Origin of the sequence: Marichromatium sp. AB31, assembly GCF_003718685.1 — a bacterium.
In the GTDB taxonomy this organism is placed as follows: domain Bacteria; phylum Pseudomonadota; class Gammaproteobacteria; order Chromatiales; family Chromatiaceae; genus Marichromatium; species Marichromatium gracile.
In genome coordinates this window covers 1-43,234 of sequence record NZ_RHFI01000026.1, presented here as the reverse complement: position 1 = coordinate 43,234, position 43,234 = coordinate 1, and the positions used below count along the sequence as shown (strand labels likewise).

General features: G+C 68.1%; 37 protein-coding genes and 1 riboswitch. Of the genes, 22 read left to right on the top strand and 15 right to left on the bottom strand.

Annotated features, from left to right (window positions below):
• The 7 genes from EBL84_RS14600 to EBL84_RS14575 all read right to left on the bottom strand — a co-directional run.
• On the bottom strand, positions 1-223 hold a 223-nt coding region (locus tag EBL84_RS14600), incomplete at its 3' end, for a transposase (RefSeq protein ID WP_190287979.1).
• Between the two features lie 136 nt (positions 224-359).
• Positions 360-854, bottom strand: coding sequence for a hypothetical protein (locus tag EBL84_RS16945; protein WP_148040306.1), 495 nt, complete (start codon positions 852-854; stop codon positions 360-362).
• Between the two features lie 114 nt (positions 855-968).
• Positions 969-3,332 (bottom strand): nitric oxide reductase activation protein NorD, encoded by a 2,364-nt coding sequence (locus EBL84_RS14595; RefSeq protein ID WP_123141485.1) that lies wholly within the window; start codon positions 3,330-3,332, stop codon positions 969-971.
• A 51-nt stretch (positions 3,333-3,383) separates the two neighbouring features.
• Positions 3,384-3,791 carry a four helix bundle protein gene (locus tag EBL84_RS14590; protein WP_123141484.1) on the bottom strand — a complete coding sequence of 136 codons (408 nt, stop codon included), beginning with the start codon at positions 3,789-3,791 and terminating at the stop codon, positions 3,384-3,386.
• 137 nt (positions 3,792-3,928) lie between these two features.
• Positions 3,929-4,735: a CbbQ/NirQ/NorQ/GpvN family protein gene (locus tag EBL84_RS14585; RefSeq protein ID WP_062272487.1), complete on the bottom strand. Its 807-nt coding sequence runs from the start codon at positions 4,733-4,735 to the stop codon at positions 3,929-3,931.
• A gap of 90 nt (positions 4,736-4,825) precedes the next feature.
• On the bottom strand, positions 4,826-5,182 hold the full coding sequence (locus tag EBL84_RS14580; protein WP_005221368.1) for a ribulose bisphosphate carboxylase small subunit: 357 nt from the start codon (positions 5,180-5,182) through the stop codon (positions 4,826-4,828).
• A 280-nt stretch (positions 5,183-5,462) separates the two neighbouring features.
• The gene (locus EBL84_RS14575) at positions 5,463-6,881 is read right to left on the bottom strand and encodes a form I ribulose bisphosphate carboxylase large subunit (protein WP_123141483.1); all 1,419 of its coding nucleotides are present in this window, start codon (positions 6,879-6,881) and stop codon (positions 5,463-5,465) included.
• 198 nt (positions 6,882-7,079) lie between these two features.
• On the opposite strand from EBL84_RS14575, the gene EBL84_RS14570 reads away from it, so the two are divergent.
• The 3 genes from EBL84_RS14570 to gloB all read left to right on the top strand — a co-directional run bounded on the left by EBL84_RS14570 (position 7,080) and on the right by gloB (position 10,880).
• Entirely contained in the window at positions 7,080-7,997 is a 918-nt protein-coding gene (locus tag EBL84_RS14570) for a LysR family transcriptional regulator (RefSeq protein WP_123141482.1), read from the top strand.
• Positions 7,998-8,090: 93 nt separating this feature from the next.
• On the top strand, positions 8,091-10,022 hold the full coding sequence (dxs, locus tag EBL84_RS14565; RefSeq protein ID WP_123141481.1) for a 1-deoxy-D-xylulose-5-phosphate synthase: 1,932 nt from the start codon (positions 8,091-8,093) through the stop codon (positions 10,020-10,022).
• Between the two features lie 78 nt (positions 10,023-10,100).
• Positions 10,101-10,880 (top strand): hydroxyacylglutathione hydrolase, encoded by a 780-nt coding sequence (gene gloB, locus EBL84_RS14560; RefSeq protein WP_123141480.1) that lies wholly within the window; start codon positions 10,101-10,103, stop codon positions 10,878-10,880.
• Positions 10,881-10,920: 40 nt separating this feature from the next.
• Here gloB and metF read toward each other — a convergent pair whose 3' ends face one another.
• The 3 genes from metF to metK form a co-directional block, all read right to left on the bottom strand.
• The gene (gene metF, locus EBL84_RS14555) at positions 10,921-11,781 is read right to left on the bottom strand and encodes a methylenetetrahydrofolate reductase [NAD(P)H] (protein WP_123141479.1); all 861 of its coding nucleotides are present in this window, start codon (positions 11,779-11,781) and stop codon (positions 10,921-10,923) included.
• A 145-nt stretch (positions 11,782-11,926) separates the two neighbouring features.
• A complete protein-coding gene (ahcY, locus tag EBL84_RS14550) occupies positions 11,927-13,333 on the bottom strand; it encodes an adenosylhomocysteinase (protein WP_123141478.1) in 1,407 nt (468 codons plus the stop codon).
• A gap of 25 nt (positions 13,334-13,358) precedes the next feature.
• Positions 13,359-13,446, bottom strand: a riboswitch (S-adenosyl-L-homocysteine riboswitch).
• Between the two features lie 16 nt (positions 13,447-13,462).
• The gene (metK, locus tag EBL84_RS14545) at positions 13,463-14,653 is read right to left on the bottom strand and encodes a methionine adenosyltransferase (RefSeq protein ID WP_062272501.1); all 1,191 of its coding nucleotides are present in this window, start codon (positions 14,651-14,653) and stop codon (positions 13,463-13,465) included.
• Between the two features lie 361 nt (positions 14,654-15,014).
• On the opposite strand from metK, the gene EBL84_RS14540 reads away from it, so the two are divergent.
• The 8 genes from EBL84_RS14540 to EBL84_RS14505 all read left to right on the top strand — a co-directional run bounded on the left by EBL84_RS14540 (position 15,015) and on the right by EBL84_RS14505 (position 24,405).
• Positions 15,015-15,572, top strand: a complete 558-nt coding sequence (locus tag EBL84_RS14540; RefSeq protein ID WP_123141477.1) for a thioredoxin family protein — start codon at positions 15,015-15,017, stop codon at positions 15,570-15,572.
• Positions 15,573-15,935: 363 nt separating this feature from the next.
• Positions 15,936-17,948, top strand: coding sequence for a transketolase (gene tkt, locus EBL84_RS14535; protein WP_123141475.1), 2,013 nt, complete (start codon positions 15,936-15,938; stop codon positions 17,946-17,948).
• A gap of 138 nt (positions 17,949-18,086) precedes the next feature.
• Positions 18,087-19,088 carry a type I glyceraldehyde-3-phosphate dehydrogenase gene (gap, locus tag EBL84_RS14530; RefSeq protein ID WP_123141473.1) on the top strand — a complete coding sequence of 334 codons (1,002 nt, stop codon included), beginning with the start codon at positions 18,087-18,089 and terminating at the stop codon, positions 19,086-19,088.
• A gap of 159 nt (positions 19,089-19,247) precedes the next feature.
• Positions 19,248-20,429 (top strand): phosphoglycerate kinase, encoded by a 1,182-nt coding sequence (locus EBL84_RS14525; protein ID WP_123141472.1) that lies wholly within the window; start codon positions 19,248-19,250, stop codon positions 20,427-20,429.
• 72 nt (positions 20,430-20,501) lie between these two features.
• Positions 20,502-21,944, top strand: a complete 1,443-nt coding sequence (gene pyk, locus EBL84_RS14520; protein WP_123141470.1) for a pyruvate kinase — start codon at positions 20,502-20,504, stop codon at positions 21,942-21,944.
• Between the two features lie 57 nt (positions 21,945-22,001).
• Positions 22,002-23,066 carry a class II fructose-bisphosphate aldolase gene (fba, locus tag EBL84_RS14515; protein WP_123141469.1) on the top strand — a complete coding sequence of 355 codons (1,065 nt, stop codon included), beginning with the start codon at positions 22,002-22,004 and terminating at the stop codon, positions 23,064-23,066.
• 140 nt (positions 23,067-23,206) lie between these two features.
• Complete coding sequence (locus EBL84_RS14510) at positions 23,207-23,668, top strand: hypothetical protein (protein WP_123141468.1); 462 nt, start codon at positions 23,207-23,209, stop codon at positions 23,666-23,668.
• A 23-nt stretch (positions 23,669-23,691) separates the two neighbouring features.
• Complete coding sequence (locus EBL84_RS14505; RefSeq protein ID WP_123141466.1) at positions 23,692-24,405, top strand: DUF2726 domain-containing protein; 714 nt, start codon at positions 23,692-23,694, stop codon at positions 24,403-24,405.
• A gap of 752 nt (positions 24,406-25,157) precedes the next feature.
• Here EBL84_RS14505 and EBL84_RS14500 read toward each other — a convergent pair.
• The 3 genes from EBL84_RS14500 to EBL84_RS14490 form a co-directional block, all read right to left on the bottom strand.
• Positions 25,158-25,481, bottom strand: a complete 324-nt coding sequence (locus EBL84_RS14500) for a non-heme iron oxygenase ferredoxin subunit (RefSeq protein ID WP_123141465.1) — start codon at positions 25,479-25,481, stop codon at positions 25,158-25,160.
• On the bottom strand, positions 25,481-26,602 hold the full coding sequence (locus tag EBL84_RS14495) for an anthranilate phosphoribosyltransferase (RefSeq protein ID WP_123141464.1): 1,122 nt from the start codon (positions 26,600-26,602) through the stop codon (positions 25,481-25,483). Before EBL84_RS14495 ends, EBL84_RS14500 begins: the two co-directional genes overlap by 1 nt.
• 127 nt (positions 26,603-26,729) lie before the next feature.
• Entirely contained in the window at positions 26,730-27,620 is an 891-nt protein-coding gene (locus tag EBL84_RS14490; RefSeq protein WP_123141462.1) for a carbon-nitrogen hydrolase, read from the bottom strand.
• Between the two features lie 269 nt (positions 27,621-27,889).
• Here EBL84_RS14490 and EBL84_RS14485 point away from each other — a divergent pair, with 269 nt between their 5' ends.
• From EBL84_RS14485 to tilS, 3 genes are all read left to right on the top strand, one after another.
• Complete coding sequence (locus tag EBL84_RS14485; protein WP_123141461.1) at positions 27,890-28,624, top strand: metal-dependent hydrolase; 735 nt, start codon at positions 27,890-27,892, stop codon at positions 28,622-28,624.
• A 744-nt stretch (positions 28,625-29,368) separates the two neighbouring features.
• Positions 29,369-30,325 carry an acetyl-CoA carboxylase carboxyltransferase subunit alpha gene (locus tag EBL84_RS14475; RefSeq protein ID WP_123141459.1) on the top strand — a complete coding sequence of 319 codons (957 nt, stop codon included), beginning with the start codon at positions 29,369-29,371 and terminating at the stop codon, positions 30,323-30,325.
• A gap of 1 nt (position 30,326) precedes the next feature.
• Entirely contained in the window at positions 30,327-31,685 is a 1,359-nt protein-coding gene (tilS, locus tag EBL84_RS14470; protein ID WP_123141458.1) for a tRNA lysidine(34) synthetase TilS, read from the top strand.
• Here the strand turns inward: tilS and trxA are convergent.
• The gene (trxA, locus tag EBL84_RS14465; RefSeq protein WP_123141457.1) at positions 31,679-32,542 is read right to left on the bottom strand and encodes a thioredoxin; all 864 of its coding nucleotides are present in this window, start codon (positions 32,540-32,542) and stop codon (positions 31,679-31,681) included. The genes tilS and trxA overlap by 7 nt on opposite strands.
• 193 nt (positions 32,543-32,735) lie before the next feature.
• On the opposite strand from trxA, the gene trxC reads away from it, so the two are divergent.
• The 4 genes from trxC (at position 32,736) to greA (ending at position 38,521) form a co-directional block, all read left to right on the top strand.
• Positions 32,736-33,185 (top strand): thioredoxin TrxC, encoded by a 450-nt coding sequence (gene trxC, locus EBL84_RS14460; RefSeq protein WP_123141456.1) that lies wholly within the window; start codon positions 32,736-32,738, stop codon positions 33,183-33,185.
• A gap of 183 nt (positions 33,186-33,368) precedes the next feature.
• Entirely contained in the window at positions 33,369-34,511 is a 1,143-nt protein-coding gene (gene carA / locus EBL84_RS14455; protein ID WP_005221406.1) for a glutamine-hydrolyzing carbamoyl-phosphate synthase small subunit, read from the top strand.
• Between the two features lie 200 nt (positions 34,512-34,711).
• Positions 34,712-37,921 (top strand): carbamoyl-phosphate synthase large subunit, encoded by a 3,210-nt coding sequence (gene carB, locus EBL84_RS14450; RefSeq protein ID WP_123141455.1) that lies wholly within the window; start codon positions 34,712-34,714, stop codon positions 37,919-37,921.
• Positions 37,922-38,044: 123 nt separating this feature from the next.
• The gene (gene greA, locus EBL84_RS14445; protein WP_062272541.1) at positions 38,045-38,521 is read left to right on the top strand and encodes a transcription elongation factor GreA; all 477 of its coding nucleotides are present in this window, start codon (positions 38,045-38,047) and stop codon (positions 38,519-38,521) included.
• An 18-nt stretch (positions 38,522-38,539) separates the two neighbouring features.
• Here greA and EBL84_RS14440 read toward each other — a convergent pair whose 3' ends face one another.
• The gene (locus EBL84_RS14440; protein WP_123141453.1) at positions 38,540-39,394 is read right to left on the bottom strand and encodes an SDR family oxidoreductase; all 855 of its coding nucleotides are present in this window, start codon (positions 39,392-39,394) and stop codon (positions 38,540-38,542) included.
• A 137-nt stretch (positions 39,395-39,531) separates the two neighbouring features.
• On the opposite strand from EBL84_RS14440, the gene EBL84_RS14435 reads away from it, so the two are divergent.
• The 4 genes from EBL84_RS14435 to EBL84_RS14420 all read left to right on the top strand — a co-directional run bounded on the left by EBL84_RS14435 (position 39,532) and on the right by EBL84_RS14420 (position 43,087).
• The gene (locus EBL84_RS14435; RefSeq protein WP_123141452.1) at positions 39,532-39,768 is read left to right on the top strand and encodes an FmdB family zinc ribbon protein; all 237 of its coding nucleotides are present in this window, start codon (positions 39,532-39,534) and stop codon (positions 39,766-39,768) included.
• 295 nt (positions 39,769-40,063) lie between these two features.
• Positions 40,064-41,842, top strand: a complete 1,779-nt coding sequence (aspS, locus tag EBL84_RS14430) for an aspartate--tRNA ligase (protein ID WP_123141451.1) — start codon at positions 40,064-40,066, stop codon at positions 41,840-41,842.
• Between the two features lie 195 nt (positions 41,843-42,037).
• A complete protein-coding gene (nudB, locus tag EBL84_RS14425; protein WP_123141486.1) occupies positions 42,038-42,484 on the top strand; it encodes a dihydroneopterin triphosphate diphosphatase in 447 nt (148 codons plus the stop codon).
• Between the two features lie 141 nt (positions 42,485-42,625).
• On the top strand, positions 42,626-43,087 hold the full coding sequence (locus tag EBL84_RS14420) for a YbjN domain-containing protein (RefSeq protein WP_062272637.1): 462 nt from the start codon (positions 42,626-42,628) through the stop codon (positions 43,085-43,087).
• The last annotated feature ends 147 nt before the right edge of the window (positions 43,088-43,234 follow it).

The following is a 43,234-nucleotide window of genomic DNA, read 5'->3' as shown; positions in this document are numbered from 1 at the left end:
GGCTCAGATCCGCGTACATGTGCTTGAGCCGGCGATTCTCCTCCTCCAGCGCGCGCAGCCGCTTCAGGTCCGAAGCCTCCATCCCCCCGTACTTCGAGCGCCATTGATAGAAGGTCGCCGCGCTGACGCCCAGCTCCCGGCACACGTCCTTGACGGCTACGCCAGACTCAGCACGACGCAGTACGTCAACGATCTGCTGCTCGCTGTACTTGCTCTTGCGCATGTGGGCTCTCCTCTGCTCGGCCACCATCATGCCGTCGGTCTCTACTTTTCGCTGGACCTATTTTTGGGGAAGGGGACATCTTTTTCATCCTTAAATCAAGAGATTCTGATTTTATCGAAACCTATCGGTCAGGGCGCTACCCGGTGGGGTGCGCCTTTGATGGTTCAGTTGGAGAAGGTTTTTGGGGGCTATTTGTTGATGGAAATGCGAAGTAGATAGCTAGCAGCGCACTAAAAACAAATACTGCGTATTTGCTAACTTCCGATGTTCGAGGGCCGGTGGTATAGTTTTTCGGCAGCGCATCAATAATAGGCATGCCATGTAACTTCTGCTTTTCGCGATCAATTTGTATGATCTTTTTCTTTAGCTCTTGAAGTAGTCTAGATATTCTGTGTAAAAACACAAAAAATATCATGCCAATTATCAGTACAAATATTGCTGATAGAGCTTTAGTTTCTTGAAATAATTCTGCTTTAGCTAATAGGGCTCCTGTAAATATTAGATAGATGCCTACAAGCTTGAAAACATGTGAGTCAATATATTCTAGATGCTTCCAAAGTGCATCATATTGATGGCATAGTTGGTCTAGGTGTTGCTTTTCTTTAGATGGTATAGGTTCTGGTTCAGTCATTTTTTGCCGCCCAGCAGTTGAATGCAAGCGATGAGCGAGTGTCTTTTGATTTCTAGATGTGAAACGCTCAACCGCCTAACGTCAATACTCAATCTCGAGATTGAAGTCTCCCCCTCACCCCGTCAACACCCCAAACACCCCAGGCAACCGCTCCGGCAACCGCTCAACCTGATCGACGATCGAGTACCCGTTCTCGCCGAAGATCCGCGCGACGTAGCGGTCGGCCTCGGGGTCGAGGGTGAGGCAGTGGGTGTGGATGCCGCGGGTGCGCAGGTCCTCGACCGCCTTCTTGGCGTCGTGGCGGAGGTATTGCGGGTCGCGCTCGTCGATGTCGGCGGGCTCGCCGTCGGTGATGAGCAGCACCAGTCGCTTTTGCGCCGGTTGTTGTTCGAGATGATGGCCGGCGTGGCGCAGTGCTGCGCCCATGCGGGTGGAGAGCCCGCCGCGCATCCCGGCCATGCGTGACTTGGCCGCGTCGCCATAGTCCTGGTCGAAGTCCTTGAAGCGATAGTAGCGGACGTCGTGACGACCGTCGGAGGCGAAGCCGTGGACGGCGAAGGCGTCGCCGATGGCGTCGATCGCCCAGGCGAGCAGGCCGGTGGCCTCGCGGGTGAGGTCGAGGATGCTGGGGGCCGCGTCGTAGCCGGGCTCGCCCTCGTTGACGCCGACCTTCTCGTTGGTCGACTCGGAGAGGTCCATCAGCACGACGATGGCGAGATCGCGGACGTGGCGGGTGATGCGGATGTTGATGCGCGGGTCGGGCATGACGCCGCGGCGGATGTCGACCATGGCGCGCACCGCGGCTTCGAGGTCGAGTTCCTCGCCCTCCTCGTAGCCGCGCCGACGCACCACGCCCTGGGGCTGGAGGGCGTCGATGAGGTGGCGGATGCGCGAGGCGATGGGGCGATGGCGGGTGAGGATCTCGTCCATCAGCGCCGGGTCGCCGCGCTCCTGGCGGCGCTCGATCACGCTCGTCCAGTCGGGGCGGTAGAGCTGGACGTGGTAGTCCCACTCGGGATAGTGGAAGGGCTCGGAGATCGGCTCGCGGCCCTCCAGCTCGTTGATGGTGCAGTCCTCCTGGTCGAGCCAGAAGGGGGTGGCGAGGTTCCACACCTCCTGGGCGTCGTCGCCGGCAAGCTCGCAGTCGAGTTCGTTGACCATCTCCATCACGCTGACCTGACGGCGTACCTGTCGCGCGCGCTCGGGCAGGTAGTCGAGCCCCTGGGTGATGAACAGGTTCTCGTCGAAGGCCCAGCAGTAGCGGTTGTCGTCGCGATAGGGCAGGGGCATGTCCTCGAGCACGCGCAGGCTCGGCAGTGCCACCAATTCAAGCGCGCGGTCGTGGAAGGCGAGCCCGGCCTCGCGGCTGATCGCGTTGTCGGTGCCGCGGTTGGCGCAGTGCTCATGGAAGCGTGCGGCGCTCTCGGCGATCGCCGGTTCCGGGTCCTGGTACTCGGGGTCGAGCAGGGCGCGCGCCAGCCGGGTGAGCAGCGATTGCATCGGGTGGGCGTTGGCCGCGAGGGGGAGGGCGTGGGCGTGGATGGCGCCCCAGAGCTTGCGCAGGCCGGGGAACTCGGCGACCGCCAGGGCCTCGACGCGGGCGTCCTCGAACAGGGTGACGACGAAGCGCTGCGCCGGGCTCAGGCCGGCGCCGTCGAGCGGCGCGGTGGTGTAGACCAGATGGGCGGCGCAGTGGGCGGCGGCGGCGCGGTAGAGATCGACGCCGGGGATGCCCTGCCAGTCGTCGAAGGCATCGGGGAGATGGATCTGGAACTCCTCGATGAAGGGGCGCAGTCCCTCGCGCGACTCATAGTCGCCCGAGGTCGGACGCATGAAGAAGGCGCGCGCCCAGAGCGCGCGCAGATAGAAGTTGAGACGGCGCTGATTGTCGACGAACAGGGTGCCGCGCCGCTCCTGCTGGAGCACCGCGCGCGAGGCCTCGCTGGCCAGACCGAAGTAGGCGAGCTGGCCGTCGAGGTCGCGGGCATGGGCCTGGGCGCCCCACAGCGCCCAGCGGCGCAGCCCGCCGAGGGTGAGCTTGGCGAACAGCTCGTCGCTGTGTTCGAGCATCGGACGCAGGCCGCGCGGGGCCTTGCCGGCGAGCTGGTGGAGCAGGCCGAGATAGCCGCGCATCAGCTCGGCGTCGCCGAGCCGGGTGGCGGCCAGCCCGAGCGAGCCGAGCAGCAGGGTGAGCACGGTGCCGGAGGTGTGCGAGGCGAGCTTCATCAGCGCGCCGACGATGTCGGGGATGATGTCCTCGCCGAGTTCGCGGGCGACCCCGGGCATCTCCTGCACATAGGTCATCACCAGATCGTCGCCCTTGTTGAGCGTGCACATCGCGCGGATGCCGGTGACATAGTGCTCCAGCCCGCGCGGCGAGAGCAGGCGCGCGGCCTCGTGATGGCTCGCCTCGAGCGCCTGGGCGTGCTCGGCGCCGGACTTGAGGCAGGAAAGTGCGTCTTGCATATCGCTGGTCATGCAAAGCCTCCAGATATCAGCCACCAGCCTCCAGTGGACGGTGCCGCGTGCTCATCGGGCATCCTCGTCCGGTGGCGTTGACCGTGGGCTAGGGGGATGTGGGGTCGGCGGGGCGAGCGAGGAGAGTAGCCCGACGAGCATCCGCCGGATCTCCGCGCACTCGCGCATGCGCTCATCGGCGTGTGCTGCCGGCAGGTAGTGGAGGTCACGCGCCAACAGACACTGGTATTCGAGTTCGTTGACCGACCCCGCCGCGATACGCACGAAGCGGGCGAAGTCGGCATCGCTGCCGCGCCCACAGCCCTCTGCGAGGTTCGACGGTACCGAGGACGCCGCGCGGCGCATCTGCGGAACCAGTCCGAAGCGCTCGCTCGGCGGGAAGCCCTGGGTGGTCTCGTAGATGGCGAGCGTCAGCGCGTGGGCCTTGTGCCAGACGGACAGCTTGCGATAGTCGCGCATGATGCTTTACCAGCTACCAGCTACCAGCTACCAGCTACCAGCTATCAGCCGCCAGCGGTCTGTCGTCGACTGTCGGCGGTTGGTATCCGCCTCACTGGTGGCTGGCGGCTGTCCGCTGGTGGCTGACCGCTGGCCGCTCAGAAATAGGTATCCACCGCCGCGTCGAGGGTGTCGCGCATGTCGGGGTCGTCGGTGAGGGGGCGGACCAGGGCCATCTGGGCGGCGGCGCGGGGTTCGATGCCCTTGGCCATGAGCTGGGCGGCGTAGACCAGCAGGCGGGTGGACATGCCCTCGTCGAGGCCGTGGCCCTTGAGGTTGCGGCTGCGCTGGGCGACCTGCACCAGCCTGTCGGCCTGATCGCGCTCGATGCCGCCCTCGTGGGCGACGATCTCGGCCTCGATCGCGGCGCTGGGGTAGCTGAAGTCGAGCGCGCCGAAGCGCTGCTTGGTCGACTGCTTGAGGTCCTTCATCAGGCTCTGGTAGCCGGGGTTGTAGGAGATGACGATCTGGAAGTCGGGGTGGGCCTCGACCAGCTCGCCCTTCTTCTCCAGCGGCAGGCAGCGACGGTGATCGGTGAGCGGGTGGATCACCACGGTGGTGTCCTGGCGCGCCTCGACCACCTCGTCGAGATAGCAGATGGCGCCGATGCGCGCGGCGACGGTGAGCGGGCCGTCCTGCCAGCGGGTGCCGTCGGCGTCGAGCAGGAAGCGCCCGACCAGATCCGAGGCGGTCATGTCCTCGTTGCAGGCGACGGTGATCAGCGGGCGTTCGAGCCGCCAGGCCATGTACTCGACGAAGCGCGACTTGCCGCAGCCGGTCGGCCCCTTGAGCATCACCGGCATGCGCGCCGCGTAGGCGGCCTCGTAGAGCCGTACCTCGTCCTCGACCGTGCGGTAGTAGGGCTCCTCTCGGATCAGGTATTGGTCGCGATGGGTCTCGCTCATGGGGGCAGTCCTTGAACGCTGGGCGGGCGGGGGACGGACGCGACCGGCGCGGGTCGCGTCCGTGACGTCACAAGCGATGGCGGGCCGTGGTCAGACCGGGGTGCCGCGGTAGATGACCATGGCCGCGCCCTGCGACTGGGCGTAGTTGTCGTAGCCGATCAGGCGCACGTGGTTGTCGGGGTGGGCCTGGTGACAGGCCTCGGCCTCGGCGAGGATGGTGTCGACGTCGGTCTCGCCGAACATCGGCAGCTTCCACATGTACCAGTAGTGGTCGAAGGCGTTCTCCGGCTCGGTGTGCTCGATCGCCGGATTCCAACCCTTGGAGACGATGAACTCGACCTGTTGGCGGATGCCCTCGGGGCTCATCGCCGGCAGGTAGGAGAAGGTCTCGAACTTGCGGCTGCTCGCGTCCTCGAGGCTCGATTGGTAGTCCTGCATTTCGCTCATGGTGACACTCTCTATGGTTGGAACCGCACAGGCGCCGAGGGCGCGACGAGTGATCTTGTTGGTTCGGGTCGCCGCCGCCATCGCTGGCGGCACCGCCCGTGGGACTTGGTGCCCCTTATGGTTATGCGTGCGCCTCGCGGCGCCGCGCTGCTCCCCGGCGTTGCCGGGCCCGTCCGCGGACGGGGTCCTCCTCGTCTCTACGATCGGCGAGCCTGCGGTCGGTCGGCTCGGTTGACTCTGGGTGGCCGGTGCCGGGCCCGTCCGGGCCCGGGCTCCGGGGTCACTTGTGGGCGACGTCGAGCTTGTCGACGGTGTCGAACTCGAACTTGATCTCCTTCCAGGTCTCCATCGCGGCCTTCAGCTCGGGGCTGTGGGCGGCGGCGGCGGTGAGCACCTCCTTGCCCTCCTTCTCGATCGCGCGTCCCTGGTTGCGGGCCTCGACGCAGGCCTCGAGCGCGACCCGGTTGGCCGCCGCGCCGGCGGCGTTGCCCCAGGGGTGGCCGAGGGTGCCGCCACCGAACTGGAGGACCGCGTCGTCGCCGAAGATGGCGAGCAGCGCCGGCATGTGCCAGACGTGGATGCCGCCCGAGGCGACGGCGAAGACGCCCGGCATCGCGCCCCAGTCCTGATCGAAGAAGATGCCGCGCGAGCGGTCCTCCTCGACATAGGACTCGCGCAGCAGGTCGATCCAGCCGAGGGTGGCGGCGCGATCGCCCTCGAGCTTGCCGACCACGGTGCCGGTGTGGAGGTGGTCGCCGCCGGAGAGACGCAGCAGCTTGGCGAGCACGCGGAAGTGGATGCCGTGGTGCGGGTGACGGTCGATCACCGCGTGCATCGCGCGGTGGATGTGCAGCAGCACGCCGTTGTCGCGACACCACTGGGCCAGTCCGGTGTTGGCGCACCAGCCGCCGGTGATGTAGTCGTGCATGATGATCGGGGCGCCGATCTCCTTGGCGTATTCGGCGCGCTTGAACATCTCGTCCGGGGTCGGGGCGGTGACGTTGAGATAGTGCCCCTTGCGCTCGCCGGTCTCGCGCTCGGCCTTGTCGATCGCCTCCATGACGAAGTCGAAGCGTTGACGCCAGCGCATGAACGGCTGCGAGTTGACGTTCTCGTCGTCCTTGGTGAAGTCGAGACCGCCGCGCAGGCACTCGTAGACGGCGCGACCGTAGTTCTTCGCCGAGAGCCCGAGCTTGGGCTTGATGGTGCAGCCGAGCAGCGGCCGACCGTACTTGTTCATGACGTCGCGTTCGACCTGGATGCCGTGCGGCGGGCCGTTGCAGGTCATCACATAGGCGATGGGGAAGCGCACGTCCTCGAGACGCAGGGCACGCACGGCCTTGAAGCCGAAGACGTTACCGACCAGCGAGGTGAAGACGTTGACCACCGAGCCCTCTTCGAACAGGTCGATGGGGTAGGCGATGAAGGCGTAGAAGCGCTCGTCGTCGCCGGGCACGTCCTCGATGGCGTAGGCGCGGCCCTTGTAGTGGTCGAGGTCGGTGAGCAGGTCGGTCCACACCGTGGTCCAGGTGCCGGTGGAGGACTCGGCCGCGACCGCCGCCGCGGCCTCCTCGCGCGCCACCCCGGGCTGCGGGGTGATCTTGAAGCACGCCAGGAGGTCGGTGTCCTTCGGCGTATAGTCGGGCATCCAATAGGTCTCGCGGTATTCTTTGACGCCCGCGTTATAGGTCTTGGCCATGCTCGGTCCTCCGCATAGAGCTCGGTGTGTTGCTGCTGTGCCGGTATTCTCGGGCCGGACCCGGTCGTGGTGGCCGGGGGCGGAACCTGGGGATCGATTATATGGAACAACCTTATAATTACTACTAAATATTGCTTATGTTTAATATAAGCTATAGATTATGATCTATCCCTTCTACTTCTATTGATTGGCCTCGTCATGCACGTCTCATTGCGACAGTTGCGCGTATTCGAGGCGGTGGCGCGCCACCTGAGCTATACCCGCGCCGCCGAGGAGCTGCATCTGAGCCAGCCGGCGGTGTCGATGCAGGTGCGCCAGCTCGAGAACGCGGTCGGGCTGGCGCTGTTCGAGCGGCTGGGCAAGCGCATCGAGCTGACCGAGGCCGGGCGCGAGCTCTTTCATTACAGTCGTGCGGTCAACCGCTCGCTGCAGGAGATGGAAGAGGTGCTGGAGTCGCTCAAGGGCGTCAACCGGGGCCGTCTGCACCTGGCCGCGGCGAGCACCGTCAACTATTTCGCGCCGCGGCTGCTGGCGGTGTTCCAGCGGCGTTATCCGGGGATCGCGCTGCATCTCGACATCACCAACCGCGAGTCGCTGGTACAGATGCTCGAGGGCAATGCCGTGGATCTGGTGTTGATGGGTCGCCCGCCGGAGCGCGTCGAGGTCGAGTCCGAGCCCTTCATGGAGAATCCGCTGGTGGTGATCGCCCCGCCCGAGCACCCGCTCGTGGGGGTCGCCGACATCCCGCTGGCGCGGCTGGCCGAGGAGCCCTTCGTGATGCGCGAGCCCGGCTCCGGCACCCGTCAGGCGATGGAGCGGATCTTCGCCGAGCAGGGGCTGGCGATCCGTCACGGCATGCAGATGACCCGCAACGAGGCGGTCAAGCAGGCGGTGCGCTCGGGGCTGGGGCTGAGCGTGGTGTCGCTGCACACCATCGAACTCGAACTCGAGACGCGCCGCCTGGTGGTGCTCGATGTCGAGGGTTTCCCGCACCGGCGTCACTGGTTCCTGGTCTATCGTCAGGGCAAGCGCTTGTCGCCGGCGGCGCGCGCCTTTCGCGACTTCGTCATCGCCGAGGCCAGTGGGATTGCCGCGCCGGTGGCCCTGGGGCGCTGAGCCGTGGCGCCCTCCGATGCGCTTTCGCATTGGGCAGCGCCGAATCGATTCGTCTAAACTAGTCGACCTGCCAAAAAAACAGCCAGTCAGATCATGCCCGACCGCACCCAGAGTGATACCGGCGCCGCCGTGCAGCGGCATCCGCTTCTCGCCTCGATCGACTCCCCGGCCGACCTGCGCGCCCTGCCCGAGAGCCAGCTCCCGGAGGTCGCGCGCGAACTGCGCTCGTTCCTCGTCGATACCGTCTCGCGCACCGGGGGTCATCTGGCGGCCGGGCTCGGGGTGGTGGAGCTGACCCTCGGCCTGCACTACGTCTTCAACACCCCCGAGGATCGGGTGGTGTGGGACGTCGGTCATCAGGCCTATCCGCACAAGATCCTCACCGGACGGCGCACGCGCATGCACAGCCTGCGTCAGAAGGACGGCCTGTCCGGCTTCCCCAAGCGTTGCGAGAGCGAATACGACACCTTCGGCGTCGGTCACTCCAGCACCTCGATCAGTGCGGCGCTGGGCATGGCGATCGCGGCCAAGCAGCGCGGCGAGCGGCGCAACGTCATCGCGGTGATCGGCGACGGTGCGCTGAGCGCGGGGATGGCCTTCGAGGCGCTCAATCACGCAGGCTCGATGGACATCGACCTGACGGTGATCCTCAACGACAACGAGATGTCGATCTCGCCCCCGGTCGGTGCCATCAGCAATCATCTGGCGCGACTGCTCTCGGGCAAGCTCTACACCAGCATGCGCGAGGGCAGCAAGAGCGCGCTGCGCGGCATGCCTCACCTGCGCGAGCTGGTCGGGCGCTGGGAGGAGCACATGAAGGGCATGGTGATGCCGAGCACCCTGTTCGAGGAACTCGGCTTCAATTACATCGGCCCGATCGACGGTCACGACCTCGACTCGGTGCTCAAGACCCTGCGTAACGTCAAGGGCATGCCGGGACAGCGCCTGCTGCACGTGGTCACCCACAAGGGGCACGGCTACGAGCCCGCCGAGGGCCAGCCGGTGACCTTCCACGGCGTCACCCCCTTCGACCGTCAGACCGGCGAGTTCCGCAAGTCCAAGGCCAAGGGCCCGACCTATACCAAGGTGTTCGGTTCCTGGTTGTGCGACACCGCCGCGCGCGATCCGCGTCTGGTGGCGATCACCCCGGCGATGTGCGAGGGCTCGGGGATGGGCGACTTCGCCAAGCGCTTCCCGCAGCGTTTCCACGACGTCGGCATCGCCGAGCAGCATGCGGTGACGCTCGCCGCGGGCATGGCCTGCGAGGGCGTCAAGCCGGTGGTGGCGATCTATTCGAGCTTCCTCCAGCGCGCCTTCGACCAGCTCGTCCACGACGTCTGTCTGCAACAGCTCGACGTCACCCTGGCGGTCGATCGTGGCGGTCTGGTCGGGGCCGACGGCGCCACCCACGCCGGCTGCTTCGATCTCAGCTTCTCGCGTCCGCTGCCCGATCTGGTGATCATGGCCCCGGCCGACGAGAACGAGTGTCGGCAGATGCTCAAGACCGGCTACGAGTTCGAGGGCCCGGCGCTGGTGCGCTATCCGCGCGGCGTCGGTCCCGGCGTTGCCGTCGACCCCGAGGCCCCGGCGCTGCCGATCGGGCGCGGCGTGCGGGTGCGCGAGGGCCGTCGGGTGGCGATGCTCGCCTTCGGCACCATGGTCGCGCCGGCCCTGGAGGTCGCCGAGGAGTTGGATGCGACGGTCGCCAACATGCGCTTCGTCAAGCCGCTCGATCGCGAGCTGATCCTCGCGCTGGCGCGCGAGCACGCGCTGCTGGTCACCCTGGAGGAGAACACCGTCGCCGGCGGTGCCGGCAGCGCGGTCACCGAGCTGCTCGCCGCCGAGGGCGTGGTGGTACCGGTGCTCCAGCTCGGGCTGCCCGATCGCAACATCGACCATGCCACCCAGGCCGAGCAGCTCGCCGAGTGCGGGCTCGATGTCGCGGGTATCCACGACTCGGTGAGTCGGGCGCTCGCCGCGCTCGAGACCACCACGCCGCGCCGCGAGCAGACGCTCGCCGGCTAGCCGCAGCCGTGCCGGGCGTCATGCGCCCGGCCGTCTCCCCCATCGCCGTCCCCGCCGTCGCCCGAGGAGCCGTCGATCATGCTCGAACCCATCGCCATCCCCGCCTTCGAGGACAACTACATCTGGCTGCTGCGCGCCCCCGGTGGCGCCGGCGCGACCCTGGTCGATCCGGGCGAGGCCGCGCCGGTGCTGGCCTATCTCAGCGAGCACGGGCTGCATCTCACGGCGGTGCTGCTCACCCATCATCACGGTGACCACATCGGTGGCGTCGAGACGCTGTGCGCCGCCTTCCCCGAGGCGGTCGTTTACGCCCCGGAGGATGCGCGCATCGCGCTGGCGCATCATCGGGTGGGGGAGGGGGACGCCATCGAGCCCGCCGGGCTCGGCGTGACCTTCCGGGTGCTGGAGGTGCCGGGTCATACCGCGACCCATGTCGCCTATCTCGGCGAGGGGCGGCTGTTCTGCGGCGATACCCTGTTCGCTGCCGGCTGTGGCCGGGTGTTCGACGGTACCGCCGAGCAGCTGGCGCGCTCGCTGGCGCGGATCGCGCGGCTGGCGCCGGAGACGCGGTGTTATTGCGCCCACGAGTACACCGAGGCCAACCTCGGCTTCGCCCAGTGGGTCGAGCCGCAGCATGCGGCGCTCGAGGCGCGCATCGCCGCGGTGCGCGCGGCGCGTGCGGCGGGCCGCGCGACGGTGCCGAGCACGCTCGCCGAGGAGCTGGCGACCAATCCCTTCCTGCGGGTTGCGGTGCCCGAGGTGCGCGCGGCCGCCGAGCGCTTCGCCGGCGAGGCGCTGGAGGAGCCGGCGGCGGTGTTCGCCGCGCTGCGACGCTGGAAGGACGAGTGCTACGACTGAGGCGCCGGCGCGTCCGGGGCGCGCGCCGGCGTTGGCTGGCTCAGTCGCCGGTGGGCAGTCCCAGCTCCTGCCACAGACGCAGCGTCGGGCCGGACTGGTTCATGGTGTAGAAGTGCAGTCCGGGGGCGCCGCCCTCGATCAGGCGCCGGCACAGCTGCAGCACCACCTCGTGACCGAACTCGCGGGTGCTGGCGAGATCGTCGCCGAAGCCCTCGAGCCGACGGCGGATCCAGCGCGGGATCTCGGCGCCGCAGGCGTCGGAGAAGCGGGCGAGCTGGCTGTGGTTGGTGATCGGCATGATGCCGGGCACGATGGGGATGTCGATGCCCTCTGCCTGGCAGCGCTCGATGAAGGCGAAATAGGCGTCGGCGTTGTAGAAGTACTGGGTGATGGCGGCGTCGGCGCCGGCCTCGACCTTGCGCTTGAAATTGGCCAGATCGCGGTCCGGGGTGCCGGACTGGGGGTGGTACTCGGGATAGGCCGCGACCTCGATGCGGAAGTGATCGCCGGTGCGCTCGCGGATGAACTCGACGAGTTCGTTGGCATAGCGGAAGTCACCGCCGAGTCCGCCGCCCATGCCCGAGGGCAGGTCGCCGCGCAGCGCCACCAGGCGGTCGATGCCCTGCTCGCGGTAGTGCTCCAGCAGCTCCTCGACCTCGGCCCGGGGAGAGCCGATGCAGGCGAGGTGGGGGGCGGTGTCGATGCCCTGGCTGCGCAGCCAGGAGACGGTCTCGAAGGTGCCCTTGCGGGTCGAGCCGCCGGCGCCGTAGGTGACCGAGAAATACCGCGGCGAGACGGTGTTGAGGGTGGTGATCTCGCTCTTGAGCCGCTCCATGCGCTCGGCGGTCTTGGGCGGAAAGAGTTCGAGACTGTAGGTCGGGGTGGGATCTTGTGGCGACATGCTCTGGCACTCCGGCTACCGCCGCGCGAGGACGCGGGTGCGCGGTGCGCGACGGTCGCGAGATGAGTTGAGGTGAGGAACCGTGGCGGCCGCGACGGCCGTGGCCAAGAGGCCGCGACCGCCGCGTCCGGGACGCGCGAGCCGCTTAGTAGCGGTAGTGCTCGGGCTTGTACGGTCCGTTCACATCGACGCCGATGTAGGCCGCCTGATCCTCGGTGAGGGTGGTCAGGTGCGCGCCGATCTTGTCCAGATGCAGTCGCGCGACCTCCTCGTCGAGGTGCTTGGGCAGGATGTAGACGCCGATCGGGTACGCGTCTTCCTTGGTGAAGAGCTCGATCTGTGCCAGCACCTGGTTGGTGAAGCTGTTGGACATCACGAAGCTCGGGTGGCCGGTGGCGCAGCCGAGGTTCACCAGTCGACCCTGGGCGAGCATGATGATGCGCTTGCCGTCGGGGAAGATGATGTGATCGACCTGCGGCTTGATTTCCTCCCACTGGTACTGGCTGACGCTGGCGATGTCGATCTCGTTGTCGAAGTGACCGATGTTGCAGACGATCGCCTGATTCTTCATCGCCGCCATGTGGTCGTGACGGATGATGTCCTTGTTGCCGGTGGTGGTGACGAAGATGTCGGCGATCGGCGCCGCCTCTTCCATGGTCACCACGCGGAAGCCTTCCATCGCCGCCTGCAGGGCGCAGATCGGGTCGATCTCCGAGACCCACACGGTGGCGCCGAGTCCGCGCAGCGACTGCGCGCAGCCCTTGCCGACGTCGCCATAGCCGCAGACCATGGAGATCTTGCCGGCGATCATCACGTCGGTGGCGCGCTTGATGCCGTCGACGAGCGATTCGCGACAACCGTAGAGGTTGTCGAACTTGGATTTGGTCACCGAGTCGTTGACGTTGATCGCGGGGAACAGCAGCGAACCGTTCTTGGCCATCTCGTAGAGACGGTGGACACCGGTGGTGGTCTCCTCGGTGACGCCCTTGATGCCCTCGGCGATCTTGTGCCAGTGCTGGTTGTCACGCTCGAAGGTGCGCCCGAGCACGCCGAGCACCGCGGTCCACTCCTCGTTGTCCTCGGCGGTGGGCGCGGGGACCGCGCCGGCCTTCTCGTACTCCACGCCCTTGTGCACCAGCAGGGTGGCGTCGCCGCCGTCGTCGAGGATCATGTTCGGGCCCTGGCCGTCGGGCCAGTTGAGCACCTGCTCGGTGCACCACCAGTACTCCTCCAGGGTCTCGCCCTTCCAGGCATAGACCGGGATGCCACCAGCGGCGATCGCGGCGGCGGCGTGATCCTGGGTGGAGAAGATGTTGCACGAGCACCAGCGCACCTCGGCGCCGAGCGCGACCAGGGTCTCGATCAGCACGGCGGTCTGGATGGTCATGTGCAGGCTGCCGGTGATGCGGGCGCCGGCGAGGGGCTTGGAGGGGCCGTACTTCTCGCGCAGGGCCATCAGGCCCGGCATCTCGGTCTCGGCGATGGCGATCTCGCGACGACCGAAGTCGGCGAGGGTGATGTCAGCGACCTTGTAATCGGTGAACTCACTCATGGTTGATCAACTCTTCCTGATGAATCGTGAGTGAGCGCCGTTCGAACTGTATGCCCCGTCCCCGAGCCTGGCCCGGACCTCGGTGGTCCCGGGTTGCAGCGCTCCTCGGTGGCGGGGGGCTGGGTGGGCTTAGAGCCCGGCGGCGGCGCGCAGCGCCTCTGCCTTGTCGGTCCGCTCCCAGGTGAAGCCGGCCTCGGGACGACCGAAGTGACCGTAGGCAGCGGTATCGCGATACTTGATCAGTTCGTGGTTGGTCAGGTCAAGCATGTTGATGATGCCATAGGGGCGCAGGTCGAAGTGCTCGCGCACCAGCTCGATGATGCGCTCCTCGCTCACATGCGCGGTGCCGAAGGTCTCGATCGAGACCGAGGTCGGCTCGGCGACGCCGATGGCGTAGGAGACCTGGATCTCGCACTTGTCGGCGAGCCCGGCGGCGACGATGTTCTTGGCGACATAGCGACCGGCGTAGGCGGCCGAGCGGTCGACCTTGGACGGGTCCTTGCCGGAGAAGGCGCCGCCGCCGTGACGGGCCATGCCGCCGTAGGTGTCGACGATGATCTTGCGCCCGGTCAGGCCGCAGTCGCCGACCGGACCGCCGATGACGAACTTGCCGGTGGGGTTGATGTGGTACTTGGTCTCGGCGTTGAGCCAGCCGGTGGCGCCGAGCACGGGCTTGATGATCTCCTCCATCACCGCCTCCTGCAGCACGCGCTCGCTGACCTCCTCGCCGTGCTGGGTGGAGAGCACCACGGCGTCGACGCCGACCGGCTTGCCGTCGCGGTAGCGCATGGTGATCTGCGACTTGGCGTCGGGGCGCAGCCAGGGCAGGGTGCCGTTCTTGCGCACCTCGGCCTGACGCTTCACCAGACGGTGGGCGTAGTCGATCGGCGCCGGCATCAGCATGTCGGTCTCGTTGGTGGCATAGCCGAACATCAGCCCCTGGTCACCGGCGCCCTGGGCCTCCTCGCTCTCGCGATCGACACCCTGGTTGATGTCCTTGGACTGCTCGCCGAGAGCGATCATCACGCCGCAGGTGTTGCCGTCGAAGCCGACCTCGGAGTTGTCGTAGCCGATGTCCTTGACCACCTCGCGCACCACGCGCTCGTAATCGATCTTGAGGTTGGCGTCGGTCACCGTGATCTCGCCGGCGAGCATCACGAAGCCGGTCTTGACCAGGGTCTCGCAGGCCACGCGCGCCTTGGCGTGGTTGGGGTCGCGGCGGTAGATCTCGTCGAGGACGGCGTCCGAGATCTGGTCTGCCATCTTGTCCGGATGTCCTTCGGAGACCGATTCCGAGGTGAAGATGTAGTCCTTGCTCATACGAGTCGAGCCCTATTCATGGCGCCAGGGTGGCGCGTTGATGAAGCCGCTCATGATAGCGGCTCGCGTGACGTTCGCGAAGCCCGCGCCGCGGCCTCATGAGGCGGCGATCGGCAGCGATCGGGGCGAGATTTGGAATCCCCTTCCGTTCCGGTAACATGCGGGGCGCGGACGGGTCGCCGACATCCTCCCCGACCGCCGGGGCGCGGGGGTGGAGATGCGCCCGAGGGGGCGGATGTGGCATGTTGCCCGGGGCCGTGCTCGCCGGCGTCGTGCCCGCGAGGATGCTGATGTCCCCTTTGGTCGCGCCCGCCAGGGGCGGCCCCGCACCATCGAACCGCCAACTCGGAGGATCCCCGTCATGGTTTCACTCGAGACCCCCGTGTGTGACTTCGGCCAGCCGGCCCCGGACTTCGCCCTGCCGGGCGTCGACGGCCGCACCTGGACGCGCGATGCCTGCAGCGGCGAGCGCGGGCTGCTGGTGATGTTCATCTGCAACCACTGCCCTTACGTCCAGTCGGTGCGTGAGCGTATCGTGCGCGATACCGCCGAGCTGGCCACGCTCGGCATCGGCAGCGTAGCGATCATGTCCAACGACGTCGCCGACTACCCCGAGGACTCGTTCGACAACATGCGCGAGATCGCCGAGCGTTTCGCCTTTCCCTTCCCCTATCTCTACGACGCCGACCAGGCGGTGGCCAAGGCCTATGGTGCGGTCTGCACCCCCGACTTCTTCGGCTACAACGCCGCGCTCGAGCTGCAGTATCGCGGTCGGCTCGATGCCAGTCGCAAGCAGGCCGCCCCCGCCGACGTGCGCCGCGACCTGTTCGAGGCGATGCGCGAGGTCGCGCTGAGCGGACGCGGCCCGGCCGAGCAGATCCCGAGCATGGGCTGCTCGATCAAGTGGGTGGAGGGCTGAGCACGGCCCGGCCCGCGCCGGCCCGCCCGGCGCGGTGGTAAACTGATGTGGTATTTCAAGCGTCAATCCTGAATATTATGAAATGTTAAAATAGTTTTTGGCGGTATAAGTTTGTTTTGATGTCCGACCCTGGACCTTTGGTTCACAATCAAGGGCCCTGTGTGGGAATCTCCGGCCAACTCGCGCGTCCTCGCCCCGGGCCGGAGGATGGAAACTTCCCTGCTCGATGCGGCCGCCAGCCCCGCACGCCACATTCATCGCATTCGCGGGCCGTTTCCGGGTGAGCCTCAGTCCGCCGTGATGCCTCGGCGCCCCGGTCCGCACAATCAGTATCTTCGTCATCGTCAACTTCAGGAGGGGCTCATGTCCTCACGCAGAGAACTCGCCAACGCCGTCCGGGCACTCGCCATGGATGCGGTGCAGAAGGCCAAGTCCGGGCATCCGGGCGCGCCGATGGGCATGGCCGACATCGCCGAGGTGTTGTGGAACGACTTCATGAACCACAACCCGGCCAACCCCCAGTGGCCCGATCGCGATCGCTTCGTGCTCTCCAACGGGCACGGCTCGATGCTGCTGTATTCTCTGCTCCATCTCACCGGCTACGACCTCGGTATCGAGGACCTCAAGCAGTTCCGCCAGCTCCATTCCAAGACCCCGGGACACCCCGAGTACGGCTATGCCCCCGGCGTCGAGACCACCACCGGGCCGCTCGGCCAGGGCATCACCAACGCCGTCGGCATGGCGATCGCGGAGAAGGCGCTCGCCGCCCAGTTCAACCGCCCCGGTCACGATATCGTCGATCACTACACCTATGCCTTCCTCGGCGACGGCTGTCTGATGGAGGGCATCTCGCACGAGGCCTGCTCGCTCGCCGGCGCGCTCGGTCTGGGCAAGCTGATCGCCGTCTATGACGACAACAACATCTCCATCGACGGCGAGGTGCGCGGCGAGGGCGATACCCCCGGCTGGTTCCTCGACGACACCCCGAAGCGTTTCGAGGCCTATGGCTGGCACGTCATCCCCGAGGTCGACGGTCACGACCCCGACGCCATCCAGGTCGCCATCGAGGAGGCGCGTGCGGTCACCGATCGACCGACGCTGATCTGCTGCCAGACCATCATCGGTTACGGCTCGCCCAACAAGCAGGGCAAGGAGTCCTGCCACGGCGCCGCGCTCGGCGAGGAGGAGATCGCCCTCACCCGCGAGGCGCTGGGCTGGAACCACCCCCCGTTCGAGATCCCCAAGGAGGTCTACGCCGGCTGGAGCGCGCGTGAGCGCGGCGCCGCCGCCGAGTCCGCGTGGCGCGAGCGCTTCGCCGCTTACGCCAAGGCCTATCCCGCCGAGGCCGCCGAGTTCGAGCGGCGCATGGCCGGCGAGCTGCCGGCGAACTGGACCGAGCAGGCCGATGCCTTCATCGCCGAGGTCGCCGTCAAGGGCGAGAGCATCGCCTCGCGCAAGGCCTCGCAGAACGCGCTCAACGGTTTCGGTCCGCTGCTCCCCGAGCTGCTCGGCGGCTCGGCCGATCTGGCCGGTTCCAACCTGTCGCTGTGGCAGGGCTGCAAGGGCATCGGCAAGGGCGAGGCGCCGGGCAACTACGTCTACTACGGCGTGCGCGAGTTCGGCATGTCGGCGATCATCAACGGCATCGCCCTGCACGGCGGCTTCGTGCCCTATGGCGCGACCTTCCTGATGTTCTCCGAGTATGCCCGCAACGCGCTGCGCATGGCGGCGCTGATGAAGGTGCCCTCGATCTTCGTCTACACCCACGACTCCATCGGTCTCGGCGAGGACGGTCCCACCCACCAGCCGGTCGAGCAGATCCCGACCCTGCGCATGATCCCCAACATGAACGTGTGGCGGCCCTGCGACGCGGTCGAGTCGGCGGTCGCCTGGCGTCAGGCGATCGAGCGGCGCGACGGCCCGAGCGCGCTGATCTTCTCGCGTCAGTCGCTGCCGCACGTCGAGCGCGACGCCGAGCAGCTGGCGGCGATCGCGCGCGGCGGCTACGTGGTGCGCGATTGCGCCGGGACCCCGGAGGTGATCATCATCGCCACCGGCTCCGAGGTCGCCCTCGCCCTCGGTGCCGCCGATGCGCTCGAAGGGCGCGCGGTGCGCGTGGTGTCGATGCCCTCGACCGACGTCTTCGACGCCCAGGACGCGGCCTATCGCGAGTCGGTGCTGCCGCGCGCGGTCGAGGCGCGGGTGGCCGTCGAGGCGGCCGTCGGCGACGGTTGGTGGAAGTACGTCGGCTCGCGCGGCGCGGTGCTCGGCATCGATCGCTTCGGCGAGTCGGCCCCGGCCGGCGCGCTGTTCAAGGAGTTCGGTTTCACCGTCGACAACCTGGTCGCGGTCGTCGAGGGGGTGCTGCAGGGTTGATGGGTCCGGCCGCCGGGGCCCGCTCCCCGCTGGCCGAACGCTCAATGACCGACAACCGCGCGGGCGGTCGCGATGCGGCGTCGCGCTCGCCCGCGCGGTTCGACATATTTCGCTCAACAAGTTAAGGAGCTTGAACGCATGACAATCAAAGTCGGTATCAACGGGTTCGGTCGTATCGGCCGGATGACCTTCCGGGCGATCTCCAAGCACTTCCCGGACATCGAGGTGGTGGCGATCAACGACCTGCTCGACCCCGAGTACCTGGCCTACATGCTCAAGTACGACTCGGTGCACGGCCGCTTCCCCGGCGAGGTCGCGGTCGACGGCTCGACCATGATCGTCGACGGCAAGCGCATCCGTCTCACCGCCGAGCGCGATCCGGCCAACCTCAAGTGGAACGAGGCTGGAGTCGAGCTGGTGATCGAGAGCACCGGCTTCTTCCTCACCGCCGAGGCCTGCCAGAAGCACCTCGACGCCGGCGCCCGCAAGGTGGTGCAGAGCGCGCCCTCGAAGGACGCCACGCCGATGTTCGTGTTCGGCGTCAACCATCAGGAGTACGCCGGTCAGACGATCGTCTCGGCCGCCTCCTGTACCACCAACTGTCTGGCGCCGGTGGCCAAGGTGCTCAACGACAACTGGGGCGTGAAGCGTGGCCTGATGACCACGGTGCATGCCGCCACCGCCAGCCAGAAGACCGTCGACGGTCCGTCGATGAAGGACTGGCGCGGTGGTCGCGGTATCCTCGAGAACATCATCCCGTCCTCGACCGGCGCGGCCAAGGCCGTCGGCAAGGTGCTGCCGGCGCTCAACGGCAAGCTCACCGGCATGTCCTTCCGCGTGCCGACCTCGGACGTCTCGGTGGTCGACCTCACCGTCGAGCTCGAGGCGCCGGCCGACTACGACGCCATCTGCGCGGCGATGCGCAAGGCCTCCGAGGGTGAGATGGCAGGCGTGCTCGCCTACACCGAGGACAAGGTGGTCTCGACCGACTTCCGCGGCTTCAACGCCCCCTCGATCTTCGACGCCACCGCCGGCATCGCGCTCGATCCGACCTTCATCAAGGTCGTCTCCTGGTACGACAACGAGTTCGGCTATACCTGCAACATGCTGCGGTTGGTCGAGTACGTGGCCAACAACTGAGGCCGCGCGCGGCGCCGCGAGGCGCCGTCGTCCCGGCGACCGCCGTCTGGCGGTCGCCGCCGCGTCGCCGACCGTCCCGGTCGGCGGCCCCGCCGAGGGCGATCAGGCAAGCCCGGGCTTGCGCCTGATCTCTTTCCCCATCCATCCAGAGGGTTTGTCATGTCCTTCATCAAGCTCACCGACCTCGATCTCGCCGGCAAGCGGGTGCTGATCCGCTCCGACCTCAACGTCCCGGTCAAGGACGGCCGGGTCAGCTCGGATGCGCGCATCCGCGCCTCGCTGGCGACCTACGAGCACTGTCTGCGCGCCGGCGCGCGGGTGCTGGTGATGTCGCACCTGGGCCGTCCCCAGGAGGGCGAGTTCTCGGCCGAGAACTCGCTCGCCCCGGTTGCCGCCGACCTCGGCGCCAAGCTCGGGCGCGAGGTGCGGCTGGTGCGCGACTATCTCGACACCCCGCCGGAGGTCGCCGAGGGCGAGCTGGTGCTGCTCGAGAACGTGCGCTTCAACGCCGGCGAGAAGAAGGACGACGAGGCGTTGGCGCGCCGCTACGCGGCGCTGTGCGATGTCTTCGTGATGGACGCCTTCGGCACCGCCCACCGCGCCCAGGCCTCGACCCACGGGGTCGGTCACTTCGCCCCCCAGGCCTGCGCCGGGCTGCTGCTCAGCGCCGAGCTCGAGGCGTTGCGTCAGGCGCTGGCCGAGCCGGCGCGCCCGATGGTCGCCATCGTCGGCGGCTCCAAGGTCTCGACCAAGCTCACCGTGCTCGAGTCGCTCGCCGAGAAGGTCGATCAGCTGGTGGTCGGCGGCGGTATCGCCAACACCTTCCTCGCCGCCGCCGGGCTGCCGGTCGGCCAGTCGCTGCACGAGGCCGATCTGGTGCCCACCGCCAAGGCGCTGATGGAGACCATGACCGCGCGCGGCGCCGGCATCCCGATCGCCACCGACGTGGTCTGCGGCAAGCGCTTCGACGAGCAGGAGCCGGCGGTGACCAAGGCCGCCGCCGAGGTCACCGAGGACGACATGATCTTCGACATCGGCCCGGACTCGGCGCGCGCCCTGGCCGAGGTCATCCAGGGGGCCGGCACCATCGTCTGGAACGGCCCGGTCGGGGTGTTCGAGTTCGACCAGTTCGGCGAGGGCACCCGGGTGGTCGCCGAGGCGATCGCCGCCGCCCCCGGTTTCAGCCTCGCCGGCGGTGGCGACACCATCGCCGCGATCCAGAAGTACGGCATCGAGGACCGTGTCTCCTACATCTCCACCGCCGGTGGCGCCTTCCTCGAGTATCTGGAGGGCAAGACCCTGCCCGCGGTGGCCATGCTCGAGGCCCGGGCCAAGGACTGATCGACCACGACGGGTCGATCCCGGCCGCGCCATCCGGCGCGGCCCCATTTGCACGCGGGAGGCAGTGACACCATGCCCAGACGTACCAAGATCGTTGCAACCCTGGGGCCGGCAACCGACGCGCCCGAGGTCATGGACGGGCTCATCCGCGCGGGTCTCGATCTGGCCCGCCTCAACCTCTCCCACGACAGCCATGCACGCCATCGCGAACGTGTCGAGCGGCTGCGCGAGCGCGCCCGCGCGGCCGACGTCGACGTCGCGGTGCTGTTCGACCTGCAGGGGCCGAAGATCCGTATCGGGCGCTTCGCCGACGGGCCGATCGTGCTCGAGCGCGGCGCGCCCTTCGCCATCGATGCCGACTGCCCGCTCGATGGCGGTGACGCGACCCGGGTCGGTACCACCTATCCGGCGCTCGCCGAGGACGTGCGCGCCGGCGACACCCTGCTGCTCGACGACGGCGCCATCGAGCTGTGGGTCGAGTCGGTCGAGGCCGGGCGGATGGCCTGCCGGGTGGTGGTCGGCGGCAAGCTCTCCGACAACAAGGGGATCAACCGCAAGGGCGGGGGGCTCTCGGCCCCGGCGCTGACCGACAAGGATCTGGCCGACATCCGCTTCGCCGCCGAGCTCGACGCCGACTACCTGGCCGTCTCCTTCGTGCGCAGCGCCGAGGACGTGCGCCAGGCGCGCGCCCACTTCCAGGCCGCCGGCGGTCGCGGCGGGGTGGTGGCCAAGATCGAGCGTGCCGAGGCGCTCGACGGCATCGACGCCATCATCAACGCCGCCGACGCCATCATGGTCGCGCGCGGCGATCTCGGGGTGGAGATCGGCGATGCCGAGCTGCCGGCGGTGCAGAAGCACCTCATCAGCCGCGCCCGCGAGCTCAACAGCGTGGTGATCACCGCCACCCAGATGATGCAGTCGATGATCGAGAACCCGATCCCGACCCGCGCCGAGGTCTTCGACGTCGCCAACGCGGTGCTCGACGGCACCGACGCGGTGATGCTCTCGGCCGAGAGCTCGATCGGCAGCAATCCGGTGAAGGTGGTCGAGGCGCTCGACCGCATCTGCCGCGAGGCGGAGAAGAGCGCCACTCGCTCCGGACACCGCCTCGACTCGGTGTTCGGGCGTGTCGACGAGGCCATCGCCATGGCGGCGATGTACACCGCCAACCATCTCGGGGTGAAGGCGATCGCCGCGCTCACCGAGACCGGCTCGACGGTGAAGTGGATGTCGCGCATCAGCTCCGGCATCCCCATCCACGCCATGACCCGCTTCGACTCGACCCGGCGCAAGGTGTGTCTGTTCCGCGGTGTCTACCCGGTCGCCTTCGACGTCGCCAGCACCGACATCCACGAGGTCAACTGCGCGGTGATCGAGGAGCTGTTGCGCCACGGCACCGTGCGCGACGGCGACCTGGTGATCATCACCAAGGGTGATCGCAGCGGGGTCGAGGGCCAGACCAACATCATGAAGATCATGAGGGTCGGAGAGCATCGAACTGCGAGCGAAGATTGACCCACGGGCGTATCCTGAACATCGATTCCACCCCGTCACTGACACGAGGAGAACATCATGGCACTGATATCCATGCGCCAGCTGCTGGACCACGCCGCCGAGTACGGCTATGGCGTGCCCGCCTTCAACGTCAACAACCTCGAACAGATGCGCGCCATCATGGAGGCGGCCGACGAGACCGACTCGCCGGTGATCGTCCAGGCCTCGGCCGGGGCGCGCAAGTACGCCGGTGCGCCCTTCCTGCGTCACCTGATCCTCGCCGCCATCGAGGAGTGGCCGCACATCCCGGTGTGCATGCACCAGGACCACGGCACCTCGCCGGCGGTCTGCCAGCGCTCCATCCAGCTCGGCTTCTCCTCGGTGATGATGGACGGCTCGCTGGGCGAGGACGGCAAGACCCCGACCAGCTACGACTACAACGTCGACGTCTCCCGGCGGGTGGTCGAGATCGCCCACGCCTGCGGCGTCTCGGTCGAGGGTGAGCTGGGTTGTCTGGGTTCGCTCGAGACCGGCACCGCGGGCGAGGAGGACGGCATCGGCGCCGAGGGCACGCTCGACCACAGCCAGCTGCTGACCGACCCCGAGGAGGCCGCCGACTTCGTCGCCAAGACCAAGGTCGACGCCCTGGCGATCGCCATCGGCACCTCCCACGGCGCCTACAAGTTCACCCGGCCGCCGACCGGCGACATCCTCGCCATCAGCCGCATCAAGGAGATCCACCAGCGCATCCCCAACACCCATCTGGTGATGCACGGCTCCTCCTCGGTGCCGCAGGAGTGGCTGGCGATCATCAACGAGTTCGGCGGCGACATGGGCGAGACCTATGGCGTGCCGGTCGAGGAGATCGTCGAGGGCATCAAGCACGGGGTGCGCAAGGTCAACATCGACACCGACCTGCGTATGGCCTCGACCGGTGCCATCCGCAAACACCTCGCCGAGAATCGCGCCAACTTCGATCCGCGCAAGTACTACATCGCGGCCACCAAGGCGATGAAGGAGATCTGCCGGACCCGCTACGAGGCCTTCGGCACCGCCGGCAACGCCAGCAAGATCACCGCGCTCTCGCTGGAGCAGATGACCGCCCGCTACGACAGCGGCGAGCTCGACCCGCGTATCAACTGATCGGTGCGCGCAAGGCCGCTGGGCGTCTGCTCATCGGCCACTCGATCGGGGTCCGGCAACAACGGGCCCCGGTCGCCTTGGGGTAGAATCTCCGCCAGCGACCATCCGGTCGGACCTGGATCTCGTGGAGTTGCTTCCCCATGCTTGGTTTCATTCGTAACGCAATCATCCTCTCGGCCATCGCCCTGGCGCTGTTGATGCTGACCCTCTCCTGGGCCCCGCACGGACTCAAGCCGCGGCTCTGGCAGCTCAACGAGCTGCTCGCGCAGGATCAGGCGGTCGCCGAGTACCCCTACGATTTCCGCGTCCTGACCTTCCTCAACGGGGTGGCCACGGTGAGCAGTCCGCGCGCCTCGACGGTCGAGGAATCACGCTATCTCGGCTGGATCGATCCGACGCTGGGACGCGGTGAGGCCTCCGCCCGGGCGCAGTCGCTGCGCGTCGCGCGCGAGCAGCTGCAATACACCGAGATGTATGTGCTCCAGCTGCTGCTGTCGCAGTCCGACGTCGACTCGGTGGTGTGGGCGCTCGATCGCGCCTGGTTCAATCAGCACGGGGTGAAGCTGCCGCCCCAGGCCGAGCCCGGCCTGCCGCGCGGCTGATCACGTCCCAGACCGGAGGGAGCATGGCTCATTTCTATCTGCTGCTCGGACTCACCGCGCTGGTGCTGCTCGCCCTCGCGATCAGCCTGTGGCGCGCGCTGTCGCCGCGTAACCGGCGCCCCTACGTGATCGCCGGGCCGCTGCTCACGTCCACCCAGCGTGAGTTCGCGCACGCTCTGGAGCAGTGTCTCGACGATCGCTACCGACTCTATGCGCGGGTGCCGGTGGCCGAGGTGCTGGCGGTGGCGCGACGCACCCCGAAGCGTTGGCGCGAGCGCGCCGAGTTGCGGATCGGTGAGCGTGTCCTCGACTTCCTGGTCTGCGATGCCGCGACCAGCAAGCCCTGCTGCGCCCTGGCGCTCTCGCCGGTGGGCTGGCTGCGTCGGCGCGAGCCGCCGCGCGACCAGCTCGATGCCATGTGTGCCGCCGCCGGTCTGCCGCTGCTGCGCTTCCTCGAGCGCGAGCACTATGCCCCGGGCGACCTCGCGCCACGGCTGCGCGCGGTGCTCGGCGTGACCAGCCGCGGCGCGCCGCGTGCCCGAGCCGAGGTCCACGAGCCCGTCGAGTCGCAGCCCAAGGTGATGGTGCCGACCCTCGGTGGTCGCCGCGCCGAACCGGTGCTCGGCGAGGTCGGCCCGACCGACGTCACCGACGGGCCGCGTTTCCGCATCGACGACGACGTCGAGATCGGCGCCGACCGCCGCGAACCGGCACTGACCCCGCCCCGGGCGGAGTGACGCGCGCCGGGTCAGCGGGCGGCTTCCAGCGACCAGCGACCAGCGACCAGCTACCAGGGGATTGAACCGCAAAGCCGCAAAGGGCGCGAAGAGGTTCAAGTTACCAGCGGCCAGCTGCAGCCGCCAGCGAGAGGGCAGACTTGTCTCGTACCTTCAAGGTTGACTGCAAACCGACACTGGAGGCTGTTTGCTGAAGGCTGGTCGGTTTCTTCGCGCCCTTCGCGGCCTTCGCGGCTTGGCGGTTCGAACCAGCTTCCAGCGATCAGCCTCCAGCCTCCAGCCTCCAGCCTCCAGTCGGGGAGGCTGGTGTTGCATGGTCGGCGGTTGACGGGCAACCCGCAAAGGGCGCGAAGAGGTTCAAGTTGTCAGCGACCAGCTGACAGCCGCCAGCGAGAGAGGACGGGCTTGTCTCGTACCGTCAAGGTTGACTGCAAACCGACACTGGAGGCTGTTTGCTGAAGGCTGGTCGGTTTCTTCGCGCCCTTCGCGGCTTTGCGGTTCGAATCAGCTTCCAGCGATCAGCCTCCAGCCTCCAGTCGGGGAGGTTGGTGTGCATGATCGGCGACTGACGGGCAAGACGGTATCTTCAAGGTTGACTGCAAACCGACACTGGAGGCTGTTTGCTGAAGGCGGATCGCTTTCTTCGCGCCCTTCGCGGCTTTGCGGTTCAATCCTGGCGGCTGGCGGCTGGCGGCTGGCGGCTGGCGGCTGGCGGCTGGCGGCTGGCGGCTGGCGGCTGGCGGCTGGCGGCCTCACTCGCCCGTTCGCGTCGGGTCGATCAGCACCTGATCGTCGATGACCTCGACGTGGAAGGTGCGGATCGGGGTGTCGGCGGGTTCTTCGAGCGGTTGGCCGGTGCGCAGACAGAAACGGCTGCCGTGCAGCGAGCACTTGATGCGCGCGCCGTCGAGACAGCCGTAGGAGAGCGGATAGTCCTCGTGACTACAGTTGTCCTCGACGGCATAGAGCCGGCCCTCGACCCGTGCGAGGATGCAGTCGATCCCCGCCACCCGGACCCGGATGAAGCCCCCCTCGGGGACCTCGTCGCTGCGCGCCACCACGCGCGGCCCGGCCATCAGCACACCCGCCGTGCGGCGCGGCCGCTGTCGAGCACCGCGCGGGCACGGATCGCGCCCGCCTCCAGGCTGGGCACTCGCCCCAGATGCCAGAGCACCAGCGCCGCGCCCAGCACCAGGGCGTCATAGGCGGGGCCGTGCCCGCCCTCGAGCGCGGCCAGGCCGGCGCGTGCCGCCGCCGTCGCGGTGGCCGGCAGATCGACGGCGATGGCGATGTCGTCGCCGGCGCGGGTCGTCTGCGGCAGGCTCTCGGGCAGCGGCGGGGCGCGCAGCGCCTGTTCGATGCCCAGGCTGGTCGGGTCGACCTCGAAGGACTGCTCCTCGCCCATGCGCTGATAGTTGAAGCACAGTCCGCGCTGGCGCAGCGAGGGGATGACGCCGCCCTCGACGCCGCGCACCAGCAGTGCCGACTCGAATCCGGCATGGCGCGCGAGCAGGGCATAGATGCGCGGGTAGGGCTTGTGCACATAGCCGGTCATCAGGTGGGTGTGGCGGCGTCCGTGCACCGGCCGCGCCAGCACCTCGACGGTGGTCAGCGCCTGACGCTTGACGATGGTCTCGCGCAGCCCGAGCAGGTTGTGCAGCGCCGCGCAATAGGCGCGCTGGTCGACGTAGCCCCAGCCGAGGTCGGGGTCGGAGAGCCGGGCGGCGACCTCGACCGGGCTGAGATCGACCGCGACCCCGGCGGCCTCGAGCACATGTCTGTGGGTGACGCCGAACTTGGGTCCGACGGCGTTCGCGCCGTGGCTGATCGTCGCCACACCGCACTCGGCCAGCAGCGGCATCAGGAAGGGGGAGACCGGCAGCGAGCGGTTGTAGCCGTCGTAGGGATCGGCGATGTCGACCACCTCGTCGACCTCGGCGACGGCATGCCCGGTGGCCTCCTGGATGGCCTCGAGGATGCCGCGCAGCTCGTCGTCGGTCTCGCGCTTCATCCGCAGCGCGATGAGGAAGATGGCCGCCTGTACCGGGTCGGCGGTGGCGTCGAGGATGCTGCGCATCGCCTGCCGGGCCTCGGCCAGGGAGATGTCCTTGGAGAGATCGGGGCCGGTGGCGACGCGCTGGATGATCGAGCGCATCAACTCGCGATTCTCGGTGCTGGGGCTGGTGTCAGTGGGCATGGGCTGTCCTCCGCTGGCGCGATGACTGCGGGGCGGCCACGCCGCCCGGGCGCATCCTGCTCGCGGTCGCATGGCGACCGCACAGCCATCCCTGAGGGCGGAGGACGATGATCTCAACCGCGTGCGGTCAGTCGCGGTAGCGGCGCTCGAGCGCGTCGTAGGCGTCGATCCGCCGGTCGCGCAGGAAGGGCCAGATGCGGCGCACGGTCTCGCTGCGGGCGCGATCGATGGTGACGATCAGGGTCTCGGCGCGATCGGCCCCGGCGCGCGCGAGCAGCTCGCCCTGCGGGCCGCAGACGAAGGAGTTGCCCCAGAAGCGCGCCCCGGCGCCACCCGCCGCCGGATCGGGCTCGAAGCCGATGCGGTTGCAGGCGGCCACCGGCAGGCCGTTGGCCACCGCGTGACCACGCTGCACCGTCATCCAGGCATCGAGCTGGCGTGTCTGCTCCGCGGGCTCGTCGCGCGGGTCCCAGCCGATGGCGGTGGGGTAGAGCAGCAGCTCGGCCCCGGCGAGCGCCATCAGCCGCGCCGCCTCCGGGTACCACTGATCCCAGCACACCAGCACCCCGAGCCGACCGACACTGGTGTCGATCGGGGTGAAACCGAGGTCGCCGGGGGTGAAGTAGAACTTCTCGTAGTAGCCCGGGTCGTCGGGGATGTGCATCTTGCGATAGCGCCCGGCGAGCCGACCGTCGCTGTCGAGCACCACGGCGGTGTTGTGATAGAGCCCGGGGGCGCGGCGCTCGAACAGCGAGCCGACGATCACCACCCCGAGTTCGGCGGCGAGCGCGCCGAGGGCATCGGTGCTGGGGCCGGGGATGGGCTCGGCGAGATCGAACAGCGCCGGGTCTTCCTGCTGACAGAAATAGGGCCCGTTGTGCAGCTCCTGGAGCAGCACCAGCTGCGCGCCCTCGTCGGCAGCCGCGCGACAGGCCGTGGCGCAGGCGTTGAGATTGGCCTCGAGGCCGCCCTGATCGGCCTGCTGGACGAGCGCGATGGTCAGTGGGGATGCGGTCATGGACGAAACCTCTGCGAAGCGACGGCGGACGAGGCGCGGATTATCCGCCACGGCGGGGTTCGTCGCCAGCTTCCAGGCGCCAGGTGCCAGCTATCAGCCACCAGCCTCCAGTGGACGTGCTTGCTGAGCGCTGTCGCTTGAGACAAGCGCACTGGAGGCTGGGTGCTGGCGGCCGGGTGCTTTCCCTGGCGGCTGGCGGCTGGCGCGGTTAGAGTGCCCCGGATCCGTGGGCGCCGCTGGCGCCGCTCTGCGCAGTGCTTCGTTTTCGCATGGCCAACTTCCACACCCATATCAATGTCGGCATCTTCGTCAGCGGCGCCAGCGTGCTCGGTCTGCACGCCGCCGGGCTGGTCGAGCAGGGGCAGACGCTGCCGCTGTTCGCGCTCGGGGTCGGCGCCAGTCTGTTGCCCGATGTCGACTCCGACACCTCGCGTCCGGTGCGTGCCTTCTTCACCGTGCTCGGGGCCGGGCTGGCCTTCGCCATGACCCTGCCCCTGGTCGGTCAGCTGTTGTTGTTCGAGCTGGCGCTGGTGTGGGTCGGGGTGTTCCTCTGTGTACGCTACGGTTTCTTCGAGCTGTTCACCCGCTTCACCGTGCACCGCGGGATCTGGCATTCCTGGCTGGCGGCGGCGGTGTGGTCGCTGGCGACGGTCAACGCCGCCCACTGGCTGTTGGAGCAGCCGGCACGGGCGGCCTGGGTCGCCGGGCTGATGGTGGCGATCGGCTATCTCACCCATCTCCTGCTCGACGAGCTGTTCAGCGTCGACCTGCTCAACAGCCGGATCAAGCGCTCCTTCGGCACCGCGCTCAAGCCGCTGAGCCTGAACGACCCGTTGAGCAGCCTGACCCTGCTCGCGCTGGCCGTCTGGCTGGCCTGGATCGCGCCGGACCCGGGAGACTGGCCGGCCTTCGATCAGACCGTCTCCGGCATCCGGGCGTTGTGGCTGGGCCTCGGTGATGAACTCGGCGGCTGGCAGCAGGCGCTGGCGCGGCTGTTCGAGTAGGGGTTATCAGTCGCCAGCTGCACCAGCCATCAGCTACCAGCTACCAGCCATCAGCCATCAGCCATCAGCCGCCAGTTGCCAGCCGTCAGCCGTCAGCCGTCAGCCGTCAGTCGTCGGTCGTCAGTCGTCGGTCGTCGGTCGTCGGTCGTCGGTCGCTATCGGGGTGCAGGCGTTGGTCTCTCGCGATGCCCCTGAAGGCACCGCCACTGGCGACTGAGGGCGGTGGCGGGTGACTGATCATTGGCCCCGGAACCGCTTCGTCCGACGCCGCGCTTTTACGGCTTTTCCCCGCCAGGGTGGATGATTCTCGGCGGTTGGGGCGGGTTTTTCCGCGGGTTTGCTGTAAAGGCCTGGTGTTGTTCGAATTTGGCGGCATTTAACTGCCTGATCGCGGATCTTGGTCGAAATCCTGAGGCCATGTCGGTTAAGTGCGCGAAATCGCCTTCGAGACGTCGCGCGGCCCTGTGCTCGTATGTCCGATGCGGTCGTGCAGAGCCTGGTGCGCGATGCTGTACTCACTGCGGTCGCTGCGCTAGATTGGCAGGTTGCTGTGTGGCCGCGGGCATGCGCCCGTGCCGGGGTCGAGCCGGGTGGGCGGGGGCGACGAGGTCGGTCTCGCGATGCCCGACCGGGGCGTCGTTGCGATGGCGCCCGGTGCTCGACCGCTGCCTGATGACGGGGCGCCGTATGCGGAGTCATCCGTGGGCGATCCACGCGTAACTCTCAAGACGATGTAGTGGGGCTATGGATCTCAATTTCCTCGATTTCGAACAACCCATCGCAGAGCTCGAGGCGAAGATCGAAGAACTTCGCCTGGTCGGCCACGACAACGAACTCAATATCCAGGAGGAGATCGAGCGTCTCCAGACCAAGTGTGTGGCGCTCACCGAGTCGATCTTCTCCTCGCTGACGCCGTGGCAGATCTCGCAGCTCTCGCGTCATCCGCAGCGTCCCTACCTGCTCGATTACGTGCGCCGGATCTTCGACGAGTTCCACGAGCTGCACGGCGATCGCGCCTTCGCCGACGATTTGGCCATCGTCGGGGGGCTGGCGCGGCTCGACGGTCGACCGGTGATGGTGATCGGTCACCAGAAGGGACGCGACACCAAGGAGAAGATCCAACGCAACTTCGGCATGCCGCGCCCCGAGGGCTACCGCAAGGCGCTGCGCCTGATGGAGATGGCCGAGCGCTTCTCGCTGCCGGTGCTGACCTTCATCGACACCCCCGGCGCCTATCCCGGCGTCGGTGCCGAGGAGCGCGGTCAGAGCGAGGCGATCGCGCGCAACCTGCGCGAGATGTCGCGGCTGCGTACCCCGATCCTCAGCACCGTGATCGGCGAGGGCGGCTCGGGCGGGGCGCTGGCGATCGGCGTCGGCGACTGGCTGGGGATGCTGCAGTTCAGCACCTACTCGGTGATCTCGCCCGAGGGCTGCGCCTCGATCCTGTGGAAGAGCGCCGACAAGGCCCAGCTCGCCGCCGAGGCGATGGCGATCACCTCCGACAAGCTGCTCGAGCAGGGGCTGATCGACGAGATCATCAAGGAGCCCTCGGGCGGCGCGCACCGCGACCCCGATGCCAACGCCGCCGCGCTCAAGGCGGTGCTGGTGAAGCGGCTCGACGAGCTCGCCGCGGTCGACCTCGACACCCTGGTGGCCAAGCGCCATCAGCGCCTGATGGGCTACGGTCGCTTCAAGGAGTGAGGTGGACGCGCTCGACCCCGAGCGCCTCGCCGCCGATCTGGTCGCGCTCGGTGGTCGGGGCCGTTGCTGGATCGCCTACAGCGGTGGACTCGACTCCACCGTGCTGCTGCATGCGCTGACCCGGGCGCCACTGGCGCGCCCGCTCGGTGCCATCCACATCGATCACGGGTTGCAGCCAGTGGCGCGGGACTGGCGCCGGCACTGTCGTGAACGCTGTCGCGTGCTCGGGGTGCGTTTCGTCGCCCGCGCCCTGGCGCTCTCGCCGCCCTCTGGCGAGAGCCTCGAGGCCCATGCCCGCGAGGCGCGCTATCGCGCCTTCGCCGCGCTGCTCGACGACGACGAGCTGCTGCTGACCGCCCATCATCTCGACGACCAGGCCGAGACCCTGCTGCTCGCGTTGCTGCGAGGGAGTGGGGTGCACGGGCTGGCGGCGATGCCGGGGTGCGCGCCGCTCGGACGGGGGCGCTTGGTGCGTCCGTTGCTCGGGGTGTCGCGCGCGCAGCTGCTCGATTACGCCCGACGTCATCGGCTCGACTGGATCGAGGATCCGAGCAACGACGCCCTCCACCACGATCGCAACCTGCTGCGCCACCAGGTGCTGCCGCTGCTGCGCGGCCGCTGGCCGGCGGCGGCGTCCACCATCGCGCGCAGCGCGGCGCACTGTGCCGAGGCGGCGACGCTGATCGATCGCCAGGCCGGGCGCGATCTCGCCGCCGTCGCCGGCGCCGTGCCCGGCACCCTCTCGGTGGCCGGCCTGTGCGGGCTGGAGCCCTCGGTGCGGCGGGCGGTGGCGCGGCTGTGGCTGCGTCGTCAGGGGTTCGCGGTGCCGGGACGGGCGCGGCTCGAACGGGTCGTCGGCGAGCTGTTGACGGCGCGTGCCGATGCCGCGCCGCAGGTGGCCTGGACCGGCTGCGAGGTGCGCCGCTATCGCGACGATCTCTATGCGCTGCAACCGCTGCCGAGGCCGCCGGATGCGGCCCTGCGCTGGGTGTCGGGGCGCGAGCTGGTGCTGCCGCAGGGACTGGGCGAGTTACGGCTGGCTGGAGTCGAGCTGGCGCTGGAGGTGCGGTTCGCCGGCGCCGGTGGGCGGTGTCGGCAGCGCCCGGGTGGGCCGCTGCGAGCGCTCAAGAAGGTCTTCCAGGAGGCCGGGGTGGCGCCCTGGCTGCGCCCGCTGGTGCCGTTGCTGTTCGTTGCCGGGACCGATCGGCTGGTCGCGGTCGCCGGGGTCTGCGGCTGTCACCCGGAGGAGACCGGGGCGCCGGGTCGGCTGCGCTGGTCGGGGCACCCCTGGGGCGCGCTCGGGGTGTTTCGCGAGGCCTGCGAGATCGGGCACGCCGCCGGGGGGGAGGGCGCTCAGTAGAGCGCGTTCATCATCTTGGCGCGGTAGCGCGCGACCAGGTCGCCGTCGCCGCCGAGCAGGTCGAACACCGCGAGCATGCCCTTGCGCCCGGCGTCCTCGCCGTAGCCGCGATCGCGTTTCATCAGCTCGAGCAGCAGCTCCAGCGCGGTGGCGTGATCGCCCTGGCTCACCGCGCGGGCGGCGAGCTGATAGCGGGCCTCGCTGTCGGTGGCATCGGCCTCGAGTCGGGCGCGCAGCGTCGCCTCGTCAGCGGCGTCGACGAGCGCGGCGGCGAAGCGCAGCCGGCCACGCAGGGCATTGACCTCGGGGTCGTTGGCCAGCTCGATCGGCAGTCGATCGATCGCCGCCTCGGCCTCAACGACCTCGCCGCGCGCGGCGCGCAGCTCGACCTCGAGCAGGGCGATGCGGTTGTTCTCCGGGTCCTCGGCGCGGGCCTGTTCGAGCTGTGCGGCGGCCTGCTCGAGTGCGCCCTCGGCGATGCTGGCGCGGGCCTGCTCGAGCAGCCCGCTCGAGGCGCGGGGGATGTGACGATCGAGGAACTCGCGGATCTCTCCCTCGGGCAGCGCACCCATGAACTCGTCGACCGGCTGGCCGTCCTTGTAGAGCCGTACCGTGGGCAGGCTGCGCACGCCGAACTGCGCGGCCAGCGCCTGCTCCTCCTCGGTATTGACCTTGGTGAGCAGGAAGCGCCCGGCGTAGCGCTCGGCCAGCCCGGTGAGCAGCGGCATCAGCATGCGACAGGGGGCGCACCAGTCGGCCCAGAAGTCGACCAGCACCGGGCGCTCGTAGGAGCCCTCGATGACGACCGACTGGAAGTTCTCGGCGGTAACGGTCACGACATGGGGTGAATCTGTCATGGGTGATGACTCCTGATGGTGTGGATATTGGCGAGGCCGGTGACGATAGCTACCGGTCGATGACGATTCAAGACGGTCGCGATACGGCTGGGGCCGTGGTCGGGATGGTCGCGATCGTCGACAACGACCAGGATACGCGGCGTGCGGGCGCTCCCGTCACGCCCGCATCCATCGAGAGGGAGAGAGTAAGGAGATGTCCGATCCAATCCATGTGGTCTGCCCCGCCTGCGACGCGGTCAACCGGCTGGCACCGGCGCGCCTCGGCGCGGGCGGACGTTGCGGGCGCTGTCACGCGCCGCTGTTCGGTGGCGAGCCGGTGGCGCTCGACGAGGCGCGCTTCGCCCATCACCTGGGGCGCAGCGATCTGCCGCTGCTGGTCGATTTCTGGGCGCCCTGGTGCGGTCCCTGCCAGATGATGGCGCCGGCCTTCGCCGCTGCCGCGCGCACCCTCGAGCCCGAGCTGCGCCTGGTCAAGGTCGACACCGAACGGGCCCAGGGGCTGGCCGCGCGGCTCGGTATCCGCAGCATCCCGACCCTGGCGCTGTTTCGCGGCGGGGTCGAGCGGGCCCGTCAGGCCGGTGCCATGGATGCGGCGGGGATCATCGCCTGGGCGCGCCACCAACTGCACGCCGGAGGGGGCTGAAGCGGATGATCGGGTTGGCATTTCGCCGCCCGTACCGACCGGCGCGCGTGGACAGTGCGCCGGCGGTTCTTTAGAATTCAGGCCGGTCAGGGCGCTGCCATTGACCTACCCTGTGTGTCCAACGCCGTCACCCGACGTCCCGTCGCGGTCGTTGCGCATCCTCGCCCGGATTCGGAGATACCCTTGAGAAAACCCGCAGTTCTGGTTCTGGAAGACGGTTCGGTCTTCCGCGGAACATCGATTGGCGCCGATGGCTCGAGCGTCGGTGAGGTGGTGTTCAACACCGCCATGACCGGCTATCAGGAGATCCTCACCGATCCCTCCTATCTGCGCCAGCTCGTGACCCTGACATACCCCCACATCGGCAACGTGGGCGCCAACCCGGAGGACGAGGAGTCCGCCGGCATCCAGGCCGCCGGCCTGATCATCCGCCACTTGCCCCAGCGCGCCAGCAATTTCCGCCAGCGCGAGCGTCTCGACGACTATCTGCGTCGTCAGGGCGTGGTCGGCATCGCCGACATCGACACCCGTCGCCTGACCCGCATCCTGCGCGAGAAGGGCGCGCAGAACGGCTGTCTACAGGCCGGCGACGCCATCGACGAGGCCGCGGCGCTCGCCGCCGCCCGTGACTTCCCCGGGCTCAAGGGCATGGACCTCGCCCAGCAGGCCACCACCGCCGAGCCCTATGCCTGGACCCAGGGCGAGTGGGCGCTCGAGGGCGGGCTGCCCGCGCCGCTCGACCCCGCCGACGAGGCGCTGCCGTTCAAGGTCGTCGCCTACGACTTCGGCGTCAAGCGCAACATCCTGCGCATGCTGGCCTCGCGCGGCTGCAGCGTCACCGTGGTCCCGGCCCGCACCCCCGCCGCCGAGGTGCTGGCGATGAACCCCGACGGGGTGTTCCTCTCCAACGGTCCCGGCGACCCCGAGCCCTGCGATTACGCCATCGCCGCGATCCGCGAGCTGCTCGAGCACCAGGTGCCGCTGTTCGGCATCTGTCTTGGCCACCAGTTGCTCGCGCTCGCCTCCGGCGCTCGCACGCTGAAGATGAAGTTCGGCCACCACGGCGCCAACCACCCGGTGCAGGATCTCGCCACCGGCGCGGTGATGATCAGCAGCCAGAACCACGGCTTCGCCGTCGACGAGGAGACCCTCCCCGAGACGCTGCAGCCGACGCATCGCTCGCTGTTCGACGGCTCGCTGCAGGGTATTCGTCGCTGCGACTGCCCGGCCTTCAGCTTCCAGGGGCACCCCGAGGCCAGTCCCGGCCCCTGTGACGTGGCGCCGCTGTTCGATCAGTTCATCGAGTCCATGCGCGCGCGCGGCTAGACGGGCGGCGTCGCGCGCGTTCCCTCACATGGACGCGCGCGCGGGCTCGACGGATCCGCCAGCGACGGCGGAGTCCGGGGTCGACCGGGTGTTGCGGAGCGGTGCGGGCGCGGACCCCTCGCGGTCCGTCGCCAACGGCATTCGTCTTCCAGCATTTGCGTTCACGTACATCCATTCTCGGATCTCAAGAAACTAACAGAATGCCAAAGCGTACTGACATCCACAGCATCCTGATCATTGGCTCTGGCCCCATCGTCATCGGCCAGGCCTGCGAGTTCGACTACTCCGGCGCCCAGGCCTGCAAGGCGCTGCGGGAGGAGGGGTATCGGGTCATTCTGGTGAACTCGAACCCGGCCACCATCATGACCGACCCCGAGATGGCCGACGCCACCTATATCGAGCCGGTCACCTGGCGCGCGGTGGCGGCGATCATCGAGCGTGAGCGCCCGGATGCGCTGTTGCCGACCATGGGTGGCCAGACCGCGCTCAACTGCGCGCTCGATCTGGTGCGCGAGGGCGTGCTCGAGGAGTACGGCGTCGAGCTGATCGGCGCCTCGCGCGAGGCCATCGACAAGGCCGAGGACCGCGATCTGTTCCGTCAGGCGATGCGCAAGATCGGCCTCGACATGCCGCGCTCGGCGATCGCCCACAGCCTCGAGGAGGCCAATCAGGTCCAGGCCTCGATCGGCTTCCCGGCGATCATCCGTCCGTCCTTCACCATGGGCGGCAGCGGTGGCGGCATCGCCTATAACCAGGAGGAGTTCGAGGAGATCTGTCGCCGCGGGCTGGATCTCTCGCCGACCCGCGAGCTGCTGATCGAGGAATCGGTGCTCGGCTGGAAGGAGTACGAGATGGAGGTGGTCCGCGACCGCGCGGACAACTGCATCATCATCTGCTCGATCGAGAACCTCGATCCGATGGGCGTGCACACCGGCGACTCGATCACCGTCGCCCCGGCGCAGACGCTCACCGACAAGGAATACCAGATCATGCGCGACGCCTCGCTGGCGGTGCTGCGCGAGATCGGTGTCGACACCGGTGGCTCCAACGTCCAGTTCGCGATCAACCCCGAGAACGGGCGGATGATCGTCATCGAGATGAATCCGCGCGTCTCGCGCTCCTCGGCGCTGGCCTCCAAGGCCACCGGCTTCCCGATCGCCAAGGTCGCGGCCAAGCTCGCCGTCGGTTATACCCTCGATGAGCTGCGCAACGACATCACCGGCGGCGCCACCCCGGCCTCGTTCGAGCCGACCATCGACTACGTGGTCACCAAGATCCCGCGCTTCGCCTTCGAGAAGTTCGCCCAGGCCGATGCCCGTCTGACCACCCAGATGAAGTCGGTCGGCGAGGTGATGGCGATCGGTCGCACCTTCCAGGAATCGCTGCAGAAGGCGCTGCGCGGGCTCGAGATCGACAAGTACGGACTCGAGGAGATCGTCGATCCCGCCGACCCCGAGGCCATGGCCAAGCTGCGCCAGGAGCTGCGCCAGGCCGGTATCGATCGGCTGTTCTACGTCGCCGATGCCTTCCGCATGGGGCTCTCGCTCGAGGACATCCACGAGCTGAGCAAGATCGAGCCCTGGTTCCTCGCCGAGATCGAGGACCTGATCGCCAGCGAGCGCGCGCTGGTCGCCGCCGGGATCGACGGGCTCGATGCCGAGCGGCTGCGTCAGCTCAAGCGTCAGGGCTTCTCCGATCGTCGCATCGCACGGCTGCTCGAGACCACCGAGGACGCCATCCGCGCCCGCCGTCACGCCCTCGGCGTGCGCCCGGTGTTCAAGCGCGTCGACACCTGCGCGGCCGAGTTCGCCGCCACCACCGCCTATCTCTACTCCACCTACGAGGAGGAGTGCGAGGCCGAACCGAGCGATCGCGAGAAGATCATGGTCCTCGGCGGCGGCCCCAACCGGATCGGCCAGGGCATCGAGTTCGACTACTGCTGCGTCCACGCCGCCTTCGCCATGCGCGAGGACGGCTACGAGACCATCATGGTCAACTGCAACCCGGAGACGGTCTCGACCGACTACGACACCTCCGACCGGCTCTACTTCGAGCCGCTCACCCTGGAGGACGTACTCGAGGTGGTCGAGTGCGAGCGCCCGCGCGGCGTGATCGTGCAGTACGGCGGCCAGACCCCGCTCAAGCTCGCCCGCGCGCTCGAGGCCGCCGGGGTGCCGATCATCGGCACCACCCCGGACAGCATCGACCTGGCCGAGGACCGCGAGCGCTTCCAGCACATGATCCAGGATCTGGGTCTGCTGCAGCCGCCGAACGCGACCGCGCGCAGCGAGGCCGAGGCGGTGGCGCTCGCTGCCGACATCGGCTACCCGCTGGTGGTGCGTCCGTCCTACGTGCTCGGCGGTCGGGCGATGGAGATCGTCTACGAGGAGGCCGATCTCGAGCGCTACATGCGCGAGGCGGTGCGCGTCTCCAACGAGTCGCCGGTGCTGCTCGATCGCTTCCTCGATGACGCCATCGAGGTCGACGTCGACGCCATCAGCGACGGCCAGGACGTGCTCATCGGCGGCATCATGGAGCACATCGAGCAGGCCGGCGTGCACTCGGGCGATTCGGCCTGCTCGCTGCCGCCCTACACCCTGCCGGCCTCGATCCAGGACCGGATGCGCGAGCAGATGGCGAAGATGGCGCGCGCGCTCAACGTCGTCGGCCTGATGAACGCCCAGTTCGCGGTCAAGGGCGAGGAGATCTACATCCTCGAGGTCAACCCGCGCGCCTCGCGCACCGTGCCCTTCGTCTCCAAGTCGATCGGCGTGCCGCTGGCCAAGGTCGCCGCGCGCTGCATGGCCGGTCGCTCGCTGACCGAGCAGGGCTACGAGCGCGAGAGCCGCCCCAAGCATTACTTCGTCAAGGAGGCGGTGTTCCCCTTCGTCAAGTTCCCCGGTGTCGACACCGTGCTGGGCCCGGAGATGAAGTCCACCGGCGAGGTGATGGGCGTCGGCGACACCTTCGGCGAGGCCTATGCCAAGGCCCAAGAGGGCGCCGGCTCGCTGTTGCCGGGGCGTGGCGGCAAGGCGCTGCTGAGTGTGCGTGATGCCGACAAGCCGCGACTGCTGCGCGTCGCCCGCGATCTCATCGAGTTCGGCTTCAGCCTCTATGCCACCCACGGCACTGCTGCGGCGGTGCGTGAGGCGGGGCTCGAGTGCGTCGGGGTGAACAAGGTCGCCGAGGGGCGTCCGCACCTGGTCGACATGATCAAGAACAAGGAGGTCAGCCTGATCGTCAACACCACCGAGGGTGCCCAGGCGATCGCCGATTCCGCCGAGATCCGTCGCGCCGCGCTCCAGCACAAGGTGTGCTACACCACCACCATCGCCGGTGCCGAGGCGACCTGTCTGGCGCTCAAGCAACTGGACATCTGCACCGTCAATCGGTTACAAGATCTCCATTGATCCAGGCCGAACGGGCGCCCCGCACGGGGTGCCCGTGGTCTCTTTTTGTCTTTTTGGGGTCCGCAACGGGCCCGAACGACCGCGCGCCCCGGCACGCGGTCCATCCATACGAGGGAATCACCCATGACCCAGGTACCTCTGACCGCGAGAGGCGCTGAGAAATTGCGTGAAGAATTGGACCAGCTCAAGCGGGTCGAGCGTCCGCGCGTGATCGAGGCGATCGCCGAGGCGCGCGAGCACGGCGATCTCAAGGAGAACGCCGAGTATCACGCCGCGCGCGAGCAGCAGGGCTTCATCGAGGGTCGTATCAAGGACATCGAGTCGAAGCTCTCCAACGCGCAGATTATCGATGTCACGACGTTGCCGAAGACGGGGCGGGTGGTGTTCGGCGCGACCGTGCACGTGCTCGAGCTGGACAAGGATCAGGAGCTCAAGTATCGGATCGTCGGCGAGGACGAGGCCGACCTCAAGCTGGGGATGATCTCGGTCTCCTCGCCGATCGCGCGCAGCCTGATCGGCAAGAGCGAGGGCGATGTCGCCTCGGTCGATGCCCCCGGCGGGGTGCGCGAGTTCGAGATCCTCGAGGTCGAATACATCTGACCCCGCGCGCGGCGTCGCTCAGCCGGCGCCGCCGCGCGAGACCCGCGCCAGCAGCCAGTCGAGCGCGCGGGTCGACAGGACCCGTCTCAGCCCGCCGAGCACATGGGTCGGCAAGGTGACATAATATCTCGGGCGGGGACGCGGGCTCTCGATGGCGTGGACCAGTGCGCGCAACACCGCCTCGGGCGGCAGGGTGAAGGGTTGCGCCTTGCCCGCCTTGGTCAGTCGTTGCTCGGCGCGGACATAGGCGTCGCGATGGACGCTGTGCTCGACGTCGATGTGGTCGCGAAAGGCGCGATGGGCGTTGTCGCGGAAGCGGCTGGTGATCGGTCCCGGTTCGATCAGCGAGACCGTGATGCCGCTGCCGCGCAGCTCCAGGCGCAGGGTGTCGGTCAGACCCTCGAGCGCATACTTGCTGGCGACATAGGCGCCGCGGAAGGGCAGTGGGATGAGCCCGAGGATGGAGCTGTTCTGGACGATGCGGCCCTCTCCCTGACGGCGCATCACCGGGATCACCCGGCAGGTCAACTCGTGCCAGCCGAGGAGGTTGGTCTCGAGCTGCGCGCGCAGCGCCGCGCGACTGAGGTCCTCGACCGCGCCGGGCTGGCCGTAGGCGCCGTTGTTGAACAGCGCATCGAGCCTGCCGCCGGTGAGCGCGAGCGCCTGCTCGAGCCCCGCGGCGATGCTCGACGAGTCGTCGAGGTCGATGCGCACCGCCTCCAGGCCGCTGGCGGCCAAGCGCTCGACATCGGTCTCGGCGCGCGCCGAGGCGATCACTCGCCAGCCGCGGCGCGCCAGCCCCTCGGCGCAGTGCGCGCCGATGCCGCTGGAGCAACCGGTGATGAGGATCGAGGGCTGACGGGTCGAGGGCATGGCGTCCTGGCTCAAACCTGGTTTCGAGGGGCTGTCATTGAAGGCCAATTCCATGCTGGCCCGCAACCCCTCATGGTATCGGCGCACGGTCGATGGGCCGCGACCGCCGTTGTTTATCCGATGACGAGGTATGATCAATGCCGATCTATGAATATCGCTGCGAGGCGTGCGGACACGAGATGGAGGCGATGCAGAAGATCAGCGATGCGCCGCTGACCGACTGTCCCGCCTGCGGCAAGTCCGAACTCAAGAAGCAGATCTCGGCAGCCGGCTTCCGCCTCAAGGGCGGCGGCTGGTACGAGACCGACTTCAAGCAGGGCAAGAAGAAAAACCTGCACGAGGGCTCGAGCGGCGGGTCCGACAAGGCCGCCTGACCCGGCTCGCGGGGGTCGTGCTTGCGTGTGCGCCCGCCGCTTCAGTATCTTCTCGCCCCCGCGAGGGGGGTTGATACGAAGCGGCACCCGCCGTCGGCGATGCGCCGTGAGGCCGGTCCCCCCTGTTCGAGCCGCAAGCCGCGCTGGCGCGCCCAGCGCGGTTTTTTGGTTTCTCATGTCCCGGACGCCGACGCCGTCCGGGGGCGGGGCACTCGGCCCCAGGCGAGCGACTGCGCGATGACGCGGCGCCGCGAACGATCAACGACGACTTTCAGGACAATGGGGCGATAGAACGATGCGCACGCACTACTGTGGGGACTTGAACGGCAGCCATGACGGCCAGGAGGTCGTGCTCTGCGGCTGGGTGCATCGGCGCCGCGACCACGGCGGGGTGATCTTCGTCGACCTGCGCGACCGCGACGGTCTGGTGCAGGTGGTGTTCGACCCCGATCGCGCCGAGATCTTCGCCCGCGCCGAGCAGGTCCGCAGCGAGTTCGTACTGCGCGTCAAGGGTCGGGTGCGGCCGCGTCCCGAGGGCACCGTCAACCCCGATCTCCCCACCGGCGAGATCGAGGTGCTGGGCCTGGAGCTGGAGATCCTCAACGCTGCGGCCACGCCGCCGATCCAGCTCGAGAGCCATGCCGCCGACGCCTCCGAGGAGGTGCGGCTGCGCTACCGCTATCTCGATCTGCGACGCCCCGAGATGCAGGCGCGGCTGCGTACCCGCAGCCAGGTCACCCGGGTGATGCGTCGCTTCCTCGACGAGCACGGCTTCCTCGATATCGAGACCCCGATCCTCACCAAGTCGACCCCCGAGGGCGCGCGCGACTATCTGGTGCCCAGCCGCACCCACCCCGGTGAGTTCTTCGCCCTGCCGCAGTCGCCGCAGCTGTTCAAGCAGCTGCTGATGATGTCCGGGATGGATCGCTACTACCAGGTCGCGCGCTGCTTCCGCGACGAGGACCTGCGCGCCGACCGTCAGCCCGAGTTCACCCAGCTCGACATCGAGGCCTCCTTCGTCGACGAGGAGACGCTGATGGGGCTGATGGAGTCGATGATCCGCACCCTCTTCGAGGAGGTCAACGGCGAGACCCTGCCCAACCCCTTCCCGCGCATGACCTATGCCGAGGCGATGCGTCGCTACGGCTCCGACCGTCCCGACCTGCGCGTGTCGCTGGAGCTGATCGACGTCGCCGATCTGATGGACGGGGTCGAGTTCAAGGTCTTCGCCGCTCCCGCCCAGGACCCCGAGGGCCGCGTGGCGGCGCTGCGCCTGCCCGGCGGCGGCTCGCTCACGCGCAAGGAGATCGACGGCTACACCCAGTTCGTCGGTATCTACGGCGCCAAGGGGTTGGCCTACATCAAGGTCAACGAGTGGTCGACCAAGGGGCGCGAGGGGCTGCAGTCGCCGATCCTCAAGTTCCTCCCCGATGCCACCGTCGAGGGCATCATGGCGCGCACCGGCGCCGAGGACGGCGACCTGATCTTCTTCGGCGCCGACAAGGCGCGGGTGGTCAACGAGTCGATCGGCGCGCTGCGCGTCAAGCTCGGCGAGGATCGCGGGCTGATGGCCGAGGGCTGGCACCCGCTGTGGGTGGTCGATTTCCCGATGTTCGAGCACGATCCCAACGCCGATCGCTGGGTGGCCCTGCACCATCCCTTCACCGCGCCCAAGGAGGAGCAGCTCGACAGCCTCTCCAGTGATCCGGGCCGCTGTCTGTCGCGTGCCTACGACATGGTGCTCAACGGCACCGAGGTCGGCGGTGGGTCGATCCGTATCCACCGCGAGGCGGTGCAGCGCCAGGTCTTCGAACTGCTCAAGATCAGCGACGAGCAGGCCGAGGAGCGCTTCGGCTTCCTCCTCCAGGCGCTCAAGTTCGGCTGCCCGCCGCACGGTGGCATCGCCTTCGGTCTCGACCGTCTGGTGATGCTGATGACCGGCGCGCAGTCGATCCGCGACGTCATGGCCTTCCCCAAGACCCAGACCGCGGCCTGTCTGCTCACCGACGCCCCCTCGGCGGTCGACGAGGCGCAGCTCAAGGAGCTGGCGCTGCGTCTGCGCCAGCGCGGCTGAGCCCGTCGCTCCCGCCCGCACGCCCGTCGCGGGCGTCGGCAACACGCGCCACCGCGAGGTGGCGTGTGCTCATTTCTCCCTCAGGCCGCCGGTCGTGACGCCGAGGCCGAACCAAGACAGGTAATGTTGATGGCCAAGTGTGTGGATCCCGGGATCCTGCGTCAGCTCAGGGTGAGCGAGGCGGAGGCAGAGGCAATGAGCCGGCTGCCGCGCAAGCGCCCGCAGTCGGTGCTGGTGGTCATCTGTACCCGCGGGGGCGAGTTCCTGATGCTCCGTCGGGCGCGTCCGCTGGCCTTCTGGCAGTCGGTCACCGGCAGCCTCGATGCCGGCGAGAGCCCGCGTCAGGCCGCGGCGCGCGAGGTCTACGAGGAGACCGGGCTGCGTGCCGGCGGGCGGCTGATCGACCTGCATCAGTCGGCGCTGTTCCCGATCGTGCGCGCCTGGCGCAAGCGCTATGCCCCCAACGTCTGCTTCAATCGCGAGTACTGGTTCGCGCTGGTGCTCGAGACCCGGCGGTTGGTGCGGCTCAATCCGCGCGAGCACCTCGAGTACCGCTGGGTGCCGGCGGGTGCCGCCGCGCGGCTCACCGCCTCCTGGACCAATCGCGACGCCATTCGCGCCCTGGCCGGTACGCTGGGCTGATCGCCGCGCCGTGGCGATCGCGGCTTATACTTGAGCCGTGCGCGGGATGTCCGGCGCATCCCCGGCCTTGAGTCGGGGTTCATCGTTGGGGGCAGAGTTAGTTGTCCGCTCCCGACTGGCCTGATGCGAGGAGGGGGAATGATGCGTATTCGTGGACTGCTGACCGCTGGTCTGGTGGCGGCGCTGTGGTGTGGGGGCGCGCTGGCGCGTGATCTGGTGAGCGCGGCCGATCCCGAGGCGGTGCTGACGGCGGCCAAGGGTTTCGGCAGCGCCGAGTTGCAGACCGACAGTGTCGGCGACCCGCGTATCCGTGGGCGGATGTTCGGGGTCATCTATCTGGTGACCTTCTATGGCTGCGATGACGGCAAGGACTGCAAGGACATCCTGTTCTATGCCGGTTGGGAACAGCCCGGCCTGACCCTCGAGGACGTCAACCGCTGGAATCGCGACAAGCGCTTCGGCAAGGCCTATATCGACGACGAGGGCGATGCGGTGCTGGAGTTCGCCGTCAACCTCAACTACGGCGTCACCCCGCGCAACCTCGAGGATACCTTCGACTGGTGGGGCGTGGTGCTGCGCGAGTTCCGCGAGGAGATGCTCTAGCGCGCGCTCGCGGGGCGTCACCGCTGATCCGTCATGCAATGCCCCAAGTGTCGTGCCGAGCAGTCCGATCACGCCGACATCTGCACGGCCTGCGGGCTGGTCTTCGCCAAGTACTACAAGCATCACCCGCCCGCGGGCGAGGCCCCG

Bases quoted from the DNA above. Each gene is read 5' to 3' on its own strand.
- EBL84_RS14475 (WP_123141459.1), top strand. From the start codon at position 29,369: ATGGATCTCAATTTCCTCGATTTCGAACAACCCATCGCAGAGCTCGAG.
- EBL84_RS14485 (WP_123141461.1), top strand. From the start codon at position 27,890: ATGGCCAACTTCCACACCCATATCAATGTCGGCATCTTCGTCAGCGGC.
- EBL84_RS16945 (WP_148040306.1), bottom strand. From the start codon at position 854: ATGACTGAACCAGAACCTATACCATCTAAAGAAAAGCAACACCTAGAC.
- EBL84_RS14525 (WP_123141472.1), top strand. From the start codon at position 19,248: ATGTCCTTCATCAAGCTCACCGACCTCGATCTCGCCGGCAAGCGGGTG.
- metF (WP_123141479.1), bottom strand. From the start codon at position 11,781: ATGTCGCCACAAGATCCCACCCCGACCTACAGTCTCGAACTCTTTCCG.
- fba (WP_123141469.1), top strand. From the start codon at position 22,002: ATGGCACTGATATCCATGCGCCAGCTGCTGGACCACGCCGCCGAGTAC.
- dxs (WP_123141481.1), top strand. From the start codon at position 8,091: ATGCCCGACCGCACCCAGAGTGATACCGGCGCCGCCGTGCAGCGGCAT.
- EBL84_RS14420 (WP_062272637.1), top strand. From the start codon at position 42,626: ATGCGTATTCGTGGACTGCTGACCGCTGGTCTGGTGGCGGCGCTGTGG.
- pyk (WP_123141470.1), top strand. From the start codon at position 20,502: ATGCCCAGACGTACCAAGATCGTTGCAACCCTGGGGCCGGCAACCGAC.
- EBL84_RS14435 (WP_123141452.1), top strand. From the start codon at position 39,532: ATGCCGATCTATGAATATCGCTGCGAGGCGTGCGGACACGAGATGGAG.
- ahcY (WP_123141478.1), bottom strand. From the start codon at position 13,333: ATGAGTGAGTTCACCGATTACAAGGTCGCTGACATCACCCTCGCCGAC.
- EBL84_RS14440 (WP_123141453.1), bottom strand. From the start codon at position 39,394: ATGCCCTCGACCCGTCAGCCCTCGATCCTCATCACCGGTTGCTCCAGC.
- EBL84_RS14595 (WP_123141485.1), bottom strand. From the start codon at position 3,332: ATGACCAGCGATATGCAAGACGCACTTTCCTGCCTCAAGTCCGGCGCC.
- EBL84_RS14585 (WP_062272487.1), bottom strand. From the start codon at position 4,735: ATGAGCGAGACCCATCGCGACCAATACCTGATCCGAGAGGAGCCCTAC.
- EBL84_RS14510 (WP_123141468.1), top strand. From the start codon at position 23,207: ATGCTTGGTTTCATTCGTAACGCAATCATCCTCTCGGCCATCGCCCTG.
- EBL84_RS14495 (WP_123141464.1), bottom strand. From the start codon at position 26,602: ATGCCCACTGACACCAGCCCCAGCACCGAGAATCGCGAGTTGATGCGC.
- EBL84_RS14540 (WP_123141477.1), top strand. From the start codon at position 15,015: ATGGTTTCACTCGAGACCCCCGTGTGTGACTTCGGCCAGCCGGCCCCG.
- EBL84_RS14490 (WP_123141462.1), bottom strand. From the start codon at position 27,620: ATGACCGCATCCCCACTGACCATCGCGCTCGTCCAGCAGGCCGATCAG.
- aspS (WP_123141451.1), top strand. From the start codon at position 40,064: ATGCGCACGCACTACTGTGGGGACTTGAACGGCAGCCATGACGGCCAG.
- gap (WP_123141473.1), top strand. From the start codon at position 18,087: ATGACAATCAAAGTCGGTATCAACGGGTTCGGTCGTATCGGCCGGATG.
- greA (WP_062272541.1), top strand. From the start codon at position 38,045: ATGACCCAGGTACCTCTGACCGCGAGAGGCGCTGAGAAATTGCGTGAA.
- EBL84_RS14575 (WP_123141483.1), bottom strand. From the start codon at position 6,881: ATGGCCAAGACCTATAACGCGGGCGTCAAAGAATACCGCGAGACCTAT.
- EBL84_RS14580 (WP_005221368.1), bottom strand. From the start codon at position 5,182: ATGAGCGAAATGCAGGACTACCAATCGAGCCTCGAGGACGCGAGCAGC.
- carB (WP_123141455.1), top strand. From the start codon at position 34,712: ATGCCAAAGCGTACTGACATCCACAGCATCCTGATCATTGGCTCTGGC.
- nudB (WP_123141486.1), top strand. From the start codon at position 42,038: ATGAGCCGGCTGCCGCGCAAGCGCCCGCAGTCGGTGCTGGTGGTCATC.
- EBL84_RS14500 (WP_123141465.1), bottom strand. From the start codon at position 25,481: ATGGCCGGGCCGCGCGTGGTGGCGCGCAGCGACGAGGTCCCCGAGGGG.
- EBL84_RS14570 (WP_123141482.1), top strand. From the start codon at position 7,080: ATGCACGTCTCATTGCGACAGTTGCGCGTATTCGAGGCGGTGGCGCGC.
- trxC (WP_123141456.1), top strand. From the start codon at position 32,736: ATGTCCGATCCAATCCATGTGGTCTGCCCCGCCTGCGACGCGGTCAAC.
- tkt (WP_123141475.1), top strand. From the start codon at position 15,936: ATGTCCTCACGCAGAGAACTCGCCAACGCCGTCCGGGCACTCGCCATG.
- metK (WP_062272501.1), bottom strand. From the start codon at position 14,653: ATGAGCAAGGACTACATCTTCACCTCGGAATCGGTCTCCGAAGGACAT.
- EBL84_RS14505 (WP_123141466.1), top strand. From the start codon at position 23,692: ATGGCTCATTTCTATCTGCTGCTCGGACTCACCGCGCTGGTGCTGCTC.
- trxA (WP_123141457.1), bottom strand. From the start codon at position 32,542: ATGACAGATTCACCCCATGTCGTGACCGTTACCGCCGAGAACTTCCAG.
- EBL84_RS14590 (WP_123141484.1), bottom strand. From the start codon at position 3,791: ATGCGCGACTATCGCAAGCTGTCCGTCTGGCACAAGGCCCACGCGCTG.
- gloB (WP_123141480.1), top strand. From the start codon at position 10,101: ATGCTCGAACCCATCGCCATCCCCGCCTTCGAGGACAACTACATCTGG.